This is a genomic window from Microlunatus parietis (assembly GCF_013407955.1).
Taxonomy (GTDB): domain Bacteria; phylum Actinomycetota; class Actinomycetes; order Propionibacteriales; family Propionibacteriaceae; genus Microlunatus; species Microlunatus parietis.
The window spans coordinates 506,296-563,006 of the sequence record NZ_JACCBU010000001.1 but is presented as its reverse complement, the minus strand read 5'-3'; the positions used below and the strand labels follow the sequence as shown (position 1 = coordinate 563,006).

The 56,711-nt window shown below is 70.1% G+C and carries 51 protein-coding genes and 5 pseudogenes (2 of these 56 only partly in view); 34 read left to right on the top strand and 22 right to left on the bottom strand.

Features of this window, described 5'->3' with window-relative positions; all coding sequences use genetic code 11:
- Window positions 1-471: the 5' portion of a galactonate dehydratase gene (gene dgoD / locus BKA15_RS02745; protein WP_281385369.1), read on the bottom strand. The gene continues 873 nt to the left of window position 1, outside the view; the window shows 471 of its 1,344 coding nt (coding positions 1-471); its start codon is at window positions 469-471; the stop codon falls past the left edge of the window.
- Between the two features lie 112 nt (window positions 472-583).
- Here dgoD and BKA15_RS02740 point away from each other — a divergent pair, with 112 nt between their 5' ends.
- Together BKA15_RS02740 and BKA15_RS02735 are read left to right on the top strand one after the other, a co-directional pair.
- Entirely contained in the window at window positions 584-961 is a 378-nt protein-coding gene (locus tag BKA15_RS02740; RefSeq protein WP_179747985.1) for an ArsR/SmtB family transcription factor, read from the top strand.
- A 1-nt stretch (window position 962) separates the two neighbouring features.
- Complete coding sequence (locus tag BKA15_RS02735; RefSeq protein WP_179747984.1) at window positions 963-1,856, top strand: cation diffusion facilitator family transporter; 894 nt, start codon at window positions 963-965, stop codon at window positions 1,854-1,856.
- Window positions 1,857-1,927: 71 nt separating this feature from the next.
- Here BKA15_RS02735 and BKA15_RS02730 read toward each other — a convergent pair whose 3' ends face one another.
- On the bottom strand, window positions 1,928-2,839 hold the full coding sequence (locus BKA15_RS02730; protein ID WP_179747983.1) for a CPBP family intramembrane glutamic endopeptidase: 912 nt from the start codon (window positions 2,837-2,839) through the stop codon (window positions 1,928-1,930).
- Window positions 2,840-2,962: 123 nt separating this feature from the next.
- Window positions 2,963-3,292: a hypothetical protein gene (locus tag BKA15_RS02725; RefSeq protein WP_179747982.1), complete on the bottom strand. Its 330-nt coding sequence runs from the start codon at window positions 3,290-3,292 to the stop codon at window positions 2,963-2,965.
- A gap of 177 nt (window positions 3,293-3,469) precedes the next feature.
- Here BKA15_RS02725 and gatC point away from each other — a divergent pair, with 177 nt between their 5' ends.
- From gatC to gatB, 3 genes are read left to right on the top strand one after another with little or no spacing between them, the layout of a single operon-like run.
- Window positions 3,470-3,766 (top strand): Asp-tRNA(Asn)/Glu-tRNA(Gln) amidotransferase subunit GatC, encoded by a 297-nt coding sequence (gatC, locus tag BKA15_RS02720; protein ID WP_179747981.1) that lies wholly within the window; start codon window positions 3,470-3,472, stop codon window positions 3,764-3,766.
- Window positions 3,766-5,274, top strand: coding sequence for an Asp-tRNA(Asn)/Glu-tRNA(Gln) amidotransferase subunit GatA (gene gatA / locus BKA15_RS02715; RefSeq protein WP_179747980.1), 1,509 nt, complete (start codon window positions 3,766-3,768; stop codon window positions 5,272-5,274). The genes gatC and gatA overlap by 1 nt, the downstream gene beginning before the upstream one ends.
- A complete protein-coding gene (gene gatB, locus BKA15_RS02710; protein ID WP_179747979.1) occupies window positions 5,271-6,758 on the top strand; it encodes an Asp-tRNA(Asn)/Glu-tRNA(Gln) amidotransferase subunit GatB in 1,488 nt (495 codons plus the stop codon). Before gatA ends, gatB begins: the two co-directional genes overlap by 4 nt.
- Window positions 6,759-7,655: 897 nt before the next feature.
- On the opposite strand, the gene BKA15_RS02705 is transcribed toward gatB, so the two are convergent.
- Genes BKA15_RS02705 through BKA15_RS02695 form a run of 3 tightly spaced genes read right to left on the bottom strand, consistent with a single transcriptional unit; the run spans window position 7,656 to window position 9,568 of the window.
- Window positions 7,656-8,162 carry a hypothetical protein gene (locus BKA15_RS02705; RefSeq protein ID WP_179747978.1) on the bottom strand — a complete coding sequence of 169 codons (507 nt, stop codon included), beginning with the start codon at window positions 8,160-8,162 and terminating at the stop codon, window positions 7,656-7,658.
- Between the two features lie 16 nt (window positions 8,163-8,178).
- Window positions 8,179-8,406: a hypothetical protein gene (locus tag BKA15_RS02700; protein WP_246323484.1), complete on the bottom strand. Its 228-nt coding sequence runs from the start codon at window positions 8,404-8,406 to the stop codon at window positions 8,179-8,181.
- A 16-nt stretch (window positions 8,407-8,422) separates the two neighbouring features.
- Window positions 8,423-9,568 carry a PQQ-dependent sugar dehydrogenase gene (locus BKA15_RS02695; RefSeq protein WP_246322245.1) on the bottom strand — a complete coding sequence of 382 codons (1,146 nt, stop codon included), beginning with the start codon at window positions 9,566-9,568 and terminating at the stop codon, window positions 8,423-8,425.
- Window positions 9,569-9,941: 373 nt separating this feature from the next.
- On the opposite strand from BKA15_RS02695, the gene BKA15_RS02690 reads away from it, so the two are divergent.
- Window positions 9,942-11,039: a winged helix DNA-binding domain-containing protein gene (locus tag BKA15_RS02690; RefSeq protein WP_179747976.1), complete on the top strand. Its 1,098-nt coding sequence runs from the start codon at window positions 9,942-9,944 to the stop codon at window positions 11,037-11,039.
- Here BKA15_RS02690 and BKA15_RS02685 read toward each other — a convergent pair.
- The gene (locus tag BKA15_RS02685) at window positions 11,027-11,983 is read right to left on the bottom strand and encodes a GNAT family N-acetyltransferase (RefSeq protein WP_179747975.1); all 957 of its coding nucleotides are present in this window, start codon (window positions 11,981-11,983) and stop codon (window positions 11,027-11,029) included. The two genes, BKA15_RS02690 and BKA15_RS02685, sit on opposite strands and share 13 nt — an antisense overlap.
- A 1-nt stretch (window position 11,984) precedes the next feature.
- Complete coding sequence (locus BKA15_RS02680; RefSeq protein ID WP_179747974.1) at window positions 11,985-12,641, bottom strand: TIGR03085 family metal-binding protein; 657 nt, start codon at window positions 12,639-12,641, stop codon at window positions 11,985-11,987.
- Between the two features lie 27 nt (window positions 12,642-12,668).
- Here BKA15_RS02680 and hisI point away from each other — a divergent pair.
- From hisI to BKA15_RS35210, 12 genes and pseudogenes are all read left to right on the top strand, one after another.
- Window positions 12,669-13,064, top strand: a pseudogene (gene hisI, locus BKA15_RS34735) (phosphoribosyl-AMP cyclohydrolase); the annotation flags it as partial.
- A 21-nt stretch (window positions 13,065-13,085) separates the two neighbouring features.
- Complete coding sequence (locus BKA15_RS02675) at window positions 13,086-14,624, top strand: anthranilate synthase component I (protein ID WP_312879664.1); 1,539 nt, start codon at window positions 13,086-13,088, stop codon at window positions 14,622-14,624.
- A 2-nt stretch (window positions 14,625-14,626) separates the two neighbouring features.
- Window positions 14,627-15,253: a Trp biosynthesis-associated membrane protein gene (locus BKA15_RS02670; RefSeq protein ID WP_179747972.1), complete on the top strand. Its 627-nt coding sequence runs from the start codon at window positions 14,627-14,629 to the stop codon at window positions 15,251-15,253.
- Window positions 15,254-15,340: 87 nt separating this feature from the next.
- Entirely contained in the window at window positions 15,341-15,583 is a 243-nt protein-coding gene (locus BKA15_RS02665; RefSeq protein WP_179747971.1) for an HGxxPAAW family protein, read from the top strand.
- Window positions 15,584-15,617: 34 nt separating this feature from the next.
- Window positions 15,618-16,421, top strand: coding sequence for an indole-3-glycerol phosphate synthase TrpC (trpC, locus tag BKA15_RS02660; RefSeq protein WP_179747970.1), 804 nt, complete (start codon window positions 15,618-15,620; stop codon window positions 16,419-16,421).
- Between the two features lie 71 nt (window positions 16,422-16,492).
- Window positions 16,493-17,758, top strand: a complete 1,266-nt coding sequence (gene trpB / locus BKA15_RS02655; RefSeq protein WP_179747969.1) for a tryptophan synthase subunit beta — start codon at window positions 16,493-16,495, stop codon at window positions 17,756-17,758.
- 19 nt (window positions 17,759-17,777) lie between these two features.
- Window positions 17,778-18,653, top strand: a complete 876-nt coding sequence (gene trpA, locus BKA15_RS02650; RefSeq protein ID WP_179758188.1) for a tryptophan synthase subunit alpha — start codon at window positions 17,778-17,780, stop codon at window positions 18,651-18,653.
- 32 nt (window positions 18,654-18,685) lie between these two features.
- Window positions 18,686-19,189 carry a MauE/DoxX family redox-associated membrane protein gene (locus tag BKA15_RS02645; RefSeq protein ID WP_179747968.1) on the top strand — a complete coding sequence of 168 codons (504 nt, stop codon included), beginning with the start codon at window positions 18,686-18,688 and terminating at the stop codon, window positions 19,187-19,189.
- On the top strand, window positions 19,186-19,926 hold the full coding sequence (locus BKA15_RS02640; protein WP_179747967.1) for a DsbA family protein: 741 nt from the start codon (window positions 19,186-19,188) through the stop codon (window positions 19,924-19,926). Before BKA15_RS02645 ends, BKA15_RS02640 begins: the two co-directional genes overlap by 4 nt.
- Window positions 19,923-20,924, top strand: coding sequence for a prolipoprotein diacylglyceryl transferase (gene lgt / locus BKA15_RS02635; protein WP_179747966.1), 1,002 nt, complete (start codon window positions 19,923-19,925; stop codon window positions 20,922-20,924). The genes BKA15_RS02640 and lgt overlap by 4 nt, the downstream gene beginning before the upstream one ends.
- A gap of 38 nt (window positions 20,925-20,962) precedes the next feature.
- Window positions 20,963-21,549 (top strand): annotated as a pseudogene (locus tag BKA15_RS35215) (phosphotransferase enzyme family protein); the annotation flags it as partial.
- A gap of 27 nt (window positions 21,550-21,576) precedes the next feature.
- Window positions 21,577-21,744 carry a hypothetical protein gene (locus BKA15_RS35210; protein WP_246322243.1) on the top strand — a complete coding sequence of 56 codons (168 nt, stop codon included), beginning with the start codon at window positions 21,577-21,579 and terminating at the stop codon, window positions 21,742-21,744.
- 60 nt (window positions 21,745-21,804) lie between these two features.
- Here the strand turns inward: BKA15_RS35210 and BKA15_RS02625 are convergent.
- A pseudogene (locus BKA15_RS02625) lies at window positions 21,805-23,083 on the bottom strand (ISL3 family transposase).
- Window positions 23,084-23,246: 163 nt separating this feature from the next.
- Here BKA15_RS02625 and BKA15_RS02620 point away from each other — a divergent pair.
- Entirely contained in the window at window positions 23,247-23,756 is a 510-nt protein-coding gene (locus tag BKA15_RS02620; protein ID WP_179747965.1) for a DinB family protein, read from the top strand.
- 78 nt (window positions 23,757-23,834) lie between these two features.
- On the opposite strand, the pseudogene BKA15_RS02615 reads toward BKA15_RS02620, so the two are convergent.
- A pseudogene (locus tag BKA15_RS02615) lies at window positions 23,835-24,008 on the bottom strand (ISL3 family transposase); the annotation flags it as partial.
- Between the two features lie 172 nt (window positions 24,009-24,180).
- On the opposite strand from BKA15_RS02615, the gene BKA15_RS02610 reads away from it, so the two are divergent.
- Complete coding sequence (locus tag BKA15_RS02610) at window positions 24,181-25,683, top strand: DUF222 domain-containing protein (RefSeq protein WP_179747964.1); 1,503 nt, start codon at window positions 24,181-24,183, stop codon at window positions 25,681-25,683.
- A gap of 973 nt (window positions 25,684-26,656) precedes the next feature.
- On the opposite strand, the gene BKA15_RS02605 is transcribed toward BKA15_RS02610, so the two are convergent.
- Complete coding sequence (locus BKA15_RS02605; protein ID WP_179747963.1) at window positions 26,657-27,223, bottom strand: hypothetical protein; 567 nt, start codon at window positions 27,221-27,223, stop codon at window positions 26,657-26,659.
- 121 nt (window positions 27,224-27,344) lie between these two features.
- Here BKA15_RS02605 and BKA15_RS02600 point away from each other — a divergent pair, with 121 nt between their 5' ends.
- Window positions 27,345-28,205, top strand: a complete 861-nt coding sequence (locus BKA15_RS02600; protein WP_179747962.1) for a hypothetical protein — start codon at window positions 27,345-27,347, stop codon at window positions 28,203-28,205.
- A gap of 43 nt (window positions 28,206-28,248) precedes the next feature.
- On the opposite strand, the gene BKA15_RS02595 is transcribed toward BKA15_RS02600, so the two are convergent.
- The gene (locus BKA15_RS02595) at window positions 28,249-29,058 is read right to left on the bottom strand and encodes an MBL fold metallo-hydrolase (protein ID WP_179747961.1); all 810 of its coding nucleotides are present in this window, start codon (window positions 29,056-29,058) and stop codon (window positions 28,249-28,251) included.
- Window positions 29,059-29,084: 26 nt separating this feature from the next.
- Window positions 29,085-30,233: a VOC family protein gene (locus BKA15_RS02590; protein WP_179747960.1), complete on the bottom strand. Its 1,149-nt coding sequence runs from the start codon at window positions 30,231-30,233 to the stop codon at window positions 29,085-29,087.
- 492 nt (window positions 30,234-30,725) lie between these two features.
- On the opposite strand from BKA15_RS02590, the gene gltB reads away from it, so the two are divergent.
- The 5 genes and pseudogenes from gltB to gltD all read left to right on the top strand — a co-directional run.
- Window positions 30,726-35,294: a glutamate synthase large subunit gene (gltB, locus tag BKA15_RS02585; protein ID WP_179747959.1), complete on the top strand. Its 4,569-nt coding sequence runs from the start codon at window positions 30,726-30,728 to the stop codon at window positions 35,292-35,294.
- Between the two features lie 104 nt (window positions 35,295-35,398).
- A complete protein-coding gene (locus BKA15_RS02580) occupies window positions 35,399-36,859 on the top strand; it encodes a glutamate synthase subunit beta (RefSeq protein ID WP_179747958.1) in 1,461 nt (486 codons plus the stop codon).
- A gap of 80 nt (window positions 36,860-36,939) precedes the next feature.
- Window positions 36,940-37,284, top strand: coding sequence for a YciI family protein (locus tag BKA15_RS02575; protein ID WP_179747957.1), 345 nt, complete (start codon window positions 36,940-36,942; stop codon window positions 37,282-37,284).
- On the top strand, window positions 37,281-38,453 hold the full coding sequence (locus BKA15_RS02570) for an RNA polymerase sigma factor (protein ID WP_179747956.1): 1,173 nt from the start codon (window positions 37,281-37,283) through the stop codon (window positions 38,451-38,453). The genes BKA15_RS02575 and BKA15_RS02570 overlap by 4 nt, the downstream gene beginning before the upstream one ends.
- Window positions 38,454-38,657 (top strand): annotated as a pseudogene (gene gltD, locus BKA15_RS02565) (glutamate synthase); the annotation flags it as partial. It lies immediately after the preceding gene.
- 54 nt (window positions 38,658-38,711) lie between these two features.
- Here the strand turns inward: gltD and BKA15_RS02560 are convergent.
- Genes BKA15_RS02560 through BKA15_RS02550 form a run of 3 tightly spaced genes read right to left on the bottom strand, consistent with a single transcriptional unit; the run spans window position 38,712 to window position 40,955 of the window.
- Window positions 38,712-39,863, bottom strand: a complete 1,152-nt coding sequence (locus BKA15_RS02560) for a winged helix DNA-binding domain-containing protein (protein WP_179747955.1) — start codon at window positions 39,861-39,863, stop codon at window positions 38,712-38,714.
- The gene (locus tag BKA15_RS02555) at window positions 39,860-40,105 is read right to left on the bottom strand and encodes a hypothetical protein (RefSeq protein ID WP_179747954.1); all 246 of its coding nucleotides are present in this window, start codon (window positions 40,103-40,105) and stop codon (window positions 39,860-39,862) included. The genes BKA15_RS02560 and BKA15_RS02555 overlap by 4 nt, the downstream gene beginning before the upstream one ends.
- A gap of 22 nt (window positions 40,106-40,127) precedes the next feature.
- A complete protein-coding gene (locus tag BKA15_RS02550) occupies window positions 40,128-40,955 on the bottom strand; it encodes an SCO6745 family protein (protein ID WP_179747953.1) in 828 nt (275 codons plus the stop codon).
- Window positions 40,956-41,061: 106 nt separating this feature from the next.
- On the opposite strand from BKA15_RS02550, the gene BKA15_RS02545 reads away from it, so the two are divergent.
- From BKA15_RS02545 to dnaE, 4 genes are all read left to right on the top strand, one after another.
- Window positions 41,062-43,191 carry a TRAP transporter permease gene (locus BKA15_RS02545; RefSeq protein WP_179747952.1) on the top strand — a complete coding sequence of 710 codons (2,130 nt, stop codon included), beginning with the start codon at window positions 41,062-41,064 and terminating at the stop codon, window positions 43,189-43,191.
- Window positions 43,184-44,197, top strand: coding sequence for a TAXI family TRAP transporter solute-binding subunit (locus BKA15_RS02540; RefSeq protein ID WP_218871028.1), 1,014 nt, complete (start codon window positions 43,184-43,186; stop codon window positions 44,195-44,197). Before BKA15_RS02545 ends, BKA15_RS02540 begins: the two co-directional genes overlap by 8 nt.
- A 436-nt stretch (window positions 44,198-44,633) precedes the next feature.
- Window positions 44,634-45,491, top strand: coding sequence for an SDR family oxidoreductase (locus tag BKA15_RS02535; RefSeq protein ID WP_179747951.1), 858 nt, complete (start codon window positions 44,634-44,636; stop codon window positions 45,489-45,491).
- A 289-nt stretch (window positions 45,492-45,780) separates the two neighbouring features.
- Window positions 45,781-49,317, top strand: a complete 3,537-nt coding sequence (dnaE, locus tag BKA15_RS02530; RefSeq protein WP_179747950.1) for a DNA polymerase III subunit alpha — start codon at window positions 45,781-45,783, stop codon at window positions 49,315-49,317.
- A 268-nt stretch (window positions 49,318-49,585) separates the two neighbouring features.
- Here dnaE and BKA15_RS02525 read toward each other — a convergent pair whose 3' ends face one another.
- A complete protein-coding gene (locus BKA15_RS02525; RefSeq protein WP_179747949.1) occupies window positions 49,586-50,062 on the bottom strand; it encodes a hypothetical protein in 477 nt (158 codons plus the stop codon).
- 73 nt (window positions 50,063-50,135) lie between these two features.
- On the opposite strand from BKA15_RS02525, the gene BKA15_RS02520 reads away from it, so the two are divergent.
- The gene (locus BKA15_RS02520) at window positions 50,136-50,702 is read left to right on the top strand and encodes a hypothetical protein (protein ID WP_179747948.1); all 567 of its coding nucleotides are present in this window, start codon (window positions 50,136-50,138) and stop codon (window positions 50,700-50,702) included.
- Here the strand turns inward: BKA15_RS02520 and vapC are convergent.
- The 4 genes from vapC to ybaK are packed head-to-tail and all read right to left on the bottom strand — an operon-like array spanning window position 50,691 to window position 54,206.
- The gene (gene vapC, locus BKA15_RS02515) at window positions 50,691-51,098 is read right to left on the bottom strand and encodes a type II toxin-antitoxin system VapC family toxin (RefSeq protein ID WP_179747947.1); all 408 of its coding nucleotides are present in this window, start codon (window positions 51,096-51,098) and stop codon (window positions 50,691-50,693) included. The genes BKA15_RS02520 and vapC overlap by 12 nt on opposite strands.
- Before the next feature lie 6 nt (window positions 51,099-51,104).
- Window positions 51,105-51,302, bottom strand: coding sequence for a type II toxin-antitoxin system VapB family antitoxin (locus BKA15_RS02510; protein WP_179747946.1), 198 nt, complete (start codon window positions 51,300-51,302; stop codon window positions 51,105-51,107).
- Window positions 51,303-51,322: 20 nt separating this feature from the next.
- Window positions 51,323-53,698: an ATP-dependent DNA ligase gene (locus tag BKA15_RS02505; RefSeq protein WP_179747945.1), complete on the bottom strand. Its 2,376-nt coding sequence runs from the start codon at window positions 53,696-53,698 to the stop codon at window positions 51,323-51,325.
- Window positions 53,699-53,729: 31 nt separating this feature from the next.
- Window positions 53,730-54,206 (bottom strand): Cys-tRNA(Pro) deacylase, encoded by a 477-nt coding sequence (gene ybaK / locus BKA15_RS02500; RefSeq protein ID WP_179747944.1) that lies wholly within the window; start codon window positions 54,204-54,206, stop codon window positions 53,730-53,732.
- A 60-nt stretch (window positions 54,207-54,266) separates the two neighbouring features.
- On the opposite strand from ybaK, the gene BKA15_RS02495 reads away from it, so the two are divergent.
- The 3 genes from BKA15_RS02495 (at window position 54,267) to BKA15_RS02485 (ending at window position 56,663) form a co-directional block, all read left to right on the top strand.
- Entirely contained in the window at window positions 54,267-54,929 is a 663-nt protein-coding gene (locus BKA15_RS02495; RefSeq protein WP_179747943.1) for a hypothetical protein, read from the top strand.
- An 862-nt stretch (window positions 54,930-55,791) separates the two neighbouring features.
- Window positions 55,792-56,010, top strand: a complete 219-nt coding sequence (locus BKA15_RS02490) for a hypothetical protein (protein ID WP_179747942.1) — start codon at window positions 55,792-55,794, stop codon at window positions 56,008-56,010.
- Between the two features lie 86 nt (window positions 56,011-56,096).
- Window positions 56,097-56,663: an ArsR/SmtB family transcription factor gene (locus tag BKA15_RS02485; RefSeq protein WP_179747941.1), complete on the top strand. Its 567-nt coding sequence runs from the start codon at window positions 56,097-56,099 to the stop codon at window positions 56,661-56,663.
- Here BKA15_RS02485 and BKA15_RS02480 read toward each other — a convergent pair whose 3' ends face one another.
- On the bottom strand, window positions 56,664-56,711 hold the 3' end of the coding sequence (locus tag BKA15_RS02480; protein WP_179747940.1) for a branched-chain amino acid transport AzlD family protein. 267 nt of this gene lie beyond the right edge of the window; 48 of the gene's 315 nt are visible here — the last part of the coding sequence; its start codon lies beyond the right edge, outside the window; it ends in the stop codon at window positions 56,664-56,666.

The window sequence follows — 56,711 nt, the reverse complement described above, 5'->3', positions numbered from 1 at the left end:
TTTCAGGTCCCAGAGTGCCTGGTCGATCCCGGCCAGTGCCGACCCGAACAGCGGGCCGCCGCGGTAGAAGCCGCCGCGGGCGAGCACCTGCCAGTGATGGGTGATCCGGCGCGGGTCCTGCCCGACCAGGTAGTCGGCCATCTGCGCCACGATCGCCTCGATCGGACGGGCCCAGCCCTCGAGCGTCGGCTCGCCCCAACCGTAGTGCCCGGTGTCGGTGCTGATCTTGAGCAGGATGCGGCGGTTGGTGATCACGAACGTCTCGACGGCGGTGATCTTCATCGGTCGGGTCCTCTGCGGGTCGATGGGTGGAGGTACGGCGACGGCGGCTCCCGGTACGCCGGGGACAGCGTGATGATCGACATCGTAGGCCGCCCGGCCCGCACCGGAACTGTTCGGTCGGAACGGCGGGACGGCGCGCTGCGGGCCTGCTCCCTCGGCCACGGATAGATCCCTGCGGCTCCCCCTCATCTCGATCGACCGGATGCTCTTCTGCAGCGACACGTCGCCCTTCGACAGGCTCAGGGCAGGCGCCACGCCTGCTTTAGTGACTGGTCGGCGGGATTGGGGTAGGGTTCGACATATGAACAGGTCTTCAGGTGTGCATCTGGTGGACGAGGCTCACGTCGCGGAGGTTCGGGAGCGGATGCCGGAGGCGGAGGACATCGCGGATACCGCCGAGATCTTCGGGCTGTTGGCGGATCCGAGCCGGCTGCGGCTGCTGATCGCTCTGCTGGACGGCGAACTGTGCGTCTCGGACCTGGCCGCGGTCACCGGGCAGAGCGAGTCGGCGGCCTCGCACGCGCTGCGGCTGCTCCGGGCGCATCGGGTGGTGACGGCCCGGCGGGCGGGGCGGCTGGCGTACTACCGGCTCGCCGACGCCCACGTACGGATGCTGCTCGACGTCGCCATCGCGCACAGCGAGCACACCGAGGCCATTCACCCGGAGCGGGAGCACTGACATGGGACATGATCATGGTCACGCGGGCGGGAAGCACCGCTGGCGGCTGGCGGTCTCCTTCGTCCTGATCGCGGCGTTCTTCGTCGTCGAACTGGTGGCCGGCCTGTGGTCCGGCTCGCTGGCCCTGCTGTCCGACGCCGGTCACATGGCGGCGGACGTGGTGACGCTCGGTGCTGCGCTGGTCGCGACCCGGATCGCGACCCGGCCGGACCGGTCCGGCCGGCGCAGCTACGGCTCGTACCGGGCGGAGGTGTTCGCGTCGCTGCTGGCGGTGGTGATCATGCTCGGCCTCGCGGTGTACGTCACGATCGAGGCGATCAGCAGGATCGGCGAGGCGACGGCGATCCAGACCGGCCCGATGCTGGTGGTCGGCGTGATCGGCCTGGTGATCAACGTGATCGCCCTGCTGTTGCTGCGGAACGGCTCGGCCGAGAGCCTGAGCGTGCGCGGCGCCTATCTCGAGGTGCTGGCCGACACCGCCGGCTCGGTCGGCGTGATCGCGGCCGGGATCCTGATCATGGTCACCGGCAGCCCGCTCTGGGACACCGCGATCGCGATCGCGATCGGGATCTTCGTCGCCGTACGGGCCGTGATGCTGGGCCGGCAGGTGTTCGCGGTGCTCGGCCAGCAGGTGCCGGAGGGGATGGATGCGGGCGAGGTCGCCGGTGATCTTGCCGCGATCGACGGCGTCGGCGACGTACACGACCTGCACCTGTGGACGCTCACCTCGGGCATGAACGTCGCCACCGCGCATCTCGTCACCGCCGAGTCGGCCGATCCGCACGCGGTGCTGGACCGGGCCCGGGCGCTGCTCCGGGACCGGCACGGCGTCGCGCACGCCACCCTGCAGGTCGAGCCGCGTGATCATCGCGGCTGCGACGAGGTGGGCTGGTAGGCGTCCCAGGACGACGCTCCCTGAGCTTGTCGAAGGGTGGTCAGCCACATGTGCCCTGCCCTTCGACAGGCTCAGGGAACGTTGTGGTTCGGCACTTCGACAGGCTCCGGTTGATCATCCCCGGCGCCGGGGCGGGTGACCGCGAAGAGCAGGGCGGCGATGATCGCGAACAGGACGATCCCGATCACGCTGATCGGCCCGACCAGGGCGAAGTTGACCTGTTGCCCCGAAGCGCCGAGCAGCAGGACCAGGCCGGTCGACCCGTTGAAGACGCCGTGGCCGACCACGGCCGGCCAGACGCTCCCGGTGAACCAGCGTGTCCAGGCCAGGATCGCACCGAAGGCGATGCAGAACGGGATGAACATCAGCGCCGACCAGGGTCCGAGCAGCGCGTAGTTGTAGCCGAGCAGTGTCAGCGGGGCGTGCCACACGCCCCACACCACACCGGTGATCAAGATCGCCGCCCAGGGTCCGTACCGCAGCAGGTTGGGGAACAGCCAGCCGCGCCAGCCGAGTTCCTCGCCGAACGAGGGCAGCGCGTTGAGCAGCGGGGTCAGCGCCACCGCGCCGATCGAGGTGATCAACATCGCCTGCGGATTGGGCGTCCTGCCGGTCTTCAGCCGGTATTCGTCGCCGAGCAGCGAGAACGTCTCCAGGTCCAGGCGGTACAGACCGAACAGGGCGCAGATCAGCGTGGTGATCACCACGAACAGCGGGATGCCGACCCAGACGGCCGCGCTCACGGCCAAGGTCCGGCGCCGGTTCGGGCCGAAGCCGAGGCCGGTGGTCCAGGCCAGCTCACGCAGGCTTCGACTGCCCCGCGGCCGGGTCACCAGCCAGGTGATCAACACCGCCACCGTCGGCGTGAACATCATTGCCGAGGCGGTCGCGCCGAGCAGCGGTGAGGTGATGCCGCCGCCGTTCTGCCAGAGCGGTACGCAGACCAGCCAGGCACCGCCGAAGCTGACCAGACCGAAGATCATCAAGGACCATCGCAGCGTCGTGCCGGGCACGCCGCGAGCGCTTGTGCTGTGCACTCCGAGACCGCCTTCCTGGACGTCCGCCCAGATCCGTCCGGCGTGGTCCGCGGAGAGACTACCGGCGGTTCAGCCGAGGTTGCTGAGCGGGTGACCGTTTTCTGCGCAGCCGTCGATGATCAACTTCTTGGCCTCGGCCGGGACCTCCTTCGGGTTCTCCAGCAGCGTGATCGTCGCCTCGACCCACGCCTGCCCGTCGGCGTCGAGCTGCCTGGAGTCGCGCAGCGCACGCAGTCCGGCCAGGGTCGCCTTGTTGGCCACGGAGCCGGTCGCGGCGGCCGAGTCGACCGCCGGGCAGCCGATCGCGTACGCGTCGCCCGCGGAGATCCCGGCCTCGGCGCAGCCGGCAAAGGACAGCGTCGCGACCCCGGCGACGAGCAACGTCAAGATCCGCTTCATGCCGTCAAACCTAGTGCAGCGACACTGCACTCGCGTCGTCCTCAACTTCGAGCCTCGTCTGTGAGGTGCGTGTCCGGCGGCTGTGCACGCGGTTCGGGGCGCCGGTTCTGAGGTTCCGGCGCCGCGTCCCTAGGATTGGCCCGGAACTCGAAGAAGCACCACCCGACGAGGAGAGACGTGGCACTGACCGCCGACGACGTTGCCGCCCTGGCCCGGCTGGCCAGGATCGACCTGACCCCGGACGAGCAGCAGCACCTGGCCCCGCAGCTGGACGTGATCTTGGAGTCCGTGGCGCGGGTGTCCGAGGTCGCGGCCGAGGACGTACCGCCGACCTCGCACGCGCTGCCGCTGACCAACGTGTTCCGGCCGGACGAGGTGCAGCAGTCGCTGCCGGTGGATCAGGTGCTGGCCGGTGCCCCGGCCGCCGAGCAGGACCGGTTCCGGGTGCCCCGGATCCTCGACGAGGAGGCGTGATGAGCGACCTGATCACCGCCACCGCGGCGGAGCTGGCGGGCAAGATCGCCAACCGGGAGGTCAGCGCGGTCGAGGTCACCCAGGCCCATCTGGACCGGGTCGCGGCCGTCGACGAACGGGTCGGCGCCTTCCTGCACGTGGACGGCGAGCGGGCTCTGCAGCAGGCTGCCGGGGTGGACGCCAAGGTCGCCGCCGGTGAGGCGGTCGGTCCGCTGGCCGGCGTGCCGTTGGCGCTCAAGGACGTGCTCACGTATGTCGGCGCGCCGACCACCTGCGGTTCCAAGGTGCTGGAGGGCTGGCTGCCGCCGTACAACGCCACGATCACCCAGCGGCTGCTGGACGCCGACGTGGTAATCCTCGGCAAGACCAACATGGACGAGTTCGCGATGGGCTCGTCGACCGAGAACTCGGCCTACGGACCGACCCGCAACCCGTGGGACCTGGACCGGATCCCCGGCGGTTCCGGCGGCGGTTCGGCCGCCGCCCTGGCCGCGTACGAGGCTCCGCTGGCGATCGGCACCGACACCGGCGGCTCGATCCGCCAACCGGCCTCGGTGACCGGCACCGTGGGCATCAAGCCGACCTACGGCGCGAGCTCCCGGTACGGTCTCGTCGCGCTGGCCTCGAGCCTCGACCAGCCCGGCCCGTGCGCCCGCAACGTCGAGGACGCGGCCCTGCTGCACCAGGTGATCGCCGGGCACGACCCGCGCGACTCCACCTCGATCGACGCCCCGGTCCCGCCGGTGGTCGAGGCGGCCCGGTCCGGCGACGTCAAGGGCATGAAGATCGGCGTGATCACCGACCTGCGCGGCGAGGGCTATGCGCCGGGTGTGATGCAGCGGTTCGACGAGGCGGTGACCAAGCTCGCTGATCTTGGTGCGGAGATCGTCGAGGTGTCCTGCCCGCACTTCCAGTACGGCCTGGCCGCCTACTACTTGATCATGCCCAGCGAGTGCAGCTCCAACCTGGCCAAGTTCGACGCGATGCGGTTCGGCTTGCGGGTCGGCGACGACGGCGCGTTCTCGGCCGAACAGGTGATGGCGGCGACCCGCGAGGCCGGCTTCGGTGCGGAGGTGAAGCGCCGGATCATCATCGGCACCTACGCCCTGTCGGCCGGCTACTACGACGCCTACTACGGCCAGGCGCAGAAGGTCCGGACCATGATCATCCGCGACTTCGAGGCCGCGTTCGAGCAGGTCGACGCGCTGGTCTCGCCGGCCACTCCGGTGACCGCGTTCAAGATCGGCGAGAAGATCGAGGACCCGCTCGCCATGTACGCCAACGATCTGTGCACCATCCCGTCCAGCCTGGCCGGCAACGCCAGCGCCTCGTTCCCGATCGGGCTGGCGCCGGAGGACGGCCTGCCGGTGGGCCTGCAGGTGATGGCGCCACCGCTGGCCGATGATCGTTTGTATCGGGTCGGGGCCGCGCTCGAGCGCGCGTTGATCAAGGACTGGGGCGGCCCGTTGCTCGACCGGATTCCGGAACTGGAGGTGGCGGCACGATGACGGTCCTGCCGTACGAGGAGGCCCTGGCGAACTTCGATCCCGTACTGGGGCTCGAGGTGCACGTCGAACTCAACACGGCCTCGAAGATGTTCTGCGGCTGCTCGACCGAGTTCGGCGCGCCGCCCAACACGCAGACCTGCCCGACCTGCCTCGGCCTGCCCGGCTCGCTGCCGGTGGTCAACGCGCGGGCGGTCGAGTCGGCGATCCGGATCGGGTTGGCGCTGAACTGTTCGATCGCGCCGTGGTGCCGGTTCGCCCGGAAGAACTACTTCTATCCGGACATGCCGAAGAACTACCAGATCTCCCAGTACGACGAGCCGATCGCGTTCGACGGCTGGACCGAGGTGGAGGTCGACGGCGAGACGTACCGGATCGGCATCGAGCGGGCGCACATGGAGGAGGACACCGGGAAGTCGCTGCACGTCGGCGGCGCGACCGGCCGGATCCACGGCGCCGCCTACTCGCTGCTGGACTACAACCGGTCCGGCGTGCCGTTGATCGAGATCGTCACCAAGCCGATCGAGGGGACCGGCGCGAAGGCGCCCGAGGTGGCGCGCGCGTACGTGACGATGCTGCGCGACCTGCTCCGGGCGCTGGACGTGTCCGACGTCCGGATGGAGCAGGGCTCGCTGCGCTGCGACGCCAACGTTTCCCTGCGGCCGTCGCCGGACGCCGAGTTCGGGACCCGGACCGAGACCAAGAACGTGAACTCGCTGCGCAGCGTCGAGCGGTCGATCCGGTACGAGATCACCCGGCAGGCCGCCGTGCTGACCGGCGGCGGAACGATCACCCAGGAGACCCGGCACTGGCACGAGGACACCGGCGAGACCACGCCGGGCCGGAGCAAGGAGACCGCGGAGGACTACCGCTACTTCCCCGAGCCGGACCTGGTGCCCGTCGCACCGGACGCCGCCTGGGTGGAGGAGCTGCGGGCCACCCTGCCCGAGCCGCCCGTGGCCCGGCTGAAGCGGGTCAGCGCCGAGTGGGGCTTCACCGAGTTGGAGTTGCGCGACGTCGTCGCGGCCGGCGCGGTGGACCTGATCGACCGTACGGTCGCGGCCGGCACGACACCGCAGGCCGCCCGGAAGTGGTGGCTCAGTGAGGTCGCCCGGCGTGCCAACGAGACCGGCGTCGAGCTCGCCGACGCCGGCATCAGCCCGGAGCAGGTGGCCGAGATCCAGGCCCTGGTCGACGACAAGACGATCAACGACAAGCTGGCCCGGCAGGTCTTCGACGGCGTCTTCGCCGGTGAGGGCTCGCCGGCCGACGTGGTCAAGGCCCGCGGGCTCGCCGTGGTGTCCGACGAGGGTGCCCTGGGCGCCGCTGTCGACGCCGCGATCCAGGCCAATCCCGACGTCGCCGACAAGATCAAGTCCGGCAAGGTGCAGGCCGCCGGAGCCCTGATCGGCGCGGTGATGAAGGAGATGCGCGGCCAGGCCGACGCCGGCCGCGTCCGCGAGTTGATCTTGGAGAAGCTCGGCTGACCCGGCACCACCCCAGGCGCCCGGCCACGCCGGTGGCCCAGCCGCGTCGCTGGCCGCCGCGCCGGCGGCCCGCCCCTCCGACAGCCGCGACCGTTGCACGCGTCCGCGACGGTTGCATCGGTCGCGGACAGGAGGAACGGTCGCGGCTGGGGAGGGCCCGCTGCGCGCGCACTCAAACCCGACCCTCGACCCGCTGCTCCAACCGCGACCGTTTGTCCGATCCGCGACTGTTGCAGCGGTCGCGGGTGCGTGGAACGGTCGCGGCTGGGACGCGGTGCGGGTGTTCGGTCGGCGAGGCGGTGGGTGGTGGGGAGGTTGGGCGCGCGGTGCTGAGCCGCGGTAGAGCGGGGCCTCCCTGGCCGCTTCCGCGCGGCTCCTTGATCGGATCCGCGACCGCTTGTCCGATCCGCGACTGTTGCATCGGTCGCGGATGAGCGGAACGGTCGCGGCTGTGACTGGGGTCGAGCGCGGGGCGCCGCGGGCGGCGGGGTCGGCTGCTGGATCGGCTGGCGGGCGGCGGGGTCGGCTGCTTGCGGGCCGGGCTGCCGTGGTACCGGGGTCGGCTGCGGCGGGCCGGGCTGCCGTGGTACCGGGGTCGGCTGCGGCGGGCCGGGCTGCCGTGCACCGGGGTTGGGCGCTCTCTTCTCGGGCTCGCGACCGTTGCTCGCGTCCGCGACTGCTGCAACGGTTGCGGATGCGTGGAACATTCGCGGCTGAGGGCGCGGGCGTGGCGGGGCCGATTCCGTCGAGCGCCGTGCCTGGCGAACCGGAGTCTGCGACTGGAAAGGTCGACCCGGTCGAGTCGAGGGGGTGCGTGTCGCGAAACCTCCTCAGGTCGGATGGTTCAACGTTGAAATCGGCCCTAGCGCTTCACCTGTGGAGGTTTAACGACATCGCTCAAGGGCGCAGGTCGATCACGTCGAGGTCGGGGCGGAAGCGGCGGAGCGGATTGGCGAGGCGCTCGACCGGGAAGTCGCTGATCACGTCGGGCAAGCGGAACTGCCCGGTCATTCTCGGGTCCGTACCGTCCGAAGCTGCCGTCCGGATCGGGTCGTCGCCGGCCACCGGGGTGCTGAGCAGGATCAGCGTCGTCGCCGGGCCGTCGGGTTCCGCGAACTCCTTGATCAGCACCGTGCGGACGCGTTCCCAGGGGATGAGGGCCTGCCGACCCTGAGCAATGCCGCCCGGGCCCGCCGTGATCACCGGGGTCGGCTTGGCTTCGCCGATGTAGAGGGTCAGCGAGGCAACACTCAAGATCATTCCGATCAGGGTGAACGGCGAGACGCCCGGCTGGACCAGGAACCCGAGCGCACCGATGGCGACACCGCCGACCAGGAGCAGGGCGATCAGCCAGGTCCAGTGCCGCCGTTCGACGCGCAGGACGTCGATCCGCTGATCGCTCATCAGTGCTGATCACCCATCAGTGCTGTCCGGGCGGGCCGTTCGGGTCCCGGCCGGCTCGGGCCGCCAAGATCAACAGCACCGCGCCGCCGGCGGCGACCACGAGCCCGATGATCAACCACATCGGCTGGCCGGTCATCGAGCTGCCGCCGATCAGGTTCGCGCCCTGACCGATCCAGAGCAGGCCGACCACGAGGGCCAGCACGCCGATCACGGTGAACAGCCGGGCCCGAGTACGCGAAGTCACCTCGCCATCCTCGCAGTCACCGGGTGATCCGCAGCAGCCGGTCGTCTCCGTCCCGCGGTTCGAGCCGGCCGTCGGTGTTGTTGGTGAGCATCAGCAGCGACTCGCCGTCGGCGGAGACCTCGACCGAGCGGAGCCGGCCGTACTCCTCGGTGAAGTGGGCGATCGGCTCGCCGGCCCGGTCGCCGTCCAGCGGGATCTCCCAGAGACGTTGGCCGCGCAACGCGGCGAGATAGAGCGATCCCTTCCAGTACGTCATCCCGGACGGCGACGCCTCCGCGGTGGACCAGACCGCCTGCGGGTCGATCAGGTCACTGCCGCCGCCCTCGCCCTCGACCAGCGGCCAGCCGTAGTTGCCGCCGGCCTCGATCAGGTTCAGCTCGTCCCAGGTCTGGTCGCCGAACTCGCTGGCCCAGAGCCAGCCCTCGGGGTCGAACGCGAGGCCCTGCACGTTGCGGTGGCCGTAGCTGTACACCTCGCTGTCGAACGGGTTCCCGGGCGCCGGCGCACCGTCGGGGGTGATCCGGAGGATCTTCCCGGCCAGCGAGTCACGGTCCTGGGCCAGGTCGGGCTCGCCGGTCTCGCCGGTGCTGACGTACAGCAGATCGTCGGGGCCGACCCGGAGCCGGCCGCCATCGTGCCGGGCGCCGTGCGGGATGCCCTGCAGGATCACGTCGGGCTGGCCGAGCTGGTTGCCGTCCCAGCTGAACCGGGCCACCCGGTTGTCGGAATCGGTGGTGAAGTAGGCGAAGACGACGCGCTCGTCGGCGCTGGCGGCGATGCCGAGCAGTCCGCCCTCGACGTTCGGCTCGGCCTCGGCCACCGTGGCCACGACCGCGGCCTCCTTGCCGACGATCTGCTTGATCTCCCGGGTGTCCCGCTCGGAGACTAGGAAGCTGCCGTCCCGGAGCGGGATCAGCCCCCACGGCGAGGTGAGCCCGGTGATCAACTCGGTCGCTTTCGGCGCTCCGAGTTCGGTCGAGGTGGGAGTCGGACTCGGCGTCGGGGTCGGCGTTGCGGACGGGCTCCTCGACCCGACCAGCGGCGACGGTCCGCCAGAAGACGGGGCCGGGCTGGGGGATGGCTCCACGGGCGCCGGCTGCGAACAACCGGCGACGCCGGCCGCGGCCGCGAGTCCGAGAAAGCGGCGGCGGGGCAACATCATCGGGCCAGTCTCCACCGAACGGCCAAACCACGCCACGGTCGTTGCTGCGCGATCAGTCACGACCATTCCGGTCAGCCGGCGGTTCGGTGGGGACGACCCTGCGGCGCCGCCTCCGGAAGGACCAGGCCAGAAGGAAGAGGAGGGCGTCGCTCGGCAGTTGGGCGGGCCGGTCCACGTGCATCAGGGGGTCGAGTGGCCATGCACGGTCTTCGTCGGCGGGGCCGGAGGAGTGCCTGTCCATGTCTGCGTCTCTTCGGTTCGCTAGAGATCTAGAATGCTAGTATTCTAGGTAGCGAAGCGGAGTGGGTGACCTGACCTGCGGGGCGGCTGACACAGCTGACGAACCGGCGCATCGGGCCGTAGCGTGAGGTTCATGATCAGCGCCGATCTGGACCGGAACCGCCTGCTGACCCACCGCCTCCGCGCTCATCAGCTCACCGAGCCGGCCGCGGCACCGGCCGACTGCGCGGTCCTCGGGGTGGGGGTGCGGGACAATCCCGTCGGTGACACGGCGCCCTTGGCCCTGCGGGCTCGGACCGAGCCGGCCGGCGACGCCGAGGAGGGTCTGATCCGCGCCTATTCGGTACGGAGTGCGATCCACCTGCACCGCCGGACCGACCTGCCGCTGCTCGTGGCCGCCCTGCGCTGGCAGCGGCCCGACGAGCCGGCCCGGGGCAATTTCGGCGACCTGGCGGTCCCGGACCCGCTGGCCGCGGTCGCCGAGGCCGCCGACGCGATGCGGGCGATCACGGCCGACGGCCAACCGCAGACCAAGGGCGAGTTGAGCGGTGCGGTCACGGCCCGGCTCGACCCGGCCCTCTCGCCGTGGTGCGCGTACTGCAAGGCCCACCACGTGAACGACGGCCTGTTCCGCCAGGCCACCCTGCAGGCCGGGCTGGTCGTCGTCCCGGACCCGGCCGGGTCCTTCCGCCTGCACCCGTACGAGAGCGCGATCGAGGTGATCGATCCGACACAGGCCCGGCGCGAGTTGCTGCGCCGCTATCTGAGCCTGGCCGGCTCAGCGACCCCGGCCGCGCTCGGCACCTGGCTCGGCCTGAGTACGGCGGCGGCCCGCGCCTGGTGGAACCTGCTCGCCGACGAACTGGAACCGGTCCGCGTGGACGGCCAGCGGGTCTGGATCCACGCCGACGATCTCGCAGCGCTGCCCGAGTCGCCCGAACGGGCGGTCAGCCTGGTGCCGCCCTACGACCCGTACCTGGAAGTGGCGGAGCGGAAGCTCCTGGTCACAGATCCGGACCGTCGGGCGAAGGTCTGGCGGGCCATCCGGAACCCGGGCGTCGTGCTCTGCGGCGGCGAGGTGATCGGCACCTGGCGAGACCGGCAGGCCAAGGCGGGCCGGGCCGTCACCGTGGAACTCTTCGACGTGCCGACCCGGACCCTGCATCGCGCGATCGAGCAGCGCGCCAAAGGTCTACTGCCCGGCGCGGCGGTCGACCTTCAACGGTCGTAGCTCACGAACCCGCGGACCGCCTCGAAACCGAGCGAGCGATAGAGCGTGTCGGCGCCGGTCGGACTGGCCGAGTCGACGCCGAGCGACGCGGTCCGGAAGCCGAGATCGGCGGCGGTCCGGGCGACCCGGCGGATCAGGGCCGACGCGATGCCGCGCTTGCGGTGGCTCGCGGCGGTGCCGACCGTGTCGATCCAGGCGTCCCGATGCCCGGTCGCCGCCGTGTCGGCCTCGAAGTACTGGGTCAGCGCCAGCCCGACCGGCGTGCCGTCGGCGTCAAGAGCGAGCCAGGTCAGGTCCGGCCGGAAGCTGCGGCTGCGGGTCTTGTAGTGCTGCCACTGCTCGACGGTCCACTGACCGGCTCCCCAGTGGTCGGCGAAGGTGGCGTTGCGGAGCAGCCGCAGCGGCTCCTCGTCCTCGTCCCGGTACGTCCGCAGGGTCAGCCCCGGCAGCTCGGGCGCGGGCCCGGGCGGGTTCTCGGCCAGATCCCAGGTCAGCTCGGTGAACCAGCGCACCGCGGTGAAGCCGTGCCGGGCCAGCAGCCGTTCGCCGTACAGGTCGAGTTCCGGCAGCCCGGTGCGCAGATTCAGCGGCAGTTCCGTCTCGGCCGCCGCACGGCGTGCCTCGGCGGTACGGATCGCCCAGCTGAGCAGTGTCGTCCCGATACCGCGGCCGCGCAGTTCCGGGTGCACCGCGGCGTCCAGTCCGATCCGGAATACCGGCTCCGTCGTCTCCCGTACGGCGAGCGTCGCGTAACCGGCCAGTCGGCCGTCGCAGAGCACCGCCAGCGTGTCCCGGTCGAGGTCGAGGCCGGGCGTCTCGAGATCCTCGGCCAGGTCCTCCACCGCGTAGTGCTCGCCGGTCCGGTGGACCAATGCGCAGACCTCCAGCAACTCGACCCAGGCCGGCAGGTCGGCGCGGCTCAGCGGCCGCGTCTGCAGGTCCATGTCAGACGCTCAGGTCGGTCGAGTTGAGCAGGTCGATCGCGGCCGGCTCGCCGACCAGCTTGACCTCGGCGGCCGCGGTCCGGCCGTTGGCGAACAGCATCAGCTCGCTGGGTACGCCGACGACGGTGACGATCGTGGCGCCGGTGCTGGCCCGGATCGTCTCCGGCTCGCCGTCGTCCCCGACCGAGCCGGCCCGTTCCAGCACGACGCCGAGCGGGGCCCGGCGGAAGAAGGCGCGGCCGAGCAGTTTGAGCCGCCGCCACATCCACTCCTCGACGTCGGCGTCCAGCTCCCGGTGCGGCTGCGGGACCGCGCCCGCTCGCCGTACGTCCTCGTGGTGGATGAAGAACTCGGTCGTGTTCGCGGCGTCGTCGACCCCGGGCAGCGCGAACACGGAGAACCGGGCCGGCCCGTGCCGGAGCCGGTCCACCAGCTCCCCGTACTCCCAGCGCTGCTTGGTCTCGGCCATTCGCCGTTCGGTCAGCCCGGCCAGCGGCTTGGCCAGCATGCCGGGGGCGCCGAGCGGGTCGGTCTCCCGGATCCACAGGTGCGCGGCCAGATCGTGCGTGGACCAGCCTTCGCAAAGGGTCGGCGCGTCCGGGCCGGCCTCGTCGAAGAGGTCACACAACGCGGCGCGTTCCGTCTTCGCGAAGGTCATGTGCAGAAATGCTAGGACACCCGAACGATGGCCCGGCTATCCGGTGCGAGACTCCCTGGTGACAACCGCAACAATGGACCCGTGTCCGAGACCACCGCCACCCCCGAAACGCTGCCCGCGGAGATCGCTGCGGCGCTGAAACGCGACCCCGACGGCCTGGTCGCCGCGGTCATCCAGGAGGAGAGCACCGGCGACGTGCTGATGCTCGGCTGGATGGACGACGAGGCCCTGCGGCGTACGTTGACCACCGGCCGGTCCACCTTCTGGTCGCGGAGCCGGCAGCAGCACTGGGTCAAGGGCGAGACCAGCGGGCACCGGCAATGGGTCCGCGAGGTCCGGCTGGACTGCGACGGCGACGCGTTGTTGATCAAGGTCCACCAGGAGGGCCCGGCCTGCCACACCGGCACCCACACCTGCTTCGACGACCGCGAACTGCCGGCCGTCGTGCTCGAGCGTGATCACGGGGTACGGACCGCGGCGCCGATCACGCCGACGCTGGAGGAGTTCCGGGTCCAGGCCAAGGACCGCCGGGTGATCAGCGTCTACCGGCGGCTGCTGGCCGACACCGAGACCGCGGTCGGTCTGTACGCCAAGCTGAGCCGCGGCCTGCCCGGCAGCTACCTGCTGGAGTCGGCCGAGCAGGGTGTCTGGTCGCGCTACTCCTTCATCGGCGTCAAGACGGCGGCGACGCTGACCGAGCAGGACGGCGAGGCGCACTGGACCGGGCACGCGCCGGTCGGGCTGCCCACCGGCGGCGACCCGATCGAGGCGGTCCAGGAGACCCTCCGGCTGCTGCACACGCCGCGCGCCGAGGGGCTGCCGCCGTTCACGTCGGGCCTGGTCGGCTATCTCAGCTACGACGCGGTCCGCCGGGTCGAGGTGCTGCCGGACACCAATCCGGGCGACCTCGCGATCCCCGAGCTGGCGTTCCTGCTGGCCAGCGACCTGGCCGTACTCGACCAGCACACCGGCGAGGTCTGGCTGATCGCCAACGCGATCAACTACGACGCCACCGACGAGCGGGTCGACGAGGCGTACGCGGACGCGGTGGCCCGGGTCGACGCGATGACCGAGGCGCTGCGCCGGCCCACCCCGTCGGCCGTGGTCGCCGCCGATCGGGAGCACCAGCTGCCGATCCGGCGGCAGCGCACCGCCGACGAGTACCAGGACGCGGTACGGGCAGCGATCGAGGAGATCAAGGCCGGCGAGGCGTTCCAGATCGTGGTCAGCCAGCGGTTCGAGGTGGAGACCTCGGCGGACGCGCTGGACATCTACCGGGTGCTCCGGCTGACCAACCCGAGCCCGTACATGTATCTGCTCCGGATGGACGGCTTCGACATCGTCGGCTGCTCGCCGGAGGCCCTGGTCACGGTCAAGGAGGGCACCGCGATCACGCATCCGATCGCCGGTTCCAAGCCGCGCGGCGCGACACCGGCCGAGGACGCGGCGTACGAGGCGGAGCTGGAGTCGGACCCGAAGGAACGGGCCGAGCACGTGATGCTGGTCGATCTCGGCCGGAACGATCTCGGCCGGGTCTGCCAGCCGGGCACGGTGGAGGTGATCGAGTTCGCCGAGGTGCGCCGGTACAGCCACATCATGCACCTGGAGTCCACCGTCACCGGCACCATCGCCGACGGCCGGAGCGCCCTCGACGTGGTGCTGGCCGCGTTCCCGGCCGGCACCCTCTCCGGCGCGCCGAAGGTCCGGGCGATGGAGATCATCGACAAGCTGGAGGTGAGCCGGCGCGCCCTGTACGGCGGCGTGGTCGGCTACTTCGACTTCGCCGGCGACGCGGACGCGGCGATCGCGATCCGGACCGCGTTGATCAAGGACGGCGTCGCGTACGTGCAGGCGGGCGGCGGCATCGTCGCCGACTCGGTGCCGGCCAGTGAAGATCAGGAGAGTCAGAACAAGGCGGCCGCGGTGATCCGGGCGATCTCCGTCGCCGAGTCCTTTGCCGAGCCGGTGCCCGCCAGAAGTTGATCATGGTCGAATCCGACACCAAGATCACCAAGGCGGCCGGGCTGAGTCCGGGCCGGGCGAGGTTTCTCGCGCTGGCCGGAGTCGCGCTGGCCGGGCTGCTGGCCTTGATCATCTCCGGCCAGCCGTGGTGGCGAGCGCAGGGGAGCGATGCCGGTGTCGTGTTCACCGGGTCGGACGCCACGGCCGGGCTGAGCCAGGCGCTCGGCGCGGTGGCGCTGGCCGGCTTCCTGCTGGCGTTGACCCTGCGCGGGCGGGGCCGGCAGGTGCTGGCCGTCCTGCTCGGGCTGGTCGGGGTCGCCGTGATCGTCGTCGGCGGGTTCCGGTTCCAGCCGGACACCCGCGCCGTCCGGGCCAAGCTGCAGCAGGTCAGCCTGAGCCAGGAGTTCGCGCTGACCGGCACCCCCTGGCCGATCGGGTACGTGATCGCGGGCGTGCTGCTGCTCGGTGCCGCGATCCTGATCATGATCACCGCGCCGTCCTGGCCGACCCGGGCCGACCGGTTTCGCCGGGGCCGGTCCGGCGCCGCGACGGCCGACGCGGAGCCGATCGACCTGTGGAAGGCGATGGACGCCGGTGCCGACCCGACCGATGAGGGGGCGGACCCGGACCGCTCTCGTACGGACAACTGAGCGGGTCGCGGCCCTGCTCACGACCCCGATGTGCAATCGAAGGCACCAGAGTCCACAATGGGGGAAACATGGCGAGGCGAGGGAACCATGACTGACACATCGAACGTGGCGGAGGAGAACTCCGCGCCGACCCGGGCGAAGCAGGTCCACCACGGCCGGACCCCGGCTGCCTGGATCGGCGTGACGATCGGCATGATCGGCTTCATCGTGGGCGGCATCGCCATGGTCCTCGGACCCAACTGGCCGCTGTTCTGGATCGGGGTCGCGATCTTGGTCGTAGCCCTGATCGTGACCCAAATCCTGCGCAAACTCGGCTTCGGCGCTGACTGAAGCCGGCCGTACGAGCTGATCGGGTGAGCCAGCCATGGGAGCACTAGACGACATCATCGCCGGCGTGCGTGCCGACCTTGAGGTACGCCAGCAGGAGGTGTCGCTGGACCGGCTGAAGGAGCGGGTCCAGCAAGCCAACCCGGCCATCGACCCACGCCCGGTGCTGTCCGGGCCCGGCGTGGCCGTGATCGCCGAGGTGAAGCGCTCCAGCCCGAGCAAGGGCGCGCTCGCCGAGATCGCGGACCCGGCCGCCCTGGCCGGCGAGTACGAGGCCGGCGGCGCGGCGGCAATCTCGGTGCTGACCGAGCGGCGGCGGTTCGGCGGCTCACTGGAGGACCTGGTCAAGGTCCGCTGCGCGGTCGACATCCCGGTGCTCCGCAAGGACTTCATCGTCACGGCCTACCAGCTGTTCGAGGCCCGCGCGGCCGGTGCCGACCTGGCCCTGCTGATCGTGGCGGCGCTCGACGACAACGAGCTGGTCAGCCTGATCGAGCGGGCCGAGTCGATCGGCCTGACCCCGCTGGTCGAGGTGCACACGGCGACCGAGATCAAGCGTGCGGTCGACGCCGGCGCCAAGATCATCGGCGTCAACGCGCGGAACCTGCAGACCCTCGAGGTCGACCAGAGCACGTTCGCCCGGCTGGCGCCGTCGATCCCGAGCGGGATCATCCGGATCGCCGAGTCCGGGGTCCGCGGCCCGCACGACGTGATCGAGCTGGCCCGGGCCGGTGCCGACGTGGTGCTGGTCGGCGAGGCGCTGGTCACCGGCCGCGACCCGCGGGCCGGTGTGGCCGATCTGGTCGCCGCCGGTGCGCACCCGGCGCTCTACAAGTCCTGATCAGACAACAATTCGATGATCTTCCGTGTCCCGGCTCCGGGCCGGGTCCGTTTCCAGGAAAGCTTCCTACTGTGTCGAGCACATCCACGCCGAATTCAACCAACCGGGCGACCGACCGCCGGTTGCCCGACGAGCGCGGGCACTTCGACGCGTTCGGCGGCAAGTACGTCCCCGAGGCGCTGTACGCGGCGCTGGACCAGCTGAACGCCGAGTTCGAGAAGGCGATCGCGGATCCGGAGTTCGTGGCCGAACTGGCCGCGCTGCGCGCCGACTACACCGGCCGCCCGAGCCCGATCACCGAGGTGCCGCGGTTCGCCGAGGGCTCCGGGGCCCGGATCGTGCTGAAGCGCGAGGATCTCAACCACACCGGCTCGCACAAGATCAACAACGTGCTGGGTCAGGCGCTGCTGACCCGCCGGATGGGCAAGACCCGGGTGATCGCCGAGACCGGCGCCGGCCAGCACGGCGTCGCCACCGCCACCGCCGCCGCGCTGTTCGGCCTGGACTGCACGGTCTACATGGGTGAGGTGGACACCGAGCGGCAGGCGCTCAACGTGGCCCGGATGCAGCTGCTCGGCGCCACCGTGGTGCCGGTGAAGTCGGGAACCCGGACGCTCAAGGATGCGATGAACGACGCGATGCGCGACTGGGTCGCCTCCGTCGACAGCACCCACTACCTGATCGGGTCGGTGGCCGGCCCGCACCCGTTCCCGATGATCGTCCGCGAGTTCCAGCGGGTGATCAGCACCGAGGCCCGGGCGCAGCTGCTGGACCGCTACGGCCGGCTGCCGGACGCCGTCGCCGCGTGCGTCGGCGGCGGGTCGAACGCGCTCGGCATCTTCGCCGACTTCATCCCCGACGAGAGCGTCGCGCTGTACGGGTTCGAGGCGGGCGGCGACGGCGTCGAGACCGGCAAGCACGCGGCGGCGATCACCGGCGGCGAGGTCGGCGTGCTGCACGGGATGCGGACGTACGTGCTGCAGGACGAGGACGGCCAGACCAAGGACTCGCACTCGATCTCGGCCGGGCTGGACTATCCCGGTGTCGGGCCCGAACACTCCTGGCTGGCCAGCACCGGCCGGGCGACCTACGAGGCGGTCACCGACGCCGAGGCGATGGACGCGTTCGGCCTGCTGTCGCGGACCGAGGGCATCATGCCGGCGATCGAGTCGGCGCACGCGCTGGCCGGCGCGCTCAAGCTCGGCGGCCGGCTGCGCCGTGAGGGCGGCGAACCGCCGCTGATCCTGGTCAGCCTGTCCGGGCGCGGCGACAAGGACGTGGCGACCGCGATCGACTGGTTCAAGCTCGACGTCGACGCGGGCAAGGAGTTGGGCTGACATGGCGTTCGAGCAGGGGATCACCGGAGCCGCGCTGGCGGACATCCGGCAAAGCGGTAGAGCGGCGCTGGTCGGCTACCTGCCGGTCGGGTTCCCGTCCGTGCCCGGGTCGCTGGCGGCGCTGCGCGCGCTGACCGGCGAGGGTGACTCGCCGGGCGTGGACCTGGTCGAGGTCGGCATCCCGTACAGCGATCCGGTGATGGACGGCGTGACCGTGCAGCGGGCCGGGACCGCCGCGCTGGAGCGCGGAGTGCGGACCCGGGACGTGTTCGCGGCGGTCGAGGCGGTCACGTCGACCGGGACACCGGCCGTCGTGATGACGTACTGGAACCTCGTCGACCGGTACGGCATCGACGCGTTCGCCCGGGACCTGGCCGGGGTCGGCGGGGCCGGGCTGATCACGCCCGACCTGACTCCCGACGAGGGCGCGGAGTGGATCGAGGTCGCGGACGCGCGCGGGCTGGACAAGGTGTTCCTGGTCTCGCCGTCGTCGACCGACGAGCGCCTGGCCCGGACCGTGAACGAGTGCCGCGGCTGGGTCTATGCGACGGCCGTGATGGGCGTCACCGGGGCCCGGGCGACAGTGTCGTCGGCGGCGCCGGAGCTGGTCGGCCGGATCCGTACCGCCGTGCCGAAGGCGTTCGTCGGCGTCGGACTCGGTGTCTCGACCGGGGCCCAGGCCGCCGACATCGGCGGCTACGCCGACGCGGTCGTGGTCGGGTCGGCGCTGGTGTCGACGCTCATCGAGGCCGACGAGGCGGGCTGGCCGGACGACCTGACCGGGCTGCGCAGTCTGGTCGCGGACCTGGCCGAGGGTGTCCGCGCTCACAGTCCGGGTCACAAGTCGGACACGGCAGGAACCATTGCGGGAGATGCCGGGTTAGTCCCTCAGTGAGTCTCCAGCACCCCTACGCAGCCGCGCATCCGGTGAGTTCGTGGATCTCCACGCTGGCCCGGTGGCTGCTGGGTGGGGTGCTGATCGCCGCCGGTGCCATCAAGATGGTCAACCTCGCCGATTCCGCGGCCGTCCTGCGGGCCTACCAGCTGCTGCCCGACGGCGTGGCGGTCGCGGTGGGCTGGACGATCCCGTTCTTCTCGATCCTGCTGGGATTGGTGCTGCTCGCCGGCGCGGTCACCCGGGTCGCGGCGATCGTGTCGGCCGTGCTGATGGTGTTGTTCCTCGTCGCGGTCGCCTCGGCGGCGGCGCGCGGGTTGAGCGTCGACTGTGGCTGCTTCGGCGGTGGCGGTGAGGTGGCGCCGGGCCAGGAGCAGTACGGCATCGAGGTGATCCGCACGGTCGGGCTGCTGGTCTGTGCCGGCTGGCTGATCGTACGGCCGCGGAGCCGGTTCAGCTTCGACCGGGCGACGCCGGAGGAGGAGGCGGCCGATGAGGCCGATCGTGAGACGTCGCTGATCGGTGGCCGCCGGTGAACGCGTCGGCGAAACGGCCGGGCGGCAAGACCGGCAAGGCGGCGGAGCAGGAGCGGCAGCGGGCCCAGCGGCGGAAGGACCTGCGGACCTTGATCATCGCCGCGGCCGTGCTGCTCGTCCTCGTCGTCGGCGCCGGGGTCGGCTATCAGGTGTGGCGGGTGAACCGGATGCCGAGCGCCGTACCCGAGCGGGCCGAGACGCTGGCGCCGGTGCAGTTGAGCGACGGGAAGCCGGTCCGGCTCGGCAATACCGACGCGCCGCACGTGCTGACCGCCTGGGTCGACTTCCACTGCCCGGGCTGCGCCGGGTTCGAGCAGGATTACGGGCCGGGCCTGTTCGCGGCCGTGCAGCAGGGGTCGCTGGCGATCGACGTCTATCCGATGTCGTTCCACGACGCCGGTTCGGTGGCCGCCGCGAACGGCTTCGCCTGCGCGGCCGAGGCCGGCTTCGGTACCGCGTACTACCGCGGTCTGTTCGCCAACCGCGACCTGGACTGGAGCAGTGCCCAGCTGACCGACCTCGCCGGCAAGGCGTCGGCCGAGGTACCGGCGAGCTTCGGCGACTGCGTCCAGAACGGGGCGCACGCGGCCTGGGTGGACTCGATCACCGTCGCCGCCGACCGGGCCGGCGTGCAGCAGACCCCGACCATCGCGCTCGACGGCGACCCGATTGACCTGAACACGACGACACCTGAGATGCTCGTCGCCATGATCGAGAAGGCGGCGGCCGCCCGATGACCGAACTCACGGTGCTCAGCATTCCGAGCCCGCCCGCGTCGTCGGTGAACATCTTCGGCTTCGAACTGCGCGCGTACGCCGTCTGCATCATCATCGGCATCGTCGTCGCGTACCTCATCGCGAACCGGCGCTGGAAGGAGCGCGGCGGCCGGCCGGACTCGATGGAGCTGGTGGTCGCGGCGGCTGTCCCGTTCGGGATCGTCGGCGCCCGGCTCTATCACGTGATCACCGACTACCAGCTCTACTTCGGCCCGGGCCGCGATCCGCTGGACGCACTGAAGATCTGGCAGGGCGGGCTCGGCATCTGGGGCGGCGTCGCCCTCGGTGCGCTGGGTGCCTGGCTGGTCGCCCGCAAGCGCAAGATCAAGTTCGCCGCCCTGGCCGACGCCGTCGCGCCCGCGATCCTGGTGGCACAGGCGATCGGGCGGCTCGGCAACTGGTTCAACCAGGAACTCTTCGGCGCCCCCACCACCCTGCCGTGGGGACTGGTGATCGATCCGCAATACCGGCCCGCAGGTTACGAACAGTACGAGACGTTCCACCCGACCTTCCTCTACGAGCTGCTCTGGTGTCTCGGCGCGTTCGCCGTGTTGATCTTGTTGGATCGGCGGCTGAAGCTGGGTCGCGGCAAGGTGTTCGCCCTGTACGTCATCCTCTACACGGCCGGCCGGTTCTGGATCGAGGCGCTCCGGATCGACCCGGTGAACGAGGTCGGCGGGTTCCGGCTGAACAACTACACCTCGTTGATCGTCTTCGTCGCCGCCGTGATCGTCTTGATCTTGCTCTTCAAGTTCCGGCCCGGCCGCGAGGAGATCGTCGAGGGTGATCCGCCTGCCGCCGATGATCAGTCCGAGGACGACGGCGCCGCCGCGGTGAAGGCGGAGGACGAGACCGCCGGTGCCGCCGACGAGGAATCCGACAGGTCCGAGAACGACGAGGCCGAGAAGGACGACGCCGAGAACGAGAACGACGGGGCGAAGGCGGGCGACGCCCGCTGATCTTCCGTCGCGGGACCGACGCGCTGAGCACCGCGGAGGTGCATCGGTTGATCACCGGCGACTACGGCCTCGAGCCGACCCGGATCGAGCTGATCGCGAACGGCCACAACGACACCTACCGCATCGAGGCGGCTGGTGCGAGCCTCGCGTTCCGGGTCTACGGGGAAGGCAAGTCCTGGATCCGAGGCACGAGTGATCTCCGGTTCGAACTCGACCTGCTGACCTACCTGCGAGCGCGGCGCGCGCCGATCTCGTACCCGATCGAACGGAGCTCCGGCGACACCCTCGGGACCGGGACCCGTCACTACGCACTGTTCTCCTGGTGCCCCGGACGGCCCGTCAGCGCGAACGAGCTGACCCTTCCGCAGGCCGAACGACTCGGGGCCGCGCTGGCGTCGATCCATGCGGCCGCCGATGCTTTCGTGACCGAGCACAGCCGCTACTCGCTCGATCAGGCGACCCTGGGCCGAGCGGCTGGGGCGTCATCCACGGCGATCCACAGGCCCTGAACGTCCACTTCACCGACGACGGCGCGGTCCACGTCTTCGATTTCGATCACTGCGCCTTCGGCTGGCGCGCCTACGACCTCGCGTACTGCCTGCGCCACACCAGCGCGGCCGACGACCAGCAGGGCGAAGCCATCCGCGCGGCTGTGATCGGCGGCTACAACTCCGTTCGCCCTCTCACCGACGCCGAGTACGAACTGCTGCCGACCCTCGGTCAGGCGGCCTGGATCCACGAAGGCACGGAGGTCGGCCACGGCCTGCTCGCCAGCAAACTCGCCCGCCTCCTGCGCGATCCCTACGGCGCCTGGGAGTGACCGGAAGACGACAGTCCTTCGCCCTGACCGCGCCCATTTCGGTGCTCGAAATCTGGCTCTTCACAATCGAGGGTGTAGTTGGGGTCGGAAGCCGCCAGTCTCGAGTAGTGATCTGGCGATGTAGTCCGTCAGGTTGCGGAACCCGAGGGCGGAGCCGCGGAGGTGTTGGAGGCGGCCGTTGATCGCTTCGGTGGGGTCGTTGGATGTGCCGGGCCGGTCGAAGTAGGCGAGCACGTCGGCGGCGCGCTTGGTCAGGGTGCGGCCGAGCGTGATGATCTCGCTGAACGGGCTGGGGACGCCTCGGCTGATCGACTCGATCAACTGCCTCATCAGCTCGCGGCCCCGGGTTCGGTCGGGCTCACGGTAGGCGGCGATCATCCGCTGGTAGATGCCCCAGGTGGCTTCGACCTCGACGTGGGCGTCGGCCGCGAACAGCTCCGTCAGCCGGTGCTGCTGGGTCTCGGTGAGCAGGTCGGCGCCGGTGTGCAGGGTGCGTCGCGCGGCATATAGTGGATCGTCGGTGCGGCCTCGGTGCCCGTGGGTGGCCTGCTGGACCCGGCGCTGGCACTGATCCAGGGCGTCGCCTGCCAGACGGACGACGTGGAAGGGGTTCAGCACCGGCACAGCCTCGGGTAGCTCTTCGGCGGGGGCGGTCTTGAACCCGGTGAACCCGTCCATCGCGACGACCTCGATATTGTCGCGCCACGACTTGTCCCGTTCGGCGAGCCAGGCCTTGAAGGCCTGTTTGGAGCGGCCGGCGACCATGTCTAGAAGCCGCGCCAGCCCGGTGCCGTCGCGGATCGGCGTCAGGTCGATGATCACGGTCACGTACTTGTCGCCACGCCGGGTGTGCCGCCAGACGTGCTCGTCCACGCCGATGACCTGCACGTCGTCGAAGCGGTGCGGATCGTCGATCAGGACCCGGCGGCCCTCGGCCAGGACCGCGTCGTTGGCGGTGTTCCACGAGACCGCCAGAGCGTCGGCGACGCGGGCGAGCGCCCACCACAGGCCACGTCGCGACAGCTTCGCCCGCGGCTCGGCGGCCCGCGAGACGTGCCTGGCGCCACACGTGACCGCACCCGGTGCACCGGTATCGGCGGAGGCTGACCTTCAAAACCGTGGGCCGCCACCCGAACGGCTCGTGCGCCAACCGCCGGACCACCGTGTCCCTGGCCGCGCCCTGGCATCCGCAGCGACGACACCATTTGTCGGGCTCGACAACCCGGCACCGGAGAATCGCCCGATCGGGCTCCAACCGCTGCGCGAGCACTTCGAGCCCGAGATCATCAAGACGAGCGAACGTGGTCAGGTCAGGGCGGGCGCAGGTAGCGTCAGACACGTCGAGGTCTTCCAGACGGACGGCATAGTCACCTCCATCCTCGGGAGACCTCGACCCCTACCCGGCCACCGACGCGCCGACCGGATTACACCCTCAACTGCGACTGCGAAGAGCCCAAAAATAGCCACCGTGCGAGGGTCGGCCCGCGTGCTACGTTCCGGCCATGACTAGACCCGGTGAGATCCTCGGCAGCGTGTTCGCCGCCAGCGAGCGCGAGCAGCTCGAGACGTTCCTGGATTACCTGCGCGACGCCGTCGTGCGCAAGGCCCGCGGGGTGTCGGAGGAGGACGCCCGGCGCAGCCCGGTGCCGACCGGCACCAACCTCGGCGGCCTGATCAAACACCTGCGGTGGGTGGAACTGGGCGGGTTCGCCGAGCAGATCGGGCAGATCCCCGCCGCGGAGCTGCCCGCGCCGCCGTGGACCGACGCAGACCCGGAGGCCGACCTGCGGCTGGAGCCGAACGAGAAGCTCGACGACGTCATCGCCGCCTACCAGGCGGAGTGCGACCGCTCCCGCGAGATCGCCGCCCAGCACAGCCTCGACTACGCCGTCACCACACCGCGGGGCAGGGAGCTGACGTGGATGTACCTGCACGTGATCGTGGAGACCGCCCGGCACGCGGGCCACGCGGACATCCTGCGCGAGATGATCGACGGCAGCGTCGGCGACTGACGGCTCGCGGCGCGTCGTCGGTCCGTGTTCCGGGTCGTCGGAGGCGGCGTTACAACGGTATCGGCGGAGGCTGACCTACAACACCGTGGGCCGCCGCCCGAACGGCTCGTGCGCCAACCGCCGGACCACCGTGTCCCTGGCCGCGCCAGGGCATCCGCAGCAACGACACCATCTGTCGGGCTCGACAACCCGGCACCGGAGAATCGCCCGATCGGGCACCAACCGCTGCCCGAGCACTTCGAGCCCGAGGTCATAGTCGCCCCCATCCTCGGGAGACCTCGACCCCTACCCGGCCACCGACGCGTCGACCGGAATACACCCTTAACTGCGAAGAGCCGAAATCTGGCCACTCCGCAGCGACGTGATCCCCTGGATTCCCTTGTTTTATTGGTGTTTGTCGGCCATCTCGACTAGAATAGAACTCATGTTCGAGTCGTTGGAGGAGCGGGTCGTCGGGTACGCGACCGACGACATCCTCAAGGCTGCCGCCGAAACGCTGCGGGCCAAGGTCGAGGCCGAGAATGCGTTGCTGGCCTGGACCGCGGCGTGGGCTGATGCGAACTCGGCCGACTCGATCCACCCCGACGAGTTGGCCCTGCCCGGTGGTCCGCGCGGTGTCCGGCCGGGTGGTGAGGGCACGCCCGAGGTTCATGATCTTGCCCTGGAGGAGCTCGCGGTCAAGATCAAGAAGAGCGACTACGCGTGTATGAAGTTCGTCGGTGAAGTCCTCGACCTGCGGCACCGACTCCCGCTGCTGTGGGAGAAGACGATGAGGTGCGAGGTCGAAGGCTGGCAGGCACGCAGCATCGCTCGGCAGACCCACGACCTCACCCTGGAGATGGCGCTCCAGGTCGACGAGGAACTCGCCGGAGTGGCCGGGCTGGTCGGGCAGCAGAAACTGCAGAACCTGACCGAGGCGGCCATGGCGAGAGTCGACGGCCCCCGGCTGGAACGCGAAGCCGCGGAGCGGAAGAAGCAACTCGGCGTGTGGCTGTCGCAGACCAACGACGAGGGTTTGAAGGGACTGTTCGCGCGGTTGCAGCCGCCGGATGCGGTTCGGTTGTTCGGCCGGATCCAAGAGCTCGCTGATGCGTTGCCGCCGGATGGGCGGACGCCGGACGAACGGCGGGCGGCGGGGTTGGCGTTGCTGGCCAACGAGTTGGAGGCGTCACGGCTGCTGGCGGAGTATCGTCAGCCGGATCTGTTCGGCGAGGCGTTCGCCGAAGCTGTCCTACCGGTCGACGGTGAGGACGAGCACGAGCCGTTGGAGGAGTCCGAGCTCCACCCGTCCCTGCGGGACCAGCCGGCCAAGATCATCGACACCGAGGCAGACGCCAAGGCGGCCGTCTTCAAGGCCGCCGTCGAGCAGATCGTGGCGAAACTGGACCCGGCCCTGCTGGTGCCGACCTCGACCTTGATCGTGCACATCGCCGCCGAAACCCTGGCGGGCGAGCATGGGATCTGCCGGGTGCCCGGCATCGGACCCGTGCTGAAGGGTGTAGTGAAGGACTGGCTCGGTCATGATCGGGTCAAGGTGGTGCCGGTGATCAACCTCAACGACACCCCAGCCCCGGTCGACGACTATCAGATTCCGCCGCGGCACAAGCGTTATCTGCGGTTCGCGCGGCCGGGCTCGCGGTTCCCGTGGTCGACCGCGACCGGGCGGCTGGAGTTTGATCACACCCAGCCCTACCGGTCGGCTGGTCCGCCGGGCCAGACCGACATCGCCAAACTGACCCCGCTGGCGAAGCGGGAGCATCGCGCGGTCACGTTCGGCGGCTGGCAGCGACGACAACCCGAGCCGGACACGATGATCTTCAAATCACCCCACGGCGATGTCCAGATCACCAACTACTCCGGCACTTTCGATCTTGGTCACGGCCCGTTCGCCCACGCCGTCTGGACCGCCGCAGACCCGATCACCTGAACAAATCGCGGAGCCCTGTCGAAGGGCGGCATCAAACCGCCCTGCGATAGGGGTGTCGCCATGCCCCTGGACCCGGGACACGTCAGGTGAGGTGGTCGACATCGCCGCCAGCAGTCGATGATCATTCCGGCGAGTCGAAGGACGCGGCCGAGTCGGCTGGGATCGGCGAGCCGGCGGACGCCGATGCACCGACCGAGGACGAGCCTCGACCGAGGATGAACCGACGAGGATCAGAGCGCCTGATCGTGGGCACGCTGCGCGCCGCTGGCGAGCCGGCGGACGCAGACGCGCCGCCGAGGACGAAGCCTCGACCGAGGATGGACCCAGGAGACCAGACCGCCCTGACCGCGGGCAGGCAGCGCGGCTCCGGTGGGCGAGCCGAGCGGACGCCGATGCGCGACCGAGGGCGAAGCCTCGAACGAGGACGAACCCACGAGGACTGGAGTGCCCTGACCGCGGGCAGGCTGCGCGCCGCTGGCGAGCCGGCCGACGCCGACATGCCACTGAGGGCGAAGCCTCGACCGAGGATGACCCAGGAGGACGAGAGCGCCCTGACCGCGGGCATGCTGGGCGGCATCGGCGGGGCGCCGAGCTTCGACGGCTACAGCCTCCAAGCTCTTGCGGCACCGAGTAGGTCTCCGCTGCCGATCCTCAGTGGCACGAGGTCGGTTGTGGTGCTGGTGAGGAGCTGGCGCCGCTCCTGCGCGGTCCGTACGTTCCCGGTTCAGGCGAGTTCGGCGTTGACCAGGTCGGCCAGGACGGTTTGCCATTGGGTGGCGCTGAGTTCGCTCAGCATCCGGTCCGGCGGCGGTGAACTGGTCCACTCGGGACACTCGGTGTCCTCGCCCTCGACGACGACCGAGCGCAGCTCGCGATGGGTGCGGAGGTTCGTAGACGCGGATCCGGTAGGTCGTTCGCACCATCGGCACTGAGCTTCCGGGTCCGATGCCACCCGGGCTGTAGGGGCCGCAGGTCAGTTCGGCGGACCGCTGCTCACTCTCCACGTCGCCGCAGGCGACCAGTTGCACGGCCTTCGGATCCTCGGGATCCGCCGCCCGCCAGTCGACCCGTCCGGCAGTTCCAGCGTCTCGGTCGACAGTTGGCCGGACTGGGTCGGCATCTGCACCGTGACCGGGTGCGGCGCCGGACCCGCGTAGGGCGCCGCGTTGCCGTACGTAGCTCCCGCGCAGGCCTTGTCCAACCGATAGACGTCGTCCGGCAGCCCGCCGGGATAGGTGATCACCACGAACGCCGTACCGACTCCGGCAGCCGCGATCAGGGCGACCACACCGACGGCGATCCGGTGCGGCTGCCGATCGCGCCCGGGAAAGGCGATCGCGATCATCACGGCGAAGACCAGCGTGCCGGCGCCCAAGATCATCAGCAGTACCGAGCCGAAGATGACCTCGCCGTCCGTCTCGCCGTTGCTGATCATGGAATCGAGCGGAAACCAGACGGCCGCGATGCCGCCGACCGCCAGAGCGAACACCAGCAGCAGCACGAGGACCGATGACCCGATCTCGCGCAACCCTGCAGTCAACGACTCACCTCGCTCCCTTTTCGGAGAACTCTAGGAACGCGCCGCCCTGTCTACCAAGCATTCGGTTGCCTGAGGAAGATCAACGACGCCGGGTGAGATCTCGCTCACCTACGATCAGGCGATGGCTCCGTTCGAGTACGTCAGTGATCTCGACCTCAACCTGCATCACCTGCTCTACGCCGCCGCGTTCGGAGGCGTGCCGGGACGGGCTCGGGCGCAATCGGTGCCGGGCGAACTGGTCCTGAACGGCCGGCCGGAGTTCGAGCGGGCGGTGACGTACTACCGGGGGCGGTTCGCGGAGCGCGATCTGCTCTCCGACCCGGAGCTGTCAGCGCTGAAGACCCTGCTCGCGTTCGGTGACGGTTCGGCACCGGCGGGCTGGTCCGAGGTGTTCGAGCCGTTGCGCGAGCCGTACGCGGAAACCGACTGGCCCGTGCACGACAAGATCAACAAGGACTGGTCGCAGGCGGTGCACGAGCGGCTGAGCCCCCTGCTGCCGGACGTCCTGAACGAGTTGGAACGGGTCTTCCGCGAACCCTGGCCTGAAGGCCCGATACGGGTCGACGCGGTCTGGGTGGGCTACGCCCTGCCGGCGTACACGACACCGCGGCCGGCCCACATCTCCTGTATGACCACGCATCCACACCAGCGCGACTGGCTGACCGTGGAGATCGTGTTGCACGAGGCGAGCCACCTGCTGGCCTGGCCACTCATCTGCGCGCTCCGGAATCGGATCGATCCGTCCCGCAAGGGGCACGGCGATCTCTGGCACGTCGTCCTGTTCCTGCTGACCGGCGAGACGGTACGGCGAGCGTTGGCCAGCATCGGCGTTGATCATCAGCCCTACCTGGAAGCGACCGGCCTCTTCGACCGAGCCTGGCCACACTTCCGCCGTCCGGTCACCGAGGCCTGGACCGGCTACCTCGATGGCACGGTCGACTGGTCGGAGGCCTGCGATCGCCTGCTGGCCGCCGTCCGCTGACTCCGGTCCCCCGCGACCGGTTGCCGGGATGCGCCTCTCAGGGTCAGGTGAGGTGGTCGAAGTCGCCTCGGACCCAGGCGATGTGGCGGTCGGCGGAGCGGCGCAGGATCTCCTGGCCGCCGGCGGCGACGGTGTTGCCGAAGTTGCCGATGATCCGGTCGAAGGTGAACTCGCCCAGCCGGGTCGCGACGCGGTCGACGACGGCGGCGGAGAGCGGGATCTTGTTGGGGTAGCTGCGCAGGAAGCCGAGGGAGGTGCGGTCCGGGTTCGGGAAGACGGTGTCTCCGGCGAACAGGATGCCGCGGCCCTCGGCACCGGCGGCCCAGACGGCGACGCAACTGCCGGGGAAGTGGCCGCCGACCTGGTGCAGCGACAGCCCGTCGGTGAGGTCGCGTCGGTCGGACCAGAACTCGACCGCCGACCCGGTCCGGCCGAGCCATTCCTTGTCGGCCTCGCAGACCAGTACCGGTGCGTCGAGGGCGGCCGCCCACTCCAATTGGACGCCGAACGTGTGCGGGTGGCTGGCCGCGATCGCCAGCACCGGGCCCTTGGCCCGGACCTTCTCGACGGTCTGGTCGTCGATGAAGCCGAGCGGATCCCAGAGCAGCGAGCCGGCCGGGGTGGTGATCAACTCGGCGGTCTGGCCGATGCCGACGCCGGGATCGGCGGCCAGCGCGACCAGGTTCGGCTCGCGGTCGGTCCAGGTGATCGAGCGGCCCTCGCCGGCCAGCTTCGCCAGGTCGGTCCAGCGCTGCCCGTCGGCCGGCACCCACTGGCGTTCGTCGTCGCAGATCGGGCAGACGTCGGGCGTCGGCTCGTCGTACTCGACGGCACAGGTGGCACAGATCAACATCGGTCGTTTCCCCTCCGTGGTGACGATCAGTCCGGCCGGACCGCGACGAAGGCGGCGTCCGATCCGCCGCGCCAGACTAACCCGACCTCGCCGAATCCTGCGTCGCGCAGCGCCTCGAGTTGACGGTCGTGGGTGGGCTTCCACCGGTCCGGGTCCGGATCACCGAAGATCAGGTCCCGCTCGGCGACGGCGTCGCCCAGTTCGGCCGACTCGCGGGCCCGTTGCCACCAGCCGGGCCAGGTCTCCGCGACGCCGTCGCGATAGGCCTGCTCGCGGCGCCGCTCGGCGAGGTCGGCGAGTCGGGCCGACAGGGCGGGCAGGCCCGGGTCGGGCATGTGGTCCGCGTTGCCGAACAGGCCGCCGGGCCGCAGCAGCCCGGCCAACTCGCCGTAGAGCCCGACGATTCGCGCCCGGGTGAACCAGTGCAGCGCCGTCGCGGTGAGTACGGCATCGAAGGGACCCGCGGAGTCGGGCAGGGCCTCGACCCAGCCGGGGTCACGCAGGTCGGCGCGCGCGATCCGTACCCGATCGTTCCGGCCGATCGTGTGTTCGGCGATCCGCAGCAGTGCCGGATCGGCGTCCACCAGCACCGCCGACGCGCCGGCGAAGCGCTCCAGCAGCCGGATCGTGATCGAACCGGTGCCGCCGGCCAGGTCCAGCACCCGCGGCTCGGTCCCGGCCGTCGCCTCCACCGCGTCGAACAGGGCGGCCAACCGTTCCTCCCGGTCCGGCAGGAACGCCTCCTGCTGCCGGTCCCAGCTCCGCTGCCAGGCCCACCAGTCCACACCGTCCTCGCCCGGCCCGGACCGTCCGACAGCGCCCGCCCGGAACCGGGCCGGACCGGTCTGCACCGGCACCACGCAGAAGACCAGCCCGTCGGGGTCCGCGAGCTCCGCGTACTCGCCGTGATCGACCCGGACCGACGCCCCGAGCCCGACCAGCCGGGCGACCTCGGCCGCCACGTCGTCCGACTCGACGTCCAGGTGCACCCGCGGCGCGCCCTCCTCGAGATGCTGGAACGCGAACTCCACCCCGTCCAGCCAACCGAGGCTCCCGTACGTCTTCGAGGGATCAGCGGCCGGCACTCCGACCGCCGCCTCCCAGAACCGCTGCGTCGCCTCCGACCGCGGCCGCGGGTGATCGATCAGAACGACGCCGACTCGACTTCGATGCATGCCGGCACGCTACCGACCAGGGCCGACAGCACCCGGAGGGCCGTACCAGTCGGTCCTCAGGTAAGAAGTGGCCCAGGTACACCGCGATAGGATCATGGGTGCCGTTCGCAGCATCCCGCGGGCGGGTGAGGGGTGTCACACCGAGGCGCCCCAGTGTGAAAGATGTGCTGCAACCGGACCTGATCGGGTCGGGAATCTTCGGGGGCGTGCCGACCTGGGCGCGAGGTTGTTGCACGTGATGCGGTGTGAGTGCACTGATCACGGAGCAAAACCGTTCCAGGATGCCCAATGGGCTGGGTTAGCATCGCCCGGACCACTCCTGGCCAGCGCCGCCTCCGGGGTGCACCGACGCCGCAAGGCAAGACGCCGCAAGGCAACCGGTCCGTTTCGCGGAGTGCGAACGACGGGGGACGAAGGGGGTTCGCTCGCTTCGCTCGGCAGAGTCCCCGTCCCTGGGCTCCGCCACCGGCCTCGACGACGGGAGTACCGACGATGAAGAACGCGCCTGTACGGCTGTCCCGAACTCTTCCGGCTCGACCGGCGGAGGGCCTCTACGACCCCGCGTACGAACACGACGCCTGCGGAGTGGCGTTCGTCGCGACGCTGTCCGGCGAGGCGACCCACACCATCGTCGAGCAGGGCCTGGAGGCGCTGCGTAATCTCGATCATCGTGGCGCGACCGGCGCCGACCCGGGCACCGGCGACGGCGCCGGCATCCTGATCCAGGTCCCCGACGAGTTCCTCCGCGCCGAGGCCGGCTTTGACCTGCCCCGCCCGGGCGGCTACGCGGTCGGGCACGCCTTCCTGCCGACTGACGAGGAGGACGCGGCCAAGGCCCGCGCCCAGATCGAGCGGCTGGCCGAGGAGGAGAGCCTCGCGGTCCTGGGCTGGCGCGTGGTGCCGACCGACACGACGTCGCTGAGCAACGTCTCCCGGGATGCGATGCCGCGGTTCGAGCAACTGTTCGTGGCGGCCCGGCCGACCCCACTGATGGGCATCGCGCTGGAGCGGCTCGCGTACTGCCTGCGCCGCCGGGTGCAGAACGAGGTCGGCGTCTACATGTCGTCGCTGTCCTGCCGAACCCTTGTCTACAAGGGAATGCTGACCACCGAACAGCTCGAGCTGGTGTTCCCCGAGCTGCACGACGAGCGGCTGGCCAGCGCGCTGGCGATCGTGCACTCCCGGTTCTCCACCAACACGTTCCCGGCCTGGGAGCTCGCCCACCCGTTCCGGATGATCGCGCACAACGGCGAGATCAACACCGTGATGGGCAACCGGAACTGGATGCGGGCCCGCGAGGCCCTGCTGCGCAGCAACCTGCTGCCCGGCGACCTGGAGCGGCTGTTCCCGATCATCACGCCCGGCGAGTCCGACTCGGCGTCGTTCGACCAGGTGGTCGAGCTGCTGCACCTCGGCGGCCGGTCGCTGCCGCACGCCGTGCTGATGATGATCCCGGAGGCGTGGGAGAACAACGCCGAGATGGACCGGGCCCGGAAGGACTTCTACGCCTTCCACTCCTGCCTGATGGAGCCGTGGGACGGCCCGGCCTGCGTCGTCTTCACCGACGGCACCCAGATCGGTGCCGTGCTGGACCGCAACGGGCTGCGGCCGGGCCGGTTCTGGGTCACCGACGACGGTCTCGTCGTGCTCGCGTCGGAGTCGGGCGTGCTGGACCTGCCGGCCGAGAAGGTGATCAAGAAGGGTCGGCTGCAGCCGGGCAAGATGTTCCTGGCCGATCTGGCCGAGCACCGGATCATCGACGACGACGAGGTGAAGGGCACGCTGGCCACGGCCGCGCCGTACGGCGAGTGGCTGGTCGGCGGCCGGATCGCCCTGTCCGACCTGCCCGAGCGCGAGCACGTCCGGCACAGCCACGCGTCCGTCACGAGGCGGCAGCAGATCTTCGGCTACACCGAGGAGGAGCTGCGTCGGATCCTCGCCCCGATGGCGAACGCGGGCACCGAGCCGATCGGTTCGATGGGTACGGACACGCCGGTGGCGGTGCTCAGCGAGCGTCCGCGGCTGCTGTTCGACTACTTCTCCCAGCTGTTCGCGCAGGTGACCAACCCGCCGCTGGACGCGATCCGCGAGGAACTGGTCACCTCGCTCTACAACACGATCGGGCCGGAGCACAACCTGCTCGAGCCGGGCCCGCGGTCCTGCCGCCGGGTGGTGCTGCCGTTCCCGGTGATCGACTCCGACGACCTGGTCAAGATCAGGCACATCAACCGCGACGGCGACATGCCGGGCTACGCGACGCACGTGATCCGCGGCCTGTACGACGTCCATGGCACCTCCGGCGGGCCGGGCGGGGCCGAGGCGCTGGCGGCCAAGCTGGAGGAGTTGTGCGCCGAGACGTCCGCGGCGATCGCCGACGGGGCCCGGATCATCGTGCTGTCCGACCGGCACTCGACCGCCGAGCTGGCGCCGATCCCGTCGCTGCTGCTGACGTCGGCGATCCACCACCACCTGGTCCGGGAGAAGACCCGGACCCAGGTCGGCCTGATCGTCGAGGCCGGCGACGTCCGCGAGGTGCATCATGTGGCGCTGCTGATCGGGTACGGGGCCGCCGCGGTGAACCCGTACCTGGCGATCGAATCGGTGGAGGACCTGGCCCGGCAGGGCGATTTTGTTGATCTTGAACCGGAGGACGCGGTCAAGAACGTGATCAAGGCCCTGGGCAAGGGCGTGCTCAAGGTGATGAGCAAGATGGGCGTCTCCACCGTCGCCTCGTACACGGGGGCGCAGATCTTCGAGGCGCTCGGCCTGTCCCAGGACCTGGTGGACCGCTACTTCACCGGCACCACGTCGAAGCTGGGCGGGATCGGGCTCGGCGAGCTGAGTGAAGAGGTACGGCAGCGGCACCTGCGCGCCTACCCGTCGGACGGCATCCCGCTGGCCCACCGCCGGCTCGAGGTCGGCGGCGAGTACCAGTGGCGCCGCGAGGGCGAGCCGCACCTGTTCGACCCCGAGACCGTGTTCCGGCTGCAGCACTCGACCCGGGCCGGCCGATACGACATCTTCAAGACCTACACCCGGCAGGTCGATGATCAATCCGAGCGGCTGATGACGCTGCGCGGCCTGCTCAAGTTCACGTCCGACCGGCCCTCGATCCCGATCGAGGAGGTCGAGCCCGTCTCCGAGATCGTCAAGCGGTTCTCCACCGGCGCGATGTCGTACGGCTCCATCTCCAAGGAGGCGCACGAGACCCTCGCGATCGCGATGAACCGGCTCGGCGGCAAGTCCAACACCGGTGAGGGCGGCGAGGACGCGGACCGGCTGCACGACCCGGTCCGGCGCAGCGCGATCAAGCAGGTCGCGTCCGGCCGGTTCGGCGTCACGTCGGACTACCTGACCAACGCCGACGACATCCAGATCAAGGTCGCCCAGGGCGCCAAGCCGGGGGAGGGCGGCCAGTTGCCCGGCCCCAAGGTCTATCCGTGGGTGGCGAAGACCCGGCACTCGACGCCGGGCGTCGGCCTGATCTCGCCGCCGCCGCACCACGACATCTATTCGATCGAGGACCTCAAGCAGCTGATCCACGACCTGAAGTGCGCCAACCCGGCGGCCCGGATCCACGTCAAGCTGGTCGCCGAGGTCGGCGTGGGTACGGTCGCGGCCGGGGTCAGCAAGGCGAAGGCCGATGTGGTGTTGATCTCCGGCCACGACGGCGGCACCGGCGCGGCGCCGCTGACCTCGCTGAAGCACGCCGGCGGCCCGTGGGAGCTCGGCCTGGCCGAGACCCAGCAGACGTTGTTGATCAACGGCCTGCGGGACCGGATCGTGGTCCAGGTCGACGGCCAGCTGAAGACCGGCCGGGACGTGATCATCGGCGCGCTGCTCGGGGCCGAGGAGTTCGGCTTCGCCACCGCGCCGCTCGTGGTCAGCGGCTGCGTGCTGATGCGGGTCTGCCATCTGGACACCTGCCCGGTCGGCGTCGCGACCCAGAACGAGACGCTGCGCCAGCGCTTCACCGGCAAGCCGGAGTTCGTGATCAACTTCTTCGAGTACATCGCCGAGGAGGTCCGGGAATACCTGGCCGAGTTGGGCTTCCGTACGTTGGACGAGGCGATCGGCCATGTCGAACTGCTGGACGCGACCAAGGCTGTTGATCACTGGAAGGCGCACGGTCTTGACCTGTCGCCGATCCTGCACCTGCCGGAGCTGCCGGAAGGGGCGCACCGGCGCCAGGTGATCACCCAGGATCACGCGCTGGAGGCGTCGCTGGACACGGAGCTGATCGAGATCTGCCGGCCCGCTCTTGATCAAGGAGCGCCGGTCCGGGCCCAGCTCGACGTACGCAACATCCACCGGACCGTCGGCACCCGGCTCGGCCACGAGGTGACCAAGGCGACCGGCGGCGTCGGGCTGCCCGACGGCACCATCGACGTCACGCTCACCGGCAGCGGCGGCCAGAGCTTCGGCGCGTTCCTGCCGGCCGGGGTGACGCTGCGGCTGGAGGGCGACAGCAACGACTACCTGGGCAAGGGCCTGTCCGGGGGTCGGATCGTGGTCCGGCCGGCGCGGGACGCGGTGCTCACCGCCGAGGAGAACATCATCGCCGGCAACGTGATCGCCTACGGCGCGACGTCCGGCGAGCTGTTCCTGCGCGGCGTGGTCGGCGAACGCTTCTGCGTCCGCAACTCCGGCGCGACCGCCGTCGTCGAGGGCGTCGGTGATCATGCGCTGGAGTACATGACCGGCGGCATCGTGGTCGTGCTCGGCCAGACCGGCCGCAACGTCGCCGCGGGCATGTCCGGCGGGATCGGGTACTTCCTCGATCTTGATCTTGGTCGGCTGAACGCCGAACTGGTCGACGCGGGCGCGCCGACCGAGGCCGACCTGGAGGTGCTGCGCGGGCTGGTCGCCCGGCACGCCGAGAACACCGGTTCGACGGTCGCCGAGGACCTGCTGGCCGACTGGGCCGCCGCCGGCGCGCGGTTCACCAAGGTGCTGCCGCGCGACTACGCCCGGGTGGTCGCTGCTCGGGAACAGGCGGAACGCGACGGCCTCGACGACGCGACCACAACGACACGGATGATGGAGGCCGCTCATGGCTGACCTCACAACGTTCCCTGAGCTCACCACCACAACGCTCCCTGAGCTCACCACCACAACGCTCCCTGAGCTTGTCGAAGGGCCGGGCCCGAAGGGCGGTGATCACCATGGCTGATCCGCGCGGATTCCTCAAGCACCCCCGCCGGGTGGCGGAGCGCCGCCCGGTCGCCGAACGCGTCAAGGACTGGAACGAGGTCTATCCGGGCACGCCCGGCCGGGCCCTGCTGCCGATCATCAGCGATCAGGCCGGCCGCTGCATGGACTGCGGCATTCCCTTCTGCCACACGGGTTGTCCGCTGGGCAACCTGATCCCGGAGTGGAACGACCTGGTCTGGCGCGACGACTGGGCCGAGGCGCTGGAACGCCTGCACGCCACCAACAACTTCCCCGAGTTCACCGGCCGGGTCTGCCCGGCGCCGTGCGAGGACGCCTGCGTGGTGGCGATCGCCGACGAACCGGTGACGATCAAGAACGTCGAGGTCGCGATCATCGACAAGGCGTGGGACGAGCGCCGGGTCGAGCCGCAGCCGCCGGAGTGGCACACCGGCAGCACCGTGGCCGTGATCGGCTCCGGACCGGCCGGCCTGGCCGCCGCGCAGCAGCTGACCCGGGCCGGGCACACGGTCGCCGTGTTCGAACGCGACGACAAGCCGGGCGGCCTGCTCCGGTACGGCATCCCGGAGTTCAAGCTGGAGAAGAAGGTGCTGGACCGCCGGATCCGGCAGATGCGCGACGAGGGTACGAACTTCCGCTGCAACGTCCGGGTCGGCGTCGACGTGACCGGCCAGCAGTTGCGGCAGCGCTACGACGCGGTGGTCGTCGCGACCGGCGCGACCGTACCGCGGCAGCTGGAGGCGAAGAATCCCGAGCTGGGTGGCGTGCACTACGCGATGGACTATCTGACCCAGGCCAACCGCTCCTCGCTCGGCGAGGAGGTGCCGGACCAGATCACCGCCGAGGGCAAGAACGTGATCATCATCGGTGGCGGCGACACCGGCGCCGACTGCCTCGGTACGGCGATCCGGCAGGGTGCGAAGTCGATCCTGCAGCTGGAGCACAACATCATTCCGCCGGAGCAGCGCGAGGCGCATGAGCCGTGGCCGACGTACCCGCGGATCTTCCGGTCCTCGGCGGCCAACGAGGAGGGCGGCGAGCGACTGTTCAAGGCCGCCACCACCGAGCTCGTCGGCGACGAGAATGATCATGTGAGGGCGCTCCGGATCGTCGAGGTGGTCCGGCAGAACCGGGTCAACACGCCGGTCGAGGGGACCGACCGGGAGTTCCCGGCCGACCTGGTCCTGCTGTCGATGGGCTACACCGGCCCCGAGCCGGACGTTCTTGATCAACTCGGCGTCAGGACCGAACGCGGCCTGGCCGTCCGGGCCGAGGATTACAGCACCGAGGCGCTCGGCGTCTTCGTCTGCGGTGACGCCGGCCGTGGCCAGTCCCTGATCGTCTGGGCGATCGCCGAGGGCCGGGCCTGCGCCGCGACCGTCGACGAGTTCCTCTCCGGCTCCACGAAGCTGCCGAGACCGATTCCGTCCACCGCCAGGCAGATGGCGGTCTAGGAGTTCGCCCTTCGCTGTCCCCTGTCGTTGGTCGGGTTCGTCTGATGGGTGACGGTAAGTTCCGACGGCGAAGGAGAATCATGAGATACGCGTTGCTGATCAACGAGCTGCCCGGTGCGTTCGAGGCGCTCGCCACGGACGAGCAGGCGGCGATCTCCGCGGAGTACCTCGGGATCAGATCGGATCCCCGGGTTGTCGACGGAGGGCATCTGGCGCCGGCGCACACCGCGTCGACGGTCCGGCTCAAGGACGGTGACGCGCTGGTCACCGACGGGCCGTTCGCGGACACCAAGGAGGTGCTCGGCGGGTACTACCTGCTCGAGGCCGACGACCTGGACGCCGCGATCGAGGTCGCCGCACGGATTCCGGCCGCCCGGCTCGGTGGGTCGGTGGAGATCAGGCCGCTGATCACCTACCCGGTGTGATCGAAGAGGTCTTCGCCGCCGAATGGGGGCGTGTGCTCGCTTCACTGGCGGGCTTCCTCGGCGATGTCGATCTCGCCGAGGAAGCCACCCAGGAGGCCTTTGCGACCGCGGCCGAAAAGTGGCCGACCCACGGCACCCCGGACAATCCGCGTGCCTGGCTGGTGACGACGGCCCGGCGCCGAGCCATCGATCGACTGCGCCGGGATCGTCTGTTCGCGTCGAAGGCGCCGCTGCTCGCCGGGCCCGAGGCCAAGGAGATCGAGATGATCGAGACAGCTATACCGGACGAGCGGCTCGAGCTGATCTTCATGTGCTGCCATCCCGCGCTCGCCCCGGAGGCTCAGGTAGCGCTCACCCTGCGGGCCCTGGGCGGACTGTCCACGGAGCAGATCGCGGCGTCGTTCCTCGTTTCGTCGGAGACGATGAAGAGGCGGCTGACGCGGGCGAAGTCCAAGATCAAGACTGCCGGCATTCCGTTCCGGGTGCCCCCTGGTCATGCGCTGCCCGAGCGGCTCGGGGTCGTGCTGAAGGTGATCTACCTGATCTTCAATGAGGGTTACGGGGGACAGCGCGAGCTGGCCGACGAGGCCATCCGACTCGGCCGGATGCTGGCGATCTTGATGCCCGATGAGCCGGAGGCGCTCGGGCTCCTGGCGCTGATGGCGTGCCATCACTCCAGGCGGGCGGCTCGTCGTGCCGACGACGACGAGATCATCCTGCTGGCCGACCAGAATCGCGAATTGTGGGACACCGAGTTGATCATGGAGGGCCGCGCCCTGCTGGATCGGGCGATCGCCCGCGCTCGAGGACCGTACGTGCTCCAGGCTGCGATCGCGGTGCTGCAGACGGAGCCGGAGATCGACTGGGCGCAGGTGGCCGACCTCTACCGCGAGCTGGGCCTGCTGACCGGATCGCCGGTCGTCGAGCTCAACCGTGCGGTCGCCGTGGCCCAGGCGGGCGAGACCGAGGCAGCCCTGAAGATCACGGACGACCTGGACCTCGACAGCTACTCGTACCTGCATTCGACGCGAGCCGAACTGCTGGGCCGGCTCGGCCGCCCGAAGGAGGCGGCAGCCGCGTACCGGCGGGCGCTCGAACGCTGCACCTCCGAGCCCGAGCGGCGCCTGCTCGGCAGCCGGCTGTCTGAGCTGGACGCCACTTCGGGTTAGCGCGGGCTGGCCGTGCGGGCCGACGACTACAGCACGGGACGCGCCGGCGTCTTCGTCTGTGGCGACGCCGGCCGCGGCCAGTCCCTGATCGTCTGGGCGATCGCCGAGGGCCGCGCCTGCGCTGCGACCGTCGACGAGTTCCTCTCCGGCTCCACGAAGCTGCCGAGACCGACTCCGTCGACCGCCCGCCAGATGGCCGTCTGAGGGTCGGCCGCCGCGGCTGGCACCGGCCGTGGAGTTCCGGCGGCCTGACGGCGATCAGTCGGCCCAGCCGACTTCATGGTCTCGGCTGTCCGGGGCGACATAGCGGAGCAGACGTTCGGCCTCCTCGGTGAGGGCGGTCCGGTCCTTGCGGCGGAGCGACGCGAACGGTTCCAGGCGCAGGGTCGCCCGGTCTTCGGTCGCCTCCCAGGACCACAGCCCGGCGACCAGGCCGTCGATCAGGAACGTGGGCAGGACGTCGCCGTTCTTCTTGTAGACCGCGGCGACGTGGGCAGGGTCGACCAGGCGGGCCCGCGCCTTCGGGGCGTACGCGATCAGGGCGCTGTCCCAGCGGGCCAGGAAACGCGGCGGCGCCGGCACGTCGGCCGGCACGCGGTCCAGATCGGCCAGGTCCAACCAGGGTTCCCCGCCCGGGCCGTCGTACTCGACGATCCGATCGCCGAGAGACTTGAGAGCGGCCCGCACCGTACCGACCCGGCGCTGCCCGGACCACTGCATGAAGTCGCCGGCAGTGGCCGGTCCGTACGCGGCGAGAAAGCGCTCGACGCCGGTCCGCAACGCCTCCTCGGGCGTCGGGTCCGGCACGCCGTCGGCCCCGGGCACCCAACCGCCCAGGGCGACATAGCTCGGCTTGCCATGCTCGTTCCAGAACCCGCTCGGCGGCACGTGCACCAGCCCGCCGCCGGCCGTACCCAGCCGGAACCAGCCGTTGCGGACCCCGCCCGGGATGTGGTCGGCCGGGTCGATCCCCGGATGCAGCGTGCTCAGCCGCTGCTCGATCTCGGCGACGGTGCGCGGCTCGCTGCAGAAGTCCCGTACCTCCGCATTGAGTTCGGTCAGGTCCAGCCCCGCCCGGGCCGCGCTCGGCTGCCAGGTCGCCAACCGCGGCAGCGCCGACAACGCATCGAACGCCCGGACGTCCGCGGCGTCGACCAGATGCAGCGTCGTCCGCATCACCGTCGCCTTGACCACAAAGGCCTCGGCCAGGGCGTCCTGCAGCTCGGACACCTCGGCGGTCTGCCGGCGGGTCCAGAGTGCGACGTACGGCCAGGTCGCGTGTTGGGCCTGGAGCCCGGCGACCCGACCGACGACGTCGGCCACCGGACCGCCGGCCCGCTCGAGCAGCAGCTGGCGGTGCAGCGTGGCGCGGTTCAGATCCTTCAGCGTCAGTACGGGGCGAGCGTTCATGGCGTTCGGGTACGCAGCCAATCGTGGAGGAGTTGATGGCGGGTGTCCGGCGCGACGGCGATCGCCGGACCGTTCAGGAAGTAGCCGGGCCAATCGGTGGCGGTGTGCAGCGGGGTCCGGCCGGCGCCGTCGAGCCGGGCCGAGACGAGCGCCGGGTGCTCCCGGATCACCTGCTCCACCGCGGCGACGTCGCCGGTTCGGATCGCGTCGACGAGCCGGCCGGCCTCGGCCTGATCACTCATCCCCAGAGTGTCTCAGGCGCGGTCAGTCGGCGACCAGGGCGCCGGCCAGCGGTTCGAGGGTGGTGATCAACGCGTCGAGGTCGGCCGGATCCAGGTGCGCGTACGCGGGAGCGTCAAGATCATCGGTCATCTCCTCGATCCGTTCCCGGAGATCCCGGCCCGCGTCGGTGATGCGGTCGTCGGCGTCGACCAGGCCGCGGGCCCGCAGTCCGTCCATGATCATCGCGAGCTTCTCGGCCGGCAGGTGAGCGACCCGGCCGTCCTGCAGCGGCGGGGCGCCGTCGGCCAGGGCGCGCAGCAGATGGGACTCGGTGCCGCCGATTCCGGCGACGGCCAGGGCGAGGTTGTGGCAGTCGCCGCGGTACTCGCGGAGCAGCGTGGCGCTGTGCCAGAGCCGGGCCACCGGCTCCTCGGGTACGGGCAGCGCGCGAAGACCGGCGAACAACGGGCGGGCCTCGGTCGGCGCCCCTGCCGCCGCCGCGACCATAAGGTCCGCGGCGCGGGGGACCGCCGGCCCGTCGGCGAGGTCGCCCAGGATCCGGCGCAGCGCCGCGGCGCAGCCCCGCTCCCGCGCGGCCAGGGCGGCCTCGGGCGTGGTGACGGTCCAGACCCGCGGAATGTGCCGGGCCACCTCGCCCTCGGCGAAGTTGTAGAACACCGCGTGCACCACCTCGGCCGGCGCCCGGCCCAGCGGCGCCGCCCGGCCGGCGAAGTAGCCGTCCCAATAGCTGTGCCGGAGCCCGAGCGCCTCCAGCGCCTCGGTCGGCTCGTGGCTTCCGTACGCGACCAGGTGGATCGGGTCCACCAGCCGCTTCATCCGGCGGGTCACGGGCTCGGGCTGTCCGGTCATGATCGACTCCTGTGTCGTGGCTGGTCCGAGGTCGTGCTGAATCCTGCCGGTTCGCCCGGCGGATCTCCACCCGACACCGGTTCGGCGGTGGCCTTATAGTCTCCGCATGGGTCCCGACGCGGTGGATGCTCAGGCAGCTGATCAACGTCGCGAGGTGACCTGGCCAGTCGGCAAGGGGACCGTCGATGAACTGATCGCCACCTACGACGAGGAACGGCCGGCGCGGCGGCTCGGTCCGCGGCTCGACCTGGTGCTCGGCGCGATCTGCTTCGTGATCGCGGTCTGGGTGCTCTGGCAGGTGTTCTTCCCGCTGCCGCAGGGCAATCAGTACTCCTTGATCATCTTTCTCGGCGTCACGCTGCCGTTGGTGTTCCTGACCTTCCGCTTCCGCAAGCGGCGCGCTTCGACAGGCTCAGCGAACGGCGCCAGGGGAGACAACCCGGGCGTGATCGACTGGCTGCTCGCCGCGATCGCACTGCTGGTCTGTCTCTATCCCGTCCTGCCGGCGCCGGGCGGCGGCTTCAACGCGTTCCTTGATCGACAAGGGCAGCTGAGCACGCTCGACGTGATCGCGGGCGCGCTGCTCACCGTGCTGCTGCTGGAGGCCTGCCGGCGGACCACCGGGCTGGTGCTGCCGATCGTCTGCGTGATCTTCTTCCTGTACGCCTACTACGGAGGCTTCCTGCCGATCTCCTGGCCGATCAGCCACGCCGGCGTCGACTTCGACCAGATCATCAACGGTTTCTACAACGACCAGTCCGGCTTCTACGGCACGCCGCTCGACGTCGCCGCCTCCTACATCGTGCTGTTCACGATCTACGGCGCCGTGCTGGACGCGACCGGGGCCGGCCGGTTCTTCATCGACCTGTCCTTCGCGCTGTTCCGCAAGTCCCGCTCGGCGCCCGGCCGGACGGTGACGCTGTCCGGCTTCCTGCTCGGTACGGTCTCCGGATCGGGCACCGCCACCGCGGTCAGCCTGGGCGCCGTGACCTGGCCGATCCTGCGCAAGGCCGGCTACCCGCGGGAGAACGCGGGCGGCATGCTGGCCGCGGCCGGGATCGGGGCGATCCTGTCGCCGCCCACCCTCGGTGCGGCGGCGTTCATCATCGCGGAGTACCTGCGCGTCCCGTACCTGCAGGTGCTGCTCTGGGCGGTCGTTCCGACGATCTTGTTCTATCTCGGCATCATCCTGGCGGTGGAGATCGACTCCCGGCGGTTCGGCGCCCACGCGGTCGAGGTGCCACGGCGGAACCCGGTCCGGCTGCTGCTCCGGTACGGCTATCACCTGCTGTCGCTGGCGATCATCGTCGTCTTCCTCGCGGTCGGCATCCCGCCGTTCCGCGCCGTCGTGTACGCCACCGCCGTCGCCGCCCTGTTCGGACTGGTCGAACGCCTGGTCTCCCGGCACGACCCGCTGGACCCCGACACCGAGCCGCAGCCGCGCGGCCGGGCCATGATCACGTACGGGAAGGATCTGGGCCGGGCCCTGAGCAGTGGCATCAGGTCCGCGCTCGGCGTCGTCACCGTCTGCGCGTCCGCCGGCGTGATCACGTCGGTGATCGTCAAGACCGGCCTGGGCCAGAACCTGGCCGACATCCTGGTCGCAGCCGCCCGGGCGCTGAGCGACAACGCGACCGTGGTGTTGATCTTGACGGCGGTGCTCGCGGCGATCGCGGTGCTGCTGCTCGGGCTGGCGGTGCCGGTGACCGCCTCGTTCATCATCGCCTGGGTGGTGATCGGCCCGGCTCTGCAGGCGCTCGGGGTCAGCGCACCCGAGGCGGCGATGTTCATCTTCTACTACGCGGTGCTGTCGGAGGTGTCGCCGCCGACCGCGCTGGCCGCGGTCGCGTCGTCCGCGATCACCGGTGGCAAGACAATCCCGACCATGTGGCAGGCGACGAAGTACGCGCTGCCGGCGTTCCTCGCCCCGCTGGCGTTCGTGATCACCGACAACGGGTCGCACCTGCTGCTGCAGGGGTCGCCGCTGGACGTGCTCTGGACGACCGTGGTGAGCATGATCGCGATCGCCGCGCTGGCCGCGCTGACCGGCGGCTGGATCTTCCGCGAGGCGAGCCGGGTGCAGCGGCTGCTCTGCCTGCCGACGGCCCTGCTGCTGCTCTACCTGCACCCGGTCTCGATCGCGATCGGCCTGGCCTGCGCCGCGGTCGCGGTGATCTTGAACCTGCTCTCTGCTCGACGACAATCTCCAACCCTGCAAGGAGTTTCCGATGCGTGATCAGCTCCGTCCGACGACCATGATCGTCGCGACCCTCTCCGTTCTGGCGCTGGTGTTGAGCGGCTGCGGCGGCCGCCAGGAACGCACCAGCGATCCGGGAGCTGCCGGCTCGGCCGGCGCCTGCGAACCGACCGCGGCCCAGCTGACCATGGCCACCGGCAACAGCACCGGCGTCTACTACGTGCTCGGCGGCGGCATGGCCGGGCTGATCAGTGCCGAGACGCCGATCCGGACCACGGCCGCCGAGACCGGCGCCTCGGTGCAGAACATCCAGCAACTGGTCGACGGCACCTACGACATCGCGTTCTCGCTGGCCGACACGGCCGCCGACGCGGTGGCCGGCAAGAGCGCGTTCGACCAGCCGCAGCCGATCCGCGCGCTCGGCCGGGTGCACTCCAACTACACCCAGGTGGTGGCCCGGAAGGACGCCGGCGTCGACTCGATCGAGGATCTGCGCGGCAAGACCGTCTCGACCGGCTCGCCGAAGTCCGGCACCGAGGTGATCGCGAACCGGCTGCTGCAGGCCGGCGGCCTCGACCCGGCGAAGGACGTCAAGGCGCAGCGGCTGGACCTGGCCAAGACCGTGGACGGGCTCAAGGACGGCTCGATCGACGCCTTCTTCTGGTCCGGCGGCCTGCCGACACCGAACCTGACCGACCTGTTCACCTCCCAGCCCGACCTGGCCGCGTTCATCGACGTCACGCCGCAGTTGGCGAAGCTCCAGGAGATCAACCCGGTCTACGCGGAGGGCACCATCCCGGCGGCGACGTACAACCTGAAGAGCGACGTGAACACGATCGTGGTGCCGAACGTCCTGTTGGTCCGCGACGACTTCCCGGCCAACAACGCCTGCGCGATCACCAAACTGCTCTGGAGCAGCCAGGACAAACTGGGTCAGGTGCACCCGTCGGGCAAGGAGCTGGACCCGAAGCTCGGTCAGGAGACCGCGCCGATCGAGCTGGCGGCGGGGTCGAAGGAGGCGCTCACCGAGCTCGCCGGCGGCTGAAGATCATCACCTAGGACGACGTGTTACCGCCCGTGCTGATTCGCGCCACACCGTCGGGGATCGAGCACGGCGCGCCCCCGGCGTACGTTTGGCCTTCGGGTCCCAGCGACCAGTTGGAGATGTGTCCGCCGTCGTACGCGCTCTGCACCACGTTGTTGAAGAACCGGTCGCCGTACGACGCGCACTGCCGGAACGCGGTGGGGTTTTCGAGCGCACAGTCCCGGTCGCAGAACTCGCCGCGGTAGTACGAGATCCGGCCCGTCCGGGTGAACGTGTTGTGCTGCCGGGGTCGCGGACCATGGGCCGATGGCCGAGGTAGGGCAACCCCGAGTCGCGATCAGGTACTGCACGCAATGCCAGTGGTTGACGGAATAGTCGCCCACCTCCCGGGGTTTGTTGATTCGTCAAGTACTCGACGAACTGAGGAGACAGGCCGATGACGATTGCGGTGACCGGGGCGACCGGACAACTGGGTGGGCTGGTGCTCGAGGCGCTGACGGAGCGCGGACAGCGTGTTGACGACCTGGTCGCGGTGGTCCGCGATCCGGCGCGGGCGGCGAAGCTCGCCGAGCGGGGGATCGAGGTGCGGACCGCCGACTACGGCGACCCGGACGCCCTGCTGAAGGCGTTCCAGGGCGTCGGGCGGCTACTCTTCGTCTCCGGCAGCGAGCCTGGCCGGCGGCTGGAGCAGCACCGCAACGTGGTGGACGCGGCCGTCGCCGCGGGCGTCGGGCACCTCGTCTACACCAGCGCCCCGCACGCCGACACGAGCGACCTGGTGCTGGCGCCGGACCACCGGGCGACCGAGGAGTTGATCAAGGAATCGGGGCTGCCGGCGACCATTCTGCGGAACAATTGGTACACCGAGAACTACGCCGCCCAACTGGACGAGGCCCGCAACACGGGGGCGATCACGGCGGCCGCGGGGGAGGGCCGGGTCGCCTCCGCCGCCCGGGCCGACTACGCCGCCGCGGCCGCGGTCGTGCTGACCGGAGATGATCATGAAGGCCAGGTGTACGAGCTCGCCGGCGACACCGCCTGGACCTACGCGGAACTGGGCGCCGCGGTCGGCGAGGTGATCGGCCGCGAGGTGGTCTACCGGCCCGTCGCGCCGGCCGAGCTGACCCGGAAGTTGATCACCGCCGGACTCGACGAGCCGACCGCCGGCTTCGTCGCGGCGCTGGACGCCAACATCGCCGCCGGCGCCCTTGCCGACACCGGCGACCGGACGCTGAGCCGCCTCCTCGGCCGCCCCACGACGCCGCTCCTGGAGGGCCTCCGCCCGCTCGCCTGAGCACTGTGTCCTGAGCCTGTCGAAGGGCTCAACCGGGTCGTGGCCTGCCCTTCCGCCTTGCTCAGCGAACGTCGGGTCGAGACTGTCGGTGCCTGTCCGTGCGCGGAGCGGAGCGGGGGATCTGAAGGGGGTCGTCCCCCTTCACTCAACACTGTCAGTGCCGTGCGATGGACTGTCGGCGGCGTGCCTCCTGAGGGTGCGTTCCGAGAGGGCATAAGGTGTGTGTCCGAGCCGAACTTCCCCACGGCCGGCGCCGCGTACTTCGAGTATTGGAGGAAGGTTTCAGGTCATGGCGGGAACCACGGCGGCAGCGGGTCAGGACAGCTTCGTTCACCTCCATGTGCACACCGAGTTCTCGATGCTGGACGGGGCCGCCCGGATCGGCGATCTGTTCGCGGGAGCGGAGCGGATGGGCATGCCGGCGCTGGCGGTCACCGACCACGGGATGCTGCACGGGGCGTACGAGTTCTACAAGCAGTCCAAGAACTACCCGGTGAAGCCGATCATCGGCATCGAGGCGTATGTGACGCCGAAGACGCACCGCAGCGAGCGGAAGCGGGTCCGCTGGGGCGACGGCGGCGGCGACGACGTCTCGGGCGGTGGCGCGTTCACCCACATGACGATCCTGTCCGAGACCACCGAGGGCATGCACAACCTGTTCCGGCTGGGCTCCCGGGCCTCGCTGGAGGGCTACTTCTACAAGCCGCGGATGGACCGCGAGCTGCTGTCGGAGTACTCGAAGGGCCTGATCGCCACCACCGGCTGCCCGTCCGGCGAGGTGCAGACGTACCTCCGGCTCGGCAAGTACGACGAGGCGATCGCCAGCGCCGCCGAGTTCCGCGACATCTTCGGCGCCGGCAACTACTTCGTCGAGATCATGGACCACGGGCTGACCCTGGAGAAGCGGGTCCGGGAGGACCTGCTCAAGATCTCCCGCGAGCTCAAGCTGCCGCTGGTCGCCACGAACGACCTGCACTACTCGACGCCCGACGACGCGGCCGCGCACGAGGTGCTGCTTTGCGTCCAGACCGGCGCGACGATGGCCGACGCGAACCGGTTCAAGCTGGACGGCAACGGCTACTACCTGAAGTCGCCGGCCGAGATGCGCGAGGTGTTCAAGGAACTGCCGGAGGCCTGCGACAACACGCTGGCCATCGCCGAGCGGTGCGAGATCGCCTTCACCGAGGGCGAGGGCCGGTTCATGCCGCGCTATCCGTGCCCGCCCGGCGAGGACGAGATCTCCTGGTATCTCAAGGAGGTCGAGAAGGGCCTGAAGTTCCGCTACCCGAACGGGATCACCGACGAGATCCGCAAGCGCGCGGACTACGAGAACGAGGTGATCATCCAGAAGGGGTACCCGGGCTACTACCTGGTGGTCGCCGACTTCATGCAGTGGGCCAAGGACCGGGGCATCCGGACCGGCGTGCGGGGGTCGGGCGCGGGCTCGCTGACCGCGTACGCGATGCGGATCACCGATCTCGATCCGCTCGAATACAAGTTGACCTTCGAACGCTTCCTGAACCCGGAGCGGGACTCGCCGCCCGACTTCGATGTGGACTTCGACGAGCGTCGGCGGGGCGAGGTGATCCGGTACGTCACCGAGAAGTACGGCGACGACCGGGTGGCCCAGATCGCGACGTACGGCACGATCAAGGCGAAGCAGGCGGTCAAGGACGCGTCCCGGGTGCTCGGCTACCCGTTCGCGATGGGTGACCGGATCACGAAGGCGATGCCGCCGCCCGTGATGGGCAAGGACGTGCCGCTGAAGAAGCTGTTCGACGAGTCCCACCCGCGGTACGCGGAGGGCGGCGAGTTCCGGCAGCTCTATCAGCAGGACAACGACATCCAGCGGGTGGTCGACACCGCCCAGGGCCTGGAGGGACTGATCCGGCAGTCCGGCGTGCACGCGGCCGGCGTGATCATGTCCTCGGACCCGCTGCTGGACATCATCCCGATCATGAAACGGGAGGCCGACGGCGCGATCATCACGCAGTTCGACTACCCGTCCTGCGAGGCGCTCGGCCTGGTCAAGATGGACTTCCTGGGTCTGCGCAACCTGACCGTGCTGGGCGACGCGGTGGAGAACGTGAAGCTCAACCGGGGCATCCAGCTCGATCTCGACGAGCTCGGCCAGGACCCGACGGACGAGAAGGCCTACCAGCTGCTCAGCCGGGGCGACACGCTCGGCGTGTTCCAGCTGGACTCCGGCGGCACCCGGTCGTTGCTGCGGCTGATGCAGCCGCGGCGGATCCAGGACATCATGGCGACGATCGCCCTGTACCGTCCGGGCCCGATGGGGATCAACTCCCACGTCAACTACGCGCTGCGGCGCAGCGGCCAGCAGGAGATCGTCTACCCGCACCCCGAGGTGGTCGACGCCCTCAAGCCTGTGATCGAGGACAACTTCGGGCTGATCGTCTATCAGGAGGACGTGATCGAGGTCGCCCGGCACCTGGCCGGGTACACGCTGGGCCGCGCGGACATGCTGCGCCGGGCGATGGGCAAGAAGAAGAAGGAAGTCCTCGACGCCGAGTACGCGCCGTTCGCCGCCGGCATGAAGGAGCGCGGCTTCTCCGACGATGCGGTGAAGGCGGTCTGGGACGCCCTGATGCCGTTCGCCGACTACGGGTTCGGCAAGGCGCACGCGGCGGCGTACGGTCAGGTGTCCTACTGGACGGCGTACCTGAAGGCGAACTACCCCGCCGAATACATGGCGGCCGTGCTCACCTCGGTGAAGGACGACAAGGACAAGATGGCGATCTATCTGTCCGAGTGCCGCCGGATGGGGATCAAGGTGCTGCCGCCGGACGTGAACGAGTCGGAGCACAACTTCACCCCGGTCGGGTCCGACATCCGGTTCGGCCTGACCGCCATCCGCAACGTCGGCGCCAACGTGGTCGACGACATCGTCGCCTCCCGGGAGCAGAAGGGGAAGGCGGCCACCTTCTACGACTACCTTGATCACATCGGCCAGATCGCCTGCAACAAGCGGGTCACCGAGTCGTTGATCAAGGCCGGCGCGTTCGATTCGATGGGGCACAGCCGGCGTGCGCTGATGTCGATCTACGAGAACGCGGTCGACAGCGTGATCGACATCAAGCGCAACTCGGCGCACGGCCAGGACGACCTGTTCGGCGATCTCGGCGGCGACGACCCGGTGCTCGGCGGGACCGTGCCGGACCTGGAGGACTGGGACAAGACGACCAAGCTGGCGTTCGAGCGCGAGATGCTCGGGTTGTACGTCAGCGACCACCCGCTGCAGGGCCTGGAACACATCCTGTCCGCCGAACGCGATCTCAGCATCGCCGGACTACTGGCCGACGACGGTCCGCGCGAGGGCATGATCACGATCTGCGGCATGATCACCAACATCACCCGGAAGACGACCAAGCGGGGCGACATCTGGGCCGTGATCACGGTGGAGGACCTGGAGGCCTCGATCGAGGTGCTGCTCTTCCCGAAGGCGTACGACCTCGTGTCGACGGTGCTGGCCACCGACACCGTGGTCAAGGTGAAGGGCCGGGTCAAGGTCGACGACGACAGCATCGCGCTGACCGGCCAGGAACTGACCCTGCCCGACGTGACCGACGCGCCGTCCGGGCCGGTGGTGATCTCCTTGCCTGCGGTGCGCTGCACGCCGCCGGTGGTCGAGCAGCTCCGCGCCGTGCTCACCTCACACCCGGGCGGCACCGAGGTGCGGCTCAAGCTGGTGTCGTCCGGCAAGACCACGCTGATGCGGCTTGATCAACAACTCCGGGTGAATCCGTCCCAGCCGCTCATGGCGGACTTGAAAGCACTCCTCGGGCCTTCCTGCTTGGCATCGTGACGGTGTGGATGCCGCCCGGAGGGTCGGGGGTAGCGGTGCGCGGGCAACCAGTCGCGCGCGGTGATCTTGTGCCGCTGCCGCGATTCGGTGTGCGCGCGACGGCCAGTCCCATCCACGCCCGCGCACCGCTACCCCCGACCCTCCGGGCTCCGGGTCGAGAGGTGCCGGAAGGCCCTCGAGTGCGGAGGGGTTGGATCCACGCGAGTTGGTGCCGTTTGAGTTGGTGCCGCGCGTTGATTCGAGTGTCTGCGGGTCCGGGCGTGAGCGATTACCAGGGTAGGTCTTGGGTGTGGTCGATCACCGCGGTCGGAAGCTTGATCGTTCGGTTCTCGACCAGGAGCGGTTCGGAATCGGTGTCTTCGTGCCAGCGGAGGTGGCCGATCGGGCCGGGGGTGCTGGCCCGCGGGCCGAGCCAGTCCAGGAAGGCTCGGAGGGCGGGGAACTGGTCGGGGTGGAGATCTTGGCGGGCCGTGAGGTGCCAGCCGTCCGGGGATCGGGAGGTCAGGGCGGCTTCGGACGCGTCGGGTTCGGCGGCGAACAGGGGTTGCGGGTCGTCCGTCTGCCATTCGCAGTCCGGGTCGGTGGGGTCGCCGAGCGGGAACGCGGGGAGGAACCGGTCGGTGCCGAGGACCAGCCGGTCCGGCTGCGGGGTCTCACCGACGTGCCAGCGAAGTTCGGCCAGCTCGTCGCCGGTCAGCGTGGGTACAAGATCAACATCGAGGATCAGTTCGTACAGGTCGGCCACGTGATGATCCTAGGACGGTGGCCTCCGGCGCGTACCCGATCGGTCCGGGGGCCGGGCGCATAGACTCACCCGCGTGCCAGCACGTCGGGCGATGGAAACACGGCGGGATCGACGGCGCCGGGCTCTGCGCTGGATTCTCGGTTACGCCGCGCTCTGTGTTGCCCTCGGGCTGCTGACCGGGGTGCTCTGGGCGCGGATCACGCCGCTGGCCACCTACCAGGTCGCCGCGGACGCGTCCGCGTCGATGCCCGAGCGGCAGCTGGTGGAGATCGTCGCCGGCGATGCGTACTTCGTGATGATCGGCTTCGTCGTCGGGCTGGGGCTCGGGGTGATCGGGTGGCGCTGGCTCGGCCGGCTGGGCTGGACCTCGGTTCTGATCACCGTGCTCGGGGTGTCCCTGACCGCGCTGATGTGCTTCCTGGTCGGCGGAATCCTCGGGCCGCACGACTTCGAGTCCCGGCTGGCCGCTGCCCGGCCCGGTGACCGGGTGCCGATCGACCTCACCCTGCGAACCCCGATCGCATTCCTCGCCTGGGCGTTCGGCGGCGTCATCCCGCTGCTGCTGGCGTCCTCGCTGGTCCGCGATCCGGAGGAGCCGAGGCCGCTGCTGCCGCGCCGGGCCGCGCGGTCAGGGCGTTAGGTCGATCATGGGGAGTTCAGACACGACTTCGCCGATCCGGGCGAAGTCGATGTCCCGGTGCACCAGGGTGGCTCCAACTCGTTCGGCGATCGCGACGATGAGGCAGTCGGTGCCGGATCTGATGGTGTGACCCCGGAGCCGGACGGACCGGTAGATCGTGGCTGCGGAGTCGAAATCTTGCTCGACCACGGGGACCGGCCGCGCGAGATCCATGGCATCACGAGCCAAGGGATACTCCTCCGAACTCGCTCCGCGCAGGAGCTCCATCCGGATGGGACCGCAGGTCGCGATCTCGGCATCGTCGAAGTCTCCGAGTGTGGCGGCGTAACGAATCATGTCATCGTCGCCCCTGAACCAACTGACCCAAACCGAGGTGTCTAGCAGATGCGTAACCATCGAGGTTCAGGACGCTTCTTCGATCTCCTCGTTACTCAGGGCATATCCGATCCCGCGGTATTTGAGCAGATCTTTGTAGGTCATCGGCTTCCGGACGGTCTTGCGTAAGGCGAACTCAACCGCCTCGCGTTTCGTCTTCAAGTCGTTCTGTTCCATCACTGTGGCTACAAGATCATCATCGATGTCGATATTGGTGCGAGTCATGCACCAACAATACACAAGGGCTATGTCTTTCCCTCGACCACGACGTCATCCGGGGTCTTGTCCGGCCGCCAGCCGCGCCAGACCGGGTGCCAGAGCAGTCCGGGCTCGGTCCAGCCGGCGTACTCCACCTCACCGACCAGCACCGGTTCCACCCAGTGCACGCTGCGCGGTTCCTCGGCCGGCACCGCGGGCAACGGAGTCTTGGCCAGTTCGAGCGGGGTGAGCAACTCCATCGCAAGATCAAGATCGGCGTCGCCGAGTCCGCTGCCGGCGGCGCCGACGTAGCGCAGCCCGCCGCCGTCCGGTACGGCGAGCACCAGGGCGCCGATGCTGCCGCCCCGGCGGCCCTGCCCCTCGCGCCAGCCGACGACGATCACCTCCTGGTGCCGGCGGTGTTTGATCTTGAGCCAGGTGCTGGCCCGGCGGCCCTTGAGATACGTCGAGGTACGGCGCTTCGCGACGACGCCCTCCAGCCCCATCGCCTCGCTCACCTCGAGCGCCGTTTCAAGATCACCGTCGAAGGCCGGCGGCACCTGGATCCGCGGATCGGCGCCGGTCAACAGCTCGGTGAGCTGCTCCCGGCGTTCGGTGTACGGGGTGCGCAGCAGGGACCGGTCGTCGACCATGATCAGATCGAAGGCGACCAGCTGGACCGGGACGCTGGACCGCAGCCGGGCCACGTCGGCGGGCTTGCTCACGTTGATCCGGTGCTGCAGCCGGCTGAAGCTCGGTCGCCCGTCGGCGTCCAGGGCGACGATCTCGCCGTCCAGGATGGTCTGGTCGGTGTCGAGCTTGGCGCAGGCCTCGGCGATCTCCGGGTACGTCGCCGTGACCTCGAGCCCACGCCGGCTGTACAGCTTGACCTGGCCGCCGCCGAGGCAGGCGATCACCCGTACCCCGTCCCACTTCATCTCGAACGCCCAGTCGTCGGCGTTGCCGAAGTCGCCGACCGCGGCCAGGCCGGCCGTCATCGGCGTCACCGGCTCCGGCAGCGGGCCGGTGGCCTCCGGCGGCTGGTCCTGCAGCTTGGCCGCCGACTCCGGCTTCATCAGGTGGATCAGCCACTGGTTGTCCGGCCGGTCGCCGCCGCCGGTGTGGATCAGGGCGTACGTCCGCGGGCTGTCCAGCCCGCCGCCGTCCCGCCCGGTCAGGGTGGCGATCACCTCCTTGCCGTCGCGCCACTTGTGCTCGACGTAGCTGCCGGAGTCCCAGATCGTCACCTCGCCGCCGCCGTACTCGCCGGCCGGGATGGAGCCCTCGAAGCTGCCGTACTCCAGCGGATGATCTTCGGTCTGGACGGCCAGGTGGTTGGTGTCGGGGTTGGTCGGCACCCCCTTCGGCAGCGCCCAGCTGACCAGCACGCCGTCGCGCTCCAGCCGGAAGTCCCAGTGCAGCCGCCGCGCGTGGTGCTCCTGGATCACGAAGGAGCGGCCGCCGGACTCGACCGGGGGAGTGCTCGGCACCGGTTCCGGGGTCTTGGCCGCGTCGCGCATGCTGCGGTAGGTGCTGAGCCGGTCCTTCCGCTCCTCCGGCGGGACCAACTCGGTCAGCGGATCGGGTTGATCGAGCCGGGCCAGCACCTGGTGGTAGTCCAGATGATCAAGGTCCGGATCGTCCAGCTCGGCCCAGGTGCGGGGTGCGGCGACCATCGGCCGCGGCCGGCCGCGCAGCGAGTACGGGCAGATGGTGGTCTTGGCAGCGTTGTTCTGGCTCCAGTCGACGAACACCTTGCCGGGTCGGAGCGACTTCTTCATCTGGCTGGTGACCAGGTCCGGGTTGGTCGACTCCAGGGCCCGGGCCAGCTCGCGGGCCAAGGTACTGGCGCCGTCCGAGGTCACATCGCCGGCCAGCGTCGCGTACAGGTGCATGCCCTTGCTGCCGCTGGTCACCGGCACCGCGGTCAGCCCGATCCCGGCCAGCAGGTCCCGCAGCTGCCGGGCCACCTCGGCACACTCGGCCAGCCCGACGCCGGGACCCGGATCGAGGTCGAGCACCAGGCGGTCGGGGTGGCCGGGCTTTCCCTTGTCGTCGAACCGCCACTGCGGCACATGCAATTCCAACGCCGCGTACTGCGCCATCTGGGTCAGCGAGGCGAGCGAGTCGATGATCGGATAGTTGTTCACGCCGTCGCTGTGGGTGATGCCCTGCCGGGTGATCCAGTCCGGGGTGCCGGAATCGAGATTCTTGGTGAAGAAGACGATCTCCGGGTCGCGTTCGGTGCCGACGCCGTTGGGCCAGCGCTTCCGGGTTGCCGGCCGGCTCGCCAGCTGGGGCAGGATCCGGTCGGCGATCTCGGTGTAATAGAGCAGCACCTCGCCCTTGGTCGTCCCGGTCTCGGGATACAGCACCTTGTCGAGGTTGGTCAGCCGGACCTGGTGCCCGTCGATCACCACCATCCCGCCATTCTTGCCGACCGGCGCCGTACGGTCAGTGAGCGATGGCCGCGAAGGCGCCCTTCGTGGCGGTCCGGAGGTCGGCCGGAGCGAGCTCCAGTTGCAGGCCGCGCTTGCCGGCGGACACGAAGATCGTCGGGTACGACTCCGCGGAGGCGTCGATCAGCACCGGCAGCGGCCGGCGCGACCCGAGCGGCGAGATGCCGCCGACCACCGAACCGGTCAGCCGGGCCGCGGCCTCGGGATCGGCCATCGTCGCCTTCTTCGCCCCCCGAGCGGCCGCCAGCGCCTTCAGGTCCAGCTGCCTGGCCACCGGGACGACCGCCAGCACCGAGGTGCCGGACACGTCGGCGACGAGGGTCTTGAAGATGCGGAGCGGGTCGACGCCGAGCGCCGCAGCGGCCTCGTCGCCGTACCCGGTCGTCGCGGGGTCGTGCTCGTACGGGTGCAACGTGAAGTCGATCTTGGCCCTGCTCAGCAGGGCGGTGGCCGGGGTGCCGCCGGTCGCCATGCGTGTCCTCCTCTGTCCGCCGGTCACCTTCGCACAGCCGGGGCGGGGTAGCCTCGGCGGGTGCCCGACCCCGACCACGAACCCGGCCTGAGCATCGGCCCGGGCCACGGGTCCGAGCCGGACTCCGACTCGGACGGCCGGGAGCCGCAGCGCGGCCAGGTGGCGCTGGTGCTCGGCGTGGTCGCGGCGGTCCTGCTCGCGGCGGCCGGCTTCGTCGTCGTACGCGATCTGACCAGCCCGGACACCGCCGACGAGTCCGTCCCGTCGGCGCCGGCCGCAACGGCGCCGGGCCGGGTGGAGACCGAGCCCGGTGGACGGGAGCCGCTGCCCGAGGGCTGCCGATCGCCGAGTGCCTCGCCCTCGCCACTGGCCAGCGAGGTGGCCGCGCGGCAGCTGTGTCAGCGTTTCGGCGACCGGCTGCGCCAGGACACCCGGGCGATGTTCGACTGCACGATCGACGACCGCGTCGAGGACTGCCGCCCCGCCGCCCGCCGAGCCTGGACCACCCTCGCCGCACTCCGCCAGGACCCGGCCTACGCGAAGGCCCAGGTGGTGCTGACCGACGCGGTCGCGCTGGCCGACGAGAACGGCCGGCAGTACCTCGGCCGGACCTGCACCGGCCGCAACGATCCGCAGGACGAGACCGCGATCGACTGCAACGCCGGCTACGCCACCTTCGGCCTGGGCCTCAGCACCCTGGAACTCCGCCTCCGCTCCTCCTGATCCGCCGACCGGTCACCAAAGCAGGCGTTCTTGCGGCGTGTCGCTGCACTTGTGACCGGTCGATTCGGGGCGGTGGGGCTTGGGGTCGATCTGCGCGCCCGGTTGCCGTCAGTCGGGAGCCGGTGCGGGTGTTGGGCCGAGGTCGGCGTGCTGCCGCGTCCGGTGCGGCCGGGGCATCGGAGTGGCGGTGCGGCGTGGGGATGCGGTCGCGGGCGGGGCGGCGAGGGATGGTGCTTCGGACGTGCGGGCGTCCCACCGGCGGGCAGAGTTCGGTCTGCCGGTGCGGGGTGTCGCGTTGCGTGTGCGGCAGGGGCGGGCGGGGGTCGGTCCGAGTTGATGCCCGGGCGGTGCCCGGTGGGGCGGATTTCGGTCCGCGGGTGCGGGGTGTCGCGTCGTGGGTCCGGGCGGAGGCTTGCTGCGATCGGTCCGGGCTCGCGTCCGGGCGTCCAGTGGCTCAGGTAGTCCACTGGCTGGCAGGGATTCTGTTTGCCGGGGGCGAGGATGGTGTCGCGTCGTGGGGGCAGAGGCACGCGGGGCCGGTCAAAGGTTGGCGCGCGTCGTGGGTGGAGTTGGTGCGAGCCGGGCGGCGCGGGCCGGTGCCGAATCGGTCCTTTATCGCCGTGCGAGCAAGGCGTGCGACAGGGAGTGCCCGGCGGCCGGGTGCGTCTCCGACTGCGGGGAGTCCGCCGAGCGAGCGGCAGGATCGGGGCGTTGCCGCTCCTCACTGGCCGTGTGAACCGCCACGAGATCGGGTCGATCCTTCGCCGAGTGTGAGGTTACGACCACCTGAAATCGATCTCACCGGTCCGCAAGGTCACACTCGCGGCGCCCCTGGCGCGAGCCGGCCTGGGGTGGACTCGAGGTGGTAGGCCCTGGTCAGGAGGAGGGCGGCCCGGCGGCGGAGGCGTACGGCGCGGCGGTGGGCTCGGGCCTGGCGGCCGGACTCGCGGCGGAGGCGGAGGGCCTCGGCGAGGTGCCGGGCCTGGTCGGGATCTTGTCCGTCGGCGGCGCCGGGGTGAGGCAGGCCCAGGCGGGTGGTCAGCCACACTTCGTGCCCGTACACCATGATTCTCCAATCTGAAGCATCTCTTTCAGATATGAGCCTAGGAAGGCTCGGCTCCGCGGAGATGTCAAGCACTTCTTTCATATCTTCGTTAGGCTGGGTCCATGGGTGACGAGGACGAGGTTCAGGTCGAGCTCACCGACGCTCGGGCGATCCGGGCGATCGCGCACGAGGCTCGGCAGCGGGTGATCAACATCCTGTACGCGGAGCAGCGGCCGATGACCGCGACCCAGCTGGCCGGCCGCACCTCGCTCAGCCCGAGCGCGCTCAGCTACCACCTGCGTGCCCTGGAACGTTGGGGCGTCGTGGTACGGGACGAAGGGGGCGACGGGGACGGGCGGAACCGGCCGTGGCGGGCGGCCGGCACGGTGCTGGCGATCCGGGCCGGCCACGGGGCCGGCGACGCCGGCGCTGCCGACGCCCTGTTCGAGGCGATGCTGGACGATCACCGACAGCGGATCCGGCACCTGCGGACGCTGCCGGAGCAAGATCAGGAGGGGTTCACGTCGATGAGCGTCTCGACCTACTGGATGACCGACGACGAGGTCGCGGAGGTTCGGCGGGAGCTGGACCGGCTGCTGAAGTCCTACCGCGGCGACCGGCCGGTGGCGGGGGACGGGCGCCGCCGGATCGCGGTCACCTACTCCGTACTCCCGGTGGTCGAAGCATGATCAGAAGAAGATCAGCCGCAACACGGCGGTGACCGCGACCGCCACCAC

Coding starts and splice junctions, on each gene's coding strand:
- trpC (WP_179747970.1), top strand. CDS start 15,618: ATGGGAGCACTAGACGACATCATCGCCGGCGTGCGTGCCGACCTTGAG.
- BKA15_RS02740 (WP_179747985.1), top strand. CDS start 584: ATGAACAGGTCTTCAGGTGTGCATCTGGTGGACGAGGCTCACGTCGCG.
- BKA15_RS02545 (WP_179747952.1), top strand. CDS start 41,062: ATGGGTCCCGACGCGGTGGATGCTCAGGCAGCTGATCAACGTCGCGAG.
- BKA15_RS02610 (WP_179747964.1), top strand. CDS start 24,181: ATGTTCGAGTCGTTGGAGGAGCGGGTCGTCGGGTACGCGACCGACGAC.
- BKA15_RS02505 (WP_179747945.1), bottom strand. CDS start 53,698: ATGGTGGTGATCGACGGGCACCAGGTCCGGCTGACCAACCTCGACAAG.
- BKA15_RS02510 (WP_179747946.1), bottom strand. CDS start 51,302: ATGACTCGCACCAATATCGACATCGATGATGATCTTGTAGCCACAGTG.
- ybaK (WP_179747944.1), bottom strand. CDS start 54,206: ATGGCGACCGGCGGCACCCCGGCCACCGCCCTGCTGAGCAGGGCCAAG.
- BKA15_RS02600 (WP_179747962.1), top strand. CDS start 27,345: ATGGCTCCGTTCGAGTACGTCAGTGATCTCGACCTCAACCTGCATCAC.
- BKA15_RS02485 (WP_179747941.1), top strand. CDS start 56,097: ATGGGTGACGAGGACGAGGTTCAGGTCGAGCTCACCGACGCTCGGGCG.
- BKA15_RS02595 (WP_179747961.1), bottom strand. CDS start 29,058: ATGTTGATCTGTGCCACCTGTGCCGTCGAGTACGACGAGCCGACGCCC.
- gltB (WP_179747959.1), top strand. CDS start 30,726: ATGAAGAACGCGCCTGTACGGCTGTCCCGAACTCTTCCGGCTCGACCG.
- BKA15_RS02620 (WP_179747965.1), top strand. CDS start 23,247: ATGACTAGACCCGGTGAGATCCTCGGCAGCGTGTTCGCCGCCAGCGAG.
- dnaE (WP_179747950.1), top strand. CDS start 45,781: ATGGCGGGAACCACGGCGGCAGCGGGTCAGGACAGCTTCGTTCACCTC.
- BKA15_RS02680 (WP_179747974.1), bottom strand. CDS start 12,641: ATGACCTTCGCGAAGACGGAACGCGCCGCGTTGTGTGACCTCTTCGAC.
- BKA15_RS02590 (WP_179747960.1), bottom strand. CDS start 30,233: ATGCATCGAAGTCGAGTCGGCGTCGTTCTGATCGATCACCCGCGGCCG.
- BKA15_RS02580 (WP_179747958.1), top strand. CDS start 35,399: ATGGCTGATCCGCGCGGATTCCTCAAGCACCCCCGCCGGGTGGCGGAG.
- BKA15_RS02575 (WP_179747957.1), top strand. CDS start 36,940: ATGAGATACGCGTTGCTGATCAACGAGCTGCCCGGTGCGTTCGAGGCG.
- BKA15_RS02540 (WP_218871028.1), top strand. CDS start 43,184: ATGCGTGATCAGCTCCGTCCGACGACCATGATCGTCGCGACCCTCTCC.
- lgt (WP_179747966.1), top strand. CDS start 19,923: ATGACCGAACTCACGGTGCTCAGCATTCCGAGCCCGCCCGCGTCGTCG.
- BKA15_RS02695 (WP_246322245.1), bottom strand. CDS start 9,568: ATGATGTTGCCCCGCCGCCGCTTTCTCGGACTCGCGGCCGCGGCCGGC.
- BKA15_RS02730 (WP_179747983.1), bottom strand. CDS start 2,839: ATGATCTTCGGTCTGGTCAGCTTCGGCGGTGCCTGGCTGGTCTGCGTA.
- BKA15_RS02705 (WP_179747978.1), bottom strand. CDS start 8,162: ATGAGCGATCAGCGGATCGACGTCCTGCGCGTCGAACGGCGGCACTGG.
- gatB (WP_179747979.1), top strand. CDS start 5,271: ATGACGGTCCTGCCGTACGAGGAGGCCCTGGCGAACTTCGATCCCGTA.
- BKA15_RS02560 (WP_179747955.1), bottom strand. CDS start 39,863: ATGAACGCTCGCCCCGTACTGACGCTGAAGGATCTGAACCGCGCCACG.
- gatA (WP_179747980.1), top strand. CDS start 3,766: ATGAGCGACCTGATCACCGCCACCGCGGCGGAGCTGGCGGGCAAGATC.
- vapC (WP_179747947.1), bottom strand. CDS start 51,098: ATGGTTACGCATCTGCTAGACACCTCGGTTTGGGTCAGTTGGTTCAGG.
- BKA15_RS02690 (WP_179747976.1), top strand. CDS start 9,942: ATGATCAGCGCCGATCTGGACCGGAACCGCCTGCTGACCCACCGCCTC.
- BKA15_RS02685 (WP_179747975.1), bottom strand. CDS start 11,983: ATGGACCTGCAGACGCGGCCGCTGAGCCGCGCCGACCTGCCGGCCTGG.
- BKA15_RS02555 (WP_179747954.1), bottom strand. CDS start 40,105: ATGAGTGATCAGGCCGAGGCCGGCCGGCTCGTCGACGCGATCCGAACC.
- BKA15_RS02725 (WP_179747982.1), bottom strand. CDS start 3,292: ATGAAGCGGATCTTGACGTTGCTCGTCGCCGGGGTCGCGACGCTGTCC.
- BKA15_RS02670 (WP_179747972.1), top strand. CDS start 14,627: ATGGTCGAATCCGACACCAAGATCACCAAGGCGGCCGGGCTGAGTCCG.
- BKA15_RS02735 (WP_179747984.1), top strand. CDS start 963: ATGGGACATGATCATGGTCACGCGGGCGGGAAGCACCGCTGGCGGCTG.
- BKA15_RS02550 (WP_179747953.1), bottom strand. CDS start 40,955: ATGACCGGACAGCCCGAGCCCGTGACCCGCCGGATGAAGCGGCTGGTG.
- BKA15_RS02665 (WP_179747971.1), top strand. CDS start 15,341: ATGACTGACACATCGAACGTGGCGGAGGAGAACTCCGCGCCGACCCGG.
- BKA15_RS02535 (WP_179747951.1), top strand. CDS start 44,634: ATGACGATTGCGGTGACCGGGGCGACCGGACAACTGGGTGGGCTGGTG.